The following is a 48031-nucleotide window of genomic DNA, read 5'->3' as shown; positions in this document are numbered from 1 at the left end:
ATATTGTTATATAGCAGTAATATTGTTCTTTTCACCTAAAAAATAATGTTTTTTTGAATGAAATTTCGAATTAATAAAAAAGTTTTCATACATTTGCTTACAAAATGATATAACTAAACATACTATTATGGAAAAGATTGATAAATTAGACAAACAAATTCTGGAAATTATCTCTCAGAATGCGCGTATTCCTTTCAAAGATGTTGCTGCTGAATGCGGAGTTTCACGTGCTGCAATTCATCAACGTGTACAGCGACTGATTGACTTGGGCGTAATTATCGGTTCCGGATACAATGTCAACCCCAAAAGCTTAGGTTACATGACTTGTACTTACGTGGGTATCAAACTTGAAAAAGGTTCCATGTATAAAAGTGTAGTAGCAGAACTCAACAAAATTCCTGAAATAGTGGAATGCCACTTTACTACCGGACCTTACACCATGCTAACAAAACTGTACTCTACAGACAACGAACATCTTATGGATTTATTGAACTCACGCATTCAGGAAATCCCGGGTGTAACCGCTACTGAAACCCTGATTTCTTTGGAACAGAGCATCAAGAAAGAAATTCCTATTCATCTGGATTAATGATGGAATTAATAACCGGACTAAACACAGGAGGCATAATCATTGGTTTATGCACTTTTCTCATAATAGGTTTTTTCCATCCCATTGTGGTAAAAGCTGAATATTATTGGGGGACCAAATGCTGGTGGATTTTTCTCCTATTAGGCATCATAGGTATAGCAGGCTCGGTAATGACAGACAATATATTAATTTCCACTCTTTTAGGAGTATTTTCCTTCTCATCGTTCTGGACCATAAAAGAACTTTTCGAACAGAGAGAAAGAGTTCTAAAAGGTTGGTTTCCCATGAATCCGAAAAGAAAAGAGGAATACAAGACAGACCCGGAAAAATAGAAGCTTAAGATATCATATAAAGAGTTCATGAAATTCAAACGAGGAATATCATGAACTCTTTTTTTATACATCATAAAAATACTTACATGTATGCGAAACATTAAAAACAATCTGACAGAACTCATCGGAAACACTCCGATGATGAGACTTAACAATATGGAGAAGGCCTACAAGTCCGAGGCCTCAGTAGTAGCAAAACTCGAAATGTTCAATCCGGGAGGAAGCGCAAAGGACAGAATAGCACTCAGCATGATAAACGATGCCGAGGAAAAAGGTATACTAAAACCTGGAGCAACCATCATCGAGCCCACAAGTGGAAACACCGGAGTGGGACTGGCATGGATAGCAGGACTGAAAGGCTACAAGTTGATATTAACAATGCCTGAAACAATGAGCCGCGAACGCCAACTCCTCCTGAAGGCATACGGAGCAGAGCTGGTACTGACAGCCGGCAACAAAGGCATGGGAGGTGCAATAGAAAAAGCAAAAGAACTGAATTCAGAGATAGAAGGCTCAATTATTCTGCAACAATTCTGTAACCCGGCAAACCCTGAGGCACATTACAAAACAACAGCCGAAGAAATATGGAAAGACACTGAAGGCAAAGTAGACGTTTTCGTGGCAGGAGTAGGCACAGGAGGAACCATAAGCGGAACAGGCCGCAAACTGAAAGAAAAGAATCCCCAAATAGAACTTATAGCCGTTGAGCCTGATTCATCGGCAGTAATCTCAGGCGACAAACCAGGACCACACAAGATACAAGGCATAGGTGCAGGTTTCATCCCGGATACACTCGACACAAATATTATCGACAGAATATTCCGTGTAGCAAACGAAGATGCCATGTCAACAGCACGCGAGCTTGCAAACAAAGAAGGAATACTCTGCGGAATATCATCCGGCGCAGCCGCCTATGCAGCCATGAAACTCTCGCAGGAAAGCCGATATAAAGGAAAAAACATCGTAGTATTACTGCCCGACACAGGCGAAAGGTACTTATCAACAGAACTGTTTGACAGATAATGAAAAAGCCCCGCTAATGCGAGGCTTTATTTTTTCGGTGGGCGTTGACGGATTCGAACCGCCGACCCTCTGCTTGTAAGGCAGATGCTCTGAACCAGCTGAGCTAAACGCCCGAAAGAGAAAATATTTGATCAAATTTTTCTTTAAAGTGGGCGTTGACGGATTCGAACCGCCGACCCTCTGCTTGTAAGGCAGATGCTCTGAACCAGCTGAGCTAAACGCCCGAAAGGGGGAAATTTGATCAATTATTTTTTAGGAGTGGGCGTTGACGGATTCGAACCGCCGACCCTCTGCTTGTAAGGCAGATGCTCTGAACCAGCTGAGCTAAACGCCCCTAAAACGAATTGAAAAAGAGATTTTATCGGAGTGGGCGTTGACGGATTCGAACCGCCGACCCTCTGCTTGTAAGGCAGATGCTCTGAACCAGCTGAGCTAAACGCCCGAAAAGGTCTCTTTGTCAATTGCGATGCAAAGGTATTACTTTTTTTTTAACCGACAATACATTTTCTGTTTTTTTTCTTGAAAAAGATGTTTTTCTTCAATTTTCCTCTTTTATCTTCCATATCTCCATTTCATTCCCAATCCAGCAATATCTATAAAATACCATTACCTTTTTAGTGTGACACGTACGTGCCACACGCGTCACACATACGTGTTACACGCGTTACACGAACGTGAAACGCTAGTGACACGAACGTGTAACGATAAACTTTTAAGCATCTTCAGGTTATATCTTTAGTTTTTCCTACAAAACCTGTATACACACAAACAAAATACACTTCAAAACTTATCACCCTCAATAGTAAGAATACTAAACACTCATATTAGTTTCACTTCTTCTGAGCTGGATACTGGCAATAACACAGAATGTGTTCTTCGTTCAGGAGTTTGTACGCCGTCCGCGTCCGGAAGAATTGAAACAGGAGCTGTTCAGCAGCAAGATATACGATTTTTTCCGCAAGTCGCTAATATTCATAATAAGGAAGAAATACACCGTGACAGCATGTATGTTAGTCCTACTCATCGTTTCGGCATGGGCTTTCTGATTTATACCACAAAAGTTCATGCCACTGCTGAACAGGCAATATTTCACCATAGGAATGTGGATACCTGAAGAAGGAAACATCTCAATCGTAGAGGTTATAAACGCAGAGATCTATCATCTTGAAGCAAAAGTGAATTTTATTCAGTCGAAACTGAATGCACAGATAGTCAGAAGCGGACTTGAAAGGGCAAGAGGAGAAAGGTTCTGAGTTTTTATTGGCAACTAATAACTAAAAACTTATTCACTACCTTTATACCGTTTACAAAACATGGAACAATGAAACGTTACTTATCGGATATTATACTTTACCTTGGATTGGGATGTTTTTCATACTTCGTACTGATAAACTATGCTGACATACCATCCCGTTTTCATGACGAACTGATTACGTTCAAAGCCTTCTCCGCTGTGGTCTTCATCCGCTGTGGGATAGGTCTAAGCATACGGTTTGTGTATGAAAAGATGATGTCATTCTATCAATACTTTCTGAAAGATAAAAGAGCATTATCCATGGCAATGATAATATGTGCCATTATCCTTCTGGCTGTAAACTATCTGATGCTTGTCACATCCAAATACATGGTAGGAGTCACAAATCCGTTTAACCTGCAACAAAACGGTATAACAATTATTCTTGGGGTATGGTTCATTGAGATAATAATAGTGGGACAGTTCATGCAGAACAAGTTTTATGCAGACCTAGTAAGGCTTTACAGACATGCGGAAGAACTTGAAAAGGCAAATGCACAGGCCAAATACCAGGCATTACAGAGCCAGCTGAACCCTCATTTCCTGTTCAACAATCTGAATACACTTATATCCGAAATAGAATACTCGCCTGCCAATGCGGTAGAATTTACAAGAAACCTTGCCGATACATACAGATATATTCTCATAAGCCAGAACAAAAATACTGTAAAACTGAGTGAGGAACTTGAATTTATCGACAAATACATACAACTGCACAAAGTCAGGCTTGGCGACTGTATAGAAATAACCAATAACCTTGATGAATCAATCAGAGAAACGTCTGTACCTCCGCTGACCATGCAACTGCTTATAGAGAATGTGATAAAGCATAATGTAATAAGCATTAGCAAACCTATGAATATCAGTATCTATAGCGAAAGGAACGGTAAGTCCTCTTTTATATGTATATCAAATCCTGTCAGAAAAAAACAGAATGCAGCCTCATCCGGAAAAGGTTTTGCAAACCTTTTGCAACGCTACCGGATGCTTTGCGGAAAGGATATCATTATAGAAGATGAAAACAACATATTTACAGTAAAACTACCTTTAATATATGAGTAAGGTTAGAGCCGTTATTATAGAAGACGAAATACCTGCCGCACGTCTGCTGAACAAGATGGTGGGCGAACTGCGTCCGGAATGGGAAATCACTGTATTGCCCGGAATGATTGAAGATGCAGTGGAATGGTTTGCCGTAAATCCGCATCCGGACATTATTTTCCTTGACATACAGCTTAACGACGGCATTTCATTCCTGTTCATAGAGCAGGCCAAGCCCAAAAGCATGATTATTTTCACAACAGCATACGACGAATATGCTGTACGGGCATTCAGTGTGAACAGCATTGACTATCTGTTGAAACCTATACACAAGGAAAGACTGAACGATGCCATAGAAAAGTTCGAGCGTTTTTATATGGCTGACAATGGGGCAAAATACCACTACGAATGCATAGAACAACTTCTGAAAATATTCACCAGTAAACAGGAGAAACAGTACCGCACAAGATTTCTCATATCATCGTCCAAACGTTTCTACACCATAATGGTGACTGATATAGCTTATTTCTATTCGGAGGATAAAACAACGTTCGCAATAACCAACGACAGGAAAAGGCATCTCATAGACTATCCGCTCACGAAACTGGAAGAGCAGCTTGACCCTAAACAGTTCATGCGCGTAAACAGGCAGTTCATCCTGTCTGCCGGATGCATAAGGAACATACAGAACTATTTCAACGGTAAGATGACAGTAAGCGTATCTCCCGAATTTGAAGGCTCAATACAGATAAGCCGCGAGAAAGTTCCTGCAATAAAAATGTGGTTGGCTGAGGAAATATAATATTAAACTATATCTTTGCAACCGGGAAAAACAATAAACTAAAAGTTATGATTTGGAATATATTTATATTGGTTGCAGGTCTGGCATTGATATTGGTTGGAGCCAATGCACTGACAGACGGAGCCGCATCGGTGGCTAAACGGTTTAAAATATCCGACCTCGTAATCGGTCTTACTATCGTGGCATTCGGTACATCTGCCCCTGAGCTGGTAATAAGCCTCCTGTCTTCAATACAGGGAAGCGCGGAAATGGCGATAGGTAATGTGGTGGGTAGTAATATCTTCAACATACTTATGATTATAGGCTGTACGGCTATGGTACTCCCTATACAGGTGGGACAAGGCACAATGAGCAAAGAGATACCTCTGGTTATTCTTTCTTCGTTTGTACTTGCCTTCATGGCTAATGATATCTGGCTTGACGGTGGAAGCAGCAATGTGATAGGTCGTGCAGACGGACTTGTACTGTTGGCTTTCTTCCTTATATTCATGCGCTACACTTTCTCCATAGCCCGCAATCAGGAGGGAGAATCAGAAGAACAGAAAATAGCTGAAATGCCGGTATGGCGTTCTTCAGTCTATATCCTTGGCGGATTGGCGGGATTGATTTTCGGAGGACAATGGTTTGTGGAAGGCGCAAGCGGCATAGCCTCATCGCTTGGAGTAAGCGACTCTATTATAGGTCTGACACTCGTAGCCGGAGGTACATCACTGCCTGAACTTGCCACTTCGGTTACAGCTGCCCTGAAGAAAAATCCGGGAATAGCCATAGGAAACGTGATAGGAAGTAACCTGTTCAATCTGTTCTTCGTATTAGGATGCAGTGCTTCGGTATCACCACTGCCTATGGGAAATATCAACAATATCGATATTCTGGTACTTGTATTGTCGTCCGTACTGTTCTGGCTGGTAGGCTGGTTCTTCAAGAAACGTACCATTACAAGGATAGAAGGTGCTCTGCTGGTGATTTGCTATATAGCTTACACCACATATCTGATTATGCAGCAACAGGCATAACAGACATATATAAAGAAAAACGTCCGGAGCGATAAACCCAATTATCATCCGGACGTTTTTCAGTTATATACTAAAGAATTATTCTGCAAAGCGTTTAGCCTGTTCAGCTATAAGTTCTACATCATCAAAATAATTGATTTTCATTGCCTTGCGAACTTCATCCATTGTCTGTGCAGCTGTTTCGCGTGCTACTTCGCAACCTTTCTTCAACATTTCGTAAATAGCAGGGATATCTTTCTCGAACTCGCTGCGGCGTTCACGGATAGGTCCGAGTTCTTCCTGCATGATGGCTGCAAGGAACTTCTTCACCTTCATGTCACCAAGACCGCCACGTGTGTAGTGAGCTTTCAATTCGTCAAGATTCGGATAGTCAGGCAAGTAACGTCCGAAGTGTTCAGGACGGCAGAATGCGTCAAGATATGTAAACACACAGTTGCCTTCCAGTTTTCCCGGGTCGCTCACCTTGATGTGTGTAGGGTCGGTGTACATGCTCTTTACCTTCTTTTCCACTTCATCGGCAGAATCTGACAGATAGATACAGTTTCCAAGCGATTTACTCATCTTAGCCTTTCCGTCTGTTCCCGGGAGACGAAGACATGCTGCATTGTCAGGAAGAAGGATTTCAGGTTCCACCAGAGTCTCACCGTAAATATGGTTGAAACGGCGGACGATTTCGCGTGTCTGTTCTATCATAGGTTCCTGGTCTTCGCCCACAGGGACTGTAGTAGCCTTGAAAGCAGTAATATCGGCAGCCTGGCTGATAGGATAAGTAAAGAAACCTACCGGAATGCTTGTCTCGAAGTTACGCATCTGGATTTCAGTCTTCACTGTAGGGTTACGCTGAAGGCGCGACACAGTTACGAGGTCCATAAAATAAAAGCTCAGTTCGCAAAGTTCAGGTATCTGCGACTGAATAAAAATTGTAGATTTGTTTGGGTCAAGACCTACGGCAAGGTAGTCAAGAGCCACCTCGATAACATTTTGACGAACTTTTTCAGGATTGTCTATATTGTCAGTCAAAGCCTGTCCATCGGCTTCAAAAACGAATATCTTATCAAATTTTCCAGAGTTCTGGAGTTCCACACGACGACGCAGAGAGCCCACATAATGACCTATATGGAGTTTACCTGTAGGGCGGTCGCCGGTCAGTATAATTTTTTCTTTTGCCATATATTAATTTATTTATAATTCCGATTTGGCGCAAAAATACAAAATAAAGAAGTATTTTCACTAAACATTTAAACTTTAATTACTTGGATGTATTATTCTTACCGAATAACGAAAAACTCTCACCGAAAGTTTTTGAATAGAATATCAACAAAGCTATAGTGCCACAACTTATTGCCGCATCTGCAAGATTAAACACAGGTGCAAAGAAAATAAAGTGATTTCCACCTACAACAGGCATCCACGAAGGCCAGTCAAATTCGAATAACGGGAAATAAAACATATCCACTACCCTGCCGTAAAGCCAATCAGCATAACCTTCTCCTACAGGAACAAAAGTCGCCACACTGGTATATGTACTTTCGCTGAAAATAGCTCCGTAGAATATACTGTCGATGACATTTCCTATTGCTCCGGCAAAAATCAGGGAGATACAGGTTATATAACCGTTCTTGTATTTCGCTTTAACAAGTTTCGTTATATACCATAATATAAATCCTGAAAAAACCAGTCGCATAATTGTCTGTACAGCCTTAGGCATAACCTGCATACCGAATGCCATACCATTATTCTCTATGAATGTTAGATAAAACCAGTCTGTTATACGAACACTTTCACCATAATGGAAGTTAGTTTTAATTATTATCTTAATGAGTTGGTCAAGAATGATGGTAACAAGAATTATGGCTACTGCCAATATGGATTTTGATTTATTGTTCATACACAAAGATCTGATTATTAAATTCTCCGTTATTTATTCTTCATTGAAGTGTGAATTACAGTAAGTCCGTAACTGTTTGCAAAGATAATTATTCGAATGAAAAAATCTATTATATTTATCATTATTCATGATACAATATTTACCTCATGGGTATCATAAATAAAATATGATGACATGCGATTTTATAGTGCCTTAAATGAAGTGCCATTTATAACAGATGTGACCTAAACAGCTTACTTTTTTCTTAATAACCGCATATTTCTGTAACTTTTTTTATTTTTATTTTCTTGTTTATTCGATAATAACACATACCTTTGTTTTACAGAAACAAAATAGACAAAAAGATGAAAGTAGGATTATTTATTCCCTGTTATATCAATGCTGTTTATCCCGAAGTTGGAGTTGCTTCGTATAAGCTTCTTAAAAGCTTGGGGGTAGATGTTGACTATCCGTTAGACCAGACCTGCTGCGGACAGCCTATGGCGAATGCAGGGTTCGAAAACGAATCGAAGGAATTAGCCAAGAGATTCGATAGATTATTTGAAAGCTATGATTATATAGTCGGCCCTTCTGCCAGTTGTGTAGTATTTGTGCGCGATCATTATGGTAATCTGCTGGAAGGAGAGAAACATCGTTGTGCCAGCGAAGGCAAGATATATGATATCTGCGAGTTTATTCACGATGTAGTGAAACCGTCTTCCCTTCAGGCTTCATTCCCTCATAAAGTAAGCATTCAGAACAGTTGTCATGGGGTACGTCTGATGAAACTTTCTTCTCCAAGCGAACTGAACATACCTTATTATAATAAGCTGCGCGATTTGCTGTCGTTGGTAAAGGATATCACAATTGTAGAACCAGAACGTCCGGACGAGTGTTGTGGCTTTGGCGGTATGTTTGCCGTAGAAGAGCACGATGTATCAGGGCAAATGGGGCGTGATAAAGTAAAACGTCACATGGCTACGGGAGCCGAATATATCGTAGGAGCCGACGGTTCTTGTCTGATGCATCAGAACGGTATTATCTCGCGTGAAAAACTTCCTATAAAGACCATTCATATTGTTCAAGTATTAGCTGCAGGATTATGAGTACAAAACATTCAAAAGCTGCCGGAAAGTTTCTGGAGAATAAAGGACTGGCAGCATGGCACGATGAAACATTGTGGATGGTTCGTGCCAAACGTGATAAAGTAAGCAAAGAGGTTCCTGAATGGGAACATCTGCGTGATATGGCATCTGCTATAAAGATGTATAGCAACAGTCATCTGGAGCAGTTGCTGATGGAGTTTGAAAAAAATGCCTTAGCCAACGGAGCTCATGTCTATTGGGCAAAAGATGCCGATGAGTACTGTTCCATTGTCTATAATATATTGAACGGACATCAGGTGAAGCATTTTATCAAAAGCAAATCAATGCTGGCTGAGGAATGTGGACTGAATGAATTTCTTGAGAATAAAGGTATAGAGGTCGTAGAAAGCGATTTGGGAGAACGTATTCTCCAGCTGATGCATAAACGTCCGAGTCATATCGTACTTCCTGCTATCCATGTTAAGAAAGAAGAAATCGGAGAGTTGTTCGTCCGTGAGATGGGAACAGAACCCGGCAATAATGATCAGACTTATCTTACCCATGCTGCACGTAAAAACCTGCGCCGTAAGTTTATCGAAGCCGAAGCAGCTATGACTGGTGCAAATTTTGCTGTTGCTTCAACCGGAGAATGTGTCGTTTGTACAAACGAAGGTAATGCCGATATGGGAACATCACAGCCAAAACTTCAGATAACAGCGTTCGGTATGGAGAAAATCGTACCGGACCGTGATGCACTGGGAGTATTTACCCGTCTGCTTGCCCGTTCAGGTACCGGACAGCCTATTACGACCTATACATCTCATTATCGTAAACCTCGCAAGGGAGGAGAGTTGCATATCATCATTGTAGATAATGGCCGAAGCCGTATTTTGGCAGACCAGGAACATGTCAAAACCTTGAACTGTCTTCGCTGTGGAGCATGTATGAACACATGCCCTGTATATCGTCGTTCGGGAGGTTACTCATATACTTACTTTATCCCCGGTCCTATAGGTATCAATCTGGGTATGCTGAAAGCACCTCTTCATTACTATGATAACGTATCGGCATGTTCTTTGTGCTATTCATGTCAGAACGTGTGTCCTGCAAAGGTAGATCTGGCAGATCAGATTTATCACTGGAGACAGCAACTGCATACACTAGGGGTAGCCAGCTCTTCCAAGAAACTGATGTCAGGTGGTATGAAATTCCTTATGTTGCGTCCCGCATTATTCAATTTCGCTTTAAAAAATGCTCCGATTGTAAACTCATTGCCTCGAGGCATGATATACAACGACTTGAATGATTGGGGTAAAGAACGTGAAATACCAGAATTTGCCAAAGAGAGTTTCAACGAAATGTGGAAAAAGAATAAAGTGAAATAAGTATGAGTAGCAGAGAAGACATATTGCAAAGCATACGCCGCAATACCAGAGTGCGTTATGAAAAGCCAGACTTATCCGGTTTGGAGCATGAGGCTCTTACGTACGAAGATAAACTTTCGAAGTTTTGTGAGATTCTAAAACAGGTAGGCGGACAGGCTGTAATACTGAAAGATAAGGAAAATGTCAATAACGTGATAAAGGCTGCATATCCTGATGCCAAACGCATTGCTTCAACAATAAAGGAAATAAAGACAGGAAATACAATACAGCCTATTACTTGCAGCACTTTTCATCCGGACGATGTAGAGAAATCGGGAGACCTGGATGGTACTGATGTGGCAATTGTAGAAGGACATATAGGAGTCTGTGAGAATGGAGCTGTATGGTTGACACAAGATGTGGAACAACGTGCCGTATATTTTATATCCGAAGCGCTTGTAATTATACTTGACAGGAACAATCTGGTAAATAACATGCACGAGGCTTATAAGCAAATCGATACAGGCGAATATGGCTATGGCGTATTCATTTCCGGCCCTTCCAAGACAGCCGACATCGAACAAGCACTTGTTATGGGAGCACACGGAGCCCGCAGCGTTACGGTTATTCTGATTTGACAACTCTTTTTTATGCGAATAAAAGCTTGCCCTATTCACACAGAGCAAGCTTTTTTTATTGGCATGCCCGGTATAGGTATTGGCCGGTCAACCCTTTTAAAGCCCGTTTCTGCAAAATATTATTTATCAAACTGATGAATGAATTATTTAAAGGCAGACAAATACTTTGTTTTCTTCAAAATAATTATTTTCTTTGCATATATTGCAAAAGATGAGACGACTATACATAAACAACCTTAAATAAAAACAAACATTTTATGAAGCAGAAATTCAAAAAAGTGCTTGTCCTTGGCTCGGGAGCTTTGAAGATTGGCCAGGCAGGTGAGTTTGATTACTCAGGTTCACAAGCTCTTAAAGCCCTGCGCGAGGAAGGAATCAAGTCTGTTCTAATCAATCCAAACATCGCTACTATCCAGACTTCGGAAGGTATAGCAGACCAAGTATATTTCTTGCCTGTTAATACATACTTCGTTACAGAAATCATCAAGAAAGAAAGACCGGATGGTATTCTTCTTGCTTTCGGTGGTCAGACAGCACTTAACTGCGGTACTGAACTTTATCAGAAAGGTATTCTCAAGGAATATGGAGTAAGTGTCTTAGGTACATCTGTAGAAGCTATCATGTACACTGAGGATCGTGACCTCTTCGTGAAGAAACTTGACGAGATAGAGATGAAGACTCCTGTAAGCCAGGCAGTGGAAAACATGAAAGATGCTCTGGAAGCTGCACGCAAGATAGGTTATCCGGTAATGATACGTTCTGCATACGCACTTGGTGGCCTCGGTAGCGGAATCTGTCCTAACGAAGAGAAATTCATCGAACTGGCTGAAAGCGCATTCACCTTCTCTCCGCAAATTCTGGTAGAAGAATCTCTAAAAGGATGGAAGGAAATAGAATTTGAGGTTATCCGCGATGCAAACGATCACTGCTTCACTGTTGCCAGCATGGAAAACTTCGACCCTCTGGGTATCCATACAGGTGAATCTATCGTTGTGGCTCCGACTTGTTCTCTTACTGAAGAACAGGTTACAATGCTTCAGGATTTGTCGAAGAAATGTATCCGTCACCTTGGTATCGTTGGTGAATGTAACATCCAATATGCTTTCAATGCCGAGACAAACGACTATCGTGTAATCGAAGTTAATGCACGTCTGAGCCGTTCATCTGCTCTTGCATCAAAAGCTACAGGTTATCCTCTTGCTTTCGTTGCAGCCAAAATCGGTTTGGGATATACTCTTGACGAAATAGGAGAAATGGGTACTCCTAACTCCGCTTACAAGGCTCCTGAACTTGACTATCTTATCTGTAAAATTCCTCGTTGGGACCTGACTAAGTTTGCAGGTGTTTCAAGACGTATCGGTTCAAGTATGAAGTCAGTAGGTGAAATCATGTCTATAGGCCGTACTTTCGAGGAAATCATCCAGAAAGGTCTTCGTATGATCGGTCAGGGTATGCACGGCTTTGTAGGTAACGACCATACTAAATTCGAAAACCTAGACGACGAACTTGCTAACCCAACAGACTTGCGTATCTTCGCCATCGCACAGGCTTTGGAAGAAGGTTACAGCATTGAACGTATATTCGACCTAACTAAGATTGACCCTTGGTTTATCGGCAAACTGAAAAATATTGTTGACTACAAGGCTAAACTTCAGACATATAACTCATTGGAAGAAGTTCCGGCTGATGTCCTACGTGAAGCTAAGGTTCTTGGTTTCTCAGACTTCCAGATTGCACGTTTCGTACTTAAACCTACAGGCGGAAATATGGAAAAAGAGAATCTGGCTGTACGTGAATATCGTAAGAAACTTGGCATCCTTCCGGCTGTGAAACGTATCAATACAGTAGCATCAGAACATCCTGAACTGACTAACTATCTGTATATGACATACGCTGTAGAAGGTTACGACGTAAACTATTACAAAAACGAAAAATCTGTTGTGGTACTCGGTTCGGGTGCATACAGAATCGGTTCGTCTGTAGAGTTTGACTGGTGTTCTGTAAATGCCATCCAGACAGCACGCAAGTTAGGCTACAAGTCTATAATGATCAACTACAACCCTGAAACCGTGTCTACAGACTACGACATGTGCGACCGTCTGTACTTCGACGAACTTTCATTTGAACGTGTTCTTGACGTAATCGACCTTGAACAGCCTCGCGGTGTTATCGTTTCTGTGGGTGGGCAGATTCCTAACAACCTGGCAATGAAACTTCATCGCCAGTCGGTACCTATCCTTGGAACATCTCCTGTATCAATAGACCGTGCAGAAAACAGAAACAAATTCTCTGCAATGCTCGACCAACTTGGCATAGACCAGCCGGCTTGGCAGGAACTTACAAGTCTGGATGATGTGAAGTCGTTCGTGCAGAAAGTAGGCTATCCTGTTCTTGTACGTCCTTCATACGTATTAAGTGGTGCAGCCATGAACGTATGCTATGATGAAGAAGAATTGACAAGATTCCTGCAAATGGCAAGTGAAGTATCTAAAGAATATCCGGTAGTAGTATCTCAGTTCATGCAGGATACGAAAGAAATCGAGTTCGATGCTGTAGCTCAGAACGGTGAGGTTGTGGAATATGCTATTTCTGAACACGTGGAATATGCTGGTGTACACTCAGGTGACGCTACACTGGTATTCCCTGCTCAGCAGATTTATTTCTCTACAGCACGTCTTATAAAGAAAATCAGCCGCCGTATAGCTAAAGAACTTAACATTTCAGGTCCGTTCAATATCCAGTTCCTTGCACGCAAGAATGAGGTTAAAGTTATCGAATGTAACCTTCGTGCTTCAAGAAGTTTCCCATTCGTTTCTAAAGTTCTTAAGAGAAACTTCATCGAAACAGCCACACGTATAATGCTGGATGCTCCTTATACACAACCTGACAAATCAGCTTTCGATATTGACCGTATCGGTGTCAAGGCATCCCAGTTCTCATTTGCACGTCTGCAGAATGCCGACCCTGTCTTGGGCGTAGATATGTCATCTACCGGTGAAGTAGGATGCTTGGGTGATGATTTCAACGAAGCATTACTTAATGCTATGATAGCAACAGGATATAAGATTCCGAAGAAGGGTATTTTAGTTTCGTCAGGTGCTACCAAATCTAAGGTTGACTTGCTTGATGCAAGCCATGCCCTCAGCAAGAAAGGTTATGCTCTATACGCAACAGCAGGTACTGCAACATTCCTTAACTCACACGGCATTCCTACCACCCCGGTATTCTGGCCGGATGAACGTCCTGATGCTGAAAACAATGTTATTAAGATGATAGCGGAACACAAGTTCGACTTGATTGTGAATATTCCTAAGAACCACACTAAGCGCGAACTTACCAACGGTTACCGTATCCGCCGCGGTGCGATAGACCACAATATTCCACTTATCACAAATGCTCGTCTTGCAAAGGCATTTATCGAAGCATTCTGCTCAATGGATGAAAAGGATATCCAGATAAAGAGCTGGCAGGAATATGTATAATGAATCATTTCCAGAACTATAATTTAAATCCCGGATGCCGAATGGTATTCGGGATTTATTTGTTAAATGTAGCATGAGGAACCGCACATTTTAACATCCAGAGATTGTTCATAAACCCTTCAATAGCTGTTCAGTCTATGTTCAGATACCGTTCTCTGAACTGCTACTAAACAGAAAATAAACATTCATTGAACAGTATCTAAACAAAAGAGTAGAATACAGTATTACCTGCATCCTACTCTCTTATAAATATGTAAAAAATCTATTTTATTTTACTTCAACATCGCTGATAACCTTTGCTTCGTATTTGAACTTGGCAAAACCTTCTTTCAATTTCTGAATGTTGGTTTTATCAGAATCATAAGTAATAGTAACTGTACGTTTCTTGAGGTCAGTTTCCATCTTCTTTACACCTTTCTCGAAAGGTATATTCTTCTTTACTTTATTTTCGCAGTTAACGCATTCCATCTGGTCAACCTTGAATACGATTTTACGAAGTTCTTTAGCAGATACCTGTGCTGCACACATAAAAGCAGCCATGAATGTAAACAATAATACTCGTTTCATGTTAATCAATTTAGAATTAAAAATTAATAATTAAAAACCTTATTCAGTTTAATAATTAACAATCAAAAATTAATAATGGCATTAAACTAATTATTAACTCTTAATTATTAATTATTCTTTCATCGTCAGTTTCTTGGTAAATTATATCTCACTCCTATATATCCTTTAGCTCCATGCATAGGTCCCCAAATCATTGAAGCATCAAAGTTGTTACCCCACGGATCGTCTGCACCGATAATGGCATTTTTCTGTTTGAAATTTGTAAGGTTTTCGCCACCTATATAAACAGACCAGTTTCTGAAGAAACGTGTTACCTGGAAGCTCAACTGTTCAAAGCCTTTGTATCTCTCGTTCCATGACAGTGTACCGTCGGCTAACGTTTCAGGTGTCGGCATACGTCCACCACCGTTCAACTGCAGTGTACCATCGAACTGCCATTTACCGAGAGGAGTCTTGTAAGAAGCTGTAATCAGCCCTTTATACTTTCCTGTCAGTGCCTTTTCGTAAAGAGTTCCATTTATAGTCTGTTTAACGTCAGTCATACGCCATGCGGCAGTAAGATTGAAACCTTCGAAGAACGGATATGTAGCCTCAATCTGGAATACCTGTGAATATGAACGTCCGTCAAGATTTCCAAATGAAATTTCATGAGCGTTCGATTCCATGTCTATTACCAACTGGTTCTGGAAATCTGTGTAATAATATTCTGCATTCAGATTAAGAGTCTTGCCGAAGAGAGGAATGTATGTAGCAATACTCAATCCATAATTCCATGCCTCTTCCTGATCTATATTGTCTGCTATGACAACTTTACGACTGCTGGCAAGCATATAACAGTTTTCTGCAAATATATGGTTAGTACGATAACCCTTTCCGGCAGAAGCACGGAAGTTGATATATTCGTTAGGTGCGTATTTAATATTCGCACGTGGAGTTACAAAGAAACCATACAAATCGCTATAATCGGCTCTCAAGCCAGCCATTACTGTAAGCTTATCACTCGGCATATATGTATACTGTGCATATGCACCGGCTACCGCCTCTTTATCAAGACCTGGAGCTGCACCATTATAATCTTCATCCAGATATATCTGGTCGTAACGATCATAATTCAAACTTAATCCTGTAGACAAAGAATGTTGCTTATTGAATTCAGTCTCAAACAAAAGAGATGCATACGCATTCTGCTGGTCTACATTATATACCTTACGTCCGTAAAGCGCATCCATATTATGGATTGTACCCGAAGTGATAAGTGCAAGGTTTGTGTTATGCTCCTTATTGAAGATATAAGCCTGCTTGATGAAAGCTTCATATCTGTCGGTATTCATATCTATACGGTAAGGGTCGGCATAGGTATGTCCACCATGAGAGACCTGTCCACTTGCACGCTCTTCATTTATAAATTTAATACCAGCCTGGAATACATACTTATCACCCATGTATGCCCATCTATTGAAAAGATTGTATTGTTCCACCTGCGGTATATCGGCAAATCCGTCACCATCACTGTCGTGCGCCTTTGTTTCATTCTCATAATGGGCAAAAAGCATTGTACTCCACTTGTCCGACAGTTTCACTGATGCATCGGCATTTGCCTCATAACGGTTAGTAGTACTTGCAAAAAGATTTGCTGAAAACCAGTCAGCCTCAGCAGCCTGAGGTTTCTTGAATTCGATATTAATCTGACCGGTCAGAGCCTCATAGCCATTCTTTACAGATGATGTTCCTTTACTCACCTGAATACTGCTCATCCACGGTCCTGGAACATATCCCAAACCGTATGGTGCAGAAGCGCCTCTGAAGTTAGGAATATTCTCTGTAAGCATCTGAACATATGTTCCTGACAATCCCAGCAGTTTTATCTGCTTAGCTCCAGTTGCAGCATCAGAATAGTTTACGTCAACCGAAGGATTGGTTACGAAACTTTCTCCCAGATTACAACAAGCTGCACGACACAACTCATCTGAATTTATCAGTTCTGCATTTGTCACACTGCTACGCAGCTTCTGAAATCCCATTTTTCTGCCTGTAACATTTACTTCGTCAAGTTGTACACCTTCGTTTAAAACTATATCGATATACTCCTGATAGGATGCAATGCTTATGGTGTCTGTATTATATCCGATAAAACTTACAACAAGTTTGTCTGCATCAGCAGGACGTTCGAGGGTGAATTCTCCATTCATATCGGTACTTCCACCATGTGAGGAATTCAGCCATACAAGATTTGCTCCGGGTATAGGTTCGTTGTTACCATCTTTCACCGTACCCGTAAGCGTGTTGGCCGCCATTAGAGGTAAAGCGGTCAATGACAATAAAATAGATAAGTATTTCATTAAAAAAAATATTTAGTTAAACACATTTTCATGGTGCAAATGTAGCTATTCCCCTATGCAACCATATTGCAAAGAAGGTACGCCACATCCGGAATAACAAAACCAAATGTGTAAAACTAAATAATCAAGACTGAATGATAAGCCAATAACGCCCGTCCACTATTAATAACAGGAGGAGCGTTAGGAGCCTGCGAGAATAATAATCCGGCGGAAACCGGAGGTATTATATAAGATATGTGTTCTGGTAAATCAAGAGGCATTTGGATGAATGAAACAGCATCATCCTCATGAGAAACCTTAAAGAAATAATCTATATTGTAATGAACATTTATACAGGAGCATTCTTCTGATACGGAAGTTTCAGAAGAATCATTATTTGAATGATGGCAACAGCCTTTCGTATCATTACATGAATGATGAATTGAAGAGGAACATGCCTGAGTCTTGCAATAAGCTGAACAGATATGTACCATTCCCGCCCCTGCTCCAAGATTAAAAACTATAAGAGCAAGAACAAGTATCAATATGTTGTATAAATTCTTCATCCGCTGCAAAGATAGTGCAAACCGAGTGAAATACAAAGTGAAAACAAAGTTTTCGACTTTTAATTCCGAAATGCATCCTATCTTATCTAAAGATACGAAAGACTGTCAAATCACATCTATATATATTAAGGACAAACTATTTCGGATTATAAACCTGAAGAGACAGTTCGCCACGCAATGCGCCCAATGCATTCATTGCCAAAGCCCCCATTTCATCTTCGCCTGGTATAACTTCAATATGAGCAAGCCCTTTAATCCATGAAGAAATTTCAGACACTATATAATCACCGTGGGCCATTCCTCCTGTCAGTATAATAGCATCTGTCTTTTGCCTCAAAACGATATGCATGCTTCCTATAGTCTTTGCAATGTTATATGCCATAGCATGCAATACATTATATGCATGAGTGTTTCCGGCCTTAATTTCTGCTACTACATTTCTGACATCTGTAGTTCCCAAATGGGCAAACAGTCCACCATGACCATTTATCTTCTTTACCATCTCGTCATGCGTATATTTACCGCTAAAGCATAAATCTACAAGTTGTCTTGTCGGTATGGAACCAGCTCTTTCAGGACTAAAAGGTCCGTCACCGTCAAGTGCATTATTTACATCTATCACTCTTCCATCAGAATGTGCACTGATAGATATACCTCCTCCCAGATGTGCTACAATCAGATTAAGATCCTCATATCTGCGTCCAATGCTTGCCGCATATCTACGCGATACAGCACGACTGTTTAATGCATGGAAAACTGATATTCGTGAAATTTCAGGCATTCCTGTTACACGAGCCAAATCGTTCATCTCGTCAGTAACCACAGGATCGGCAATATATGCAGGGCAGTTACATTCCTTTGCTATCTCATCTGCTATAAGACCTGCAAGATTGGACGCATGCTCCATAACAGAGTTTCTCAAATCATACTTTATCTTCTCATCAACCAGATATACGCCTCCCTGAGTAGGTTTAAGCAATCCTCCACGTCCTATTACAGCATCAAATTCCAGACTGAAACCTGCTTCTTTCAATGATTTGACTATCAGTTCCATTCTGAAATCATGCTGCTCGTTTACATGTGTGAAGCGCGACAATTCATCTGCCGGATGATACACATTTTCACTCCATAACTGATTTTCATTATCATAAACTGCAACCTTTGTTGAGGTTGACCCTGGATTAATCACAAGTATTCTCATAAATGTCAGATTTATTTTCCTGCAAGACATGCCAATACCAGACTATAATACTTCGAATTACCCGAATCGCTTCGCGAAGGAACAACCACCGGTGCAATAGTGCCGGTAAGCATTCCCGCCATATTAGCATCGCCAAACAGTGAAAGTGTTTTATAAAAGGTATTTCCTGATTCAATATTAGGGAATATCATTATATCCGCATTTCCTATCACAGGCGATGACATTCCTTTTATTTCTCCACTATGGGCATCACATGCAGTCTTGGCATCCATAGGTCCGTCTATATACACCTTACCCATCTTGCCCTCTGATGCTTCTTTGTTCAATTCTGTATAGAAAATAGTATGAGGGAACTTGGCATTTACCTTTTCAGAACAATGTATCAATGCTACACGCGGTTCCTCCATTCCAAGACGATTGCATATAGCTATATCGTTCATTATCATTGCTCTGAACTGATCGAGGGTAGGTTTTGGAATAACTGCTGCATCCGAAAAAAACAACAGTTTGTGATAAAGAGGTATTTGTGCTACTGCCACATGACTAAGTACCCCACCCGGTGGAAGCAACCCTTTTTCCTTATGCAAAACGGCTCTAAGAAGATTGTCGGTATTAATCAATCCTTTCATAAGGACATCAGCCTCACCGGAACGAACAAGTTCTACAGCCAGAGCAGCAGCGTCATCCGGCGTAGGAGCAGTATATACACGCACGAAATCAGGAGATGCTGCATACAGACTGTTTGACACATCAACATGTTCTTCATCCGTTACCAAAAGATATTCTGCTATTTCTTCTCTGAGACTTCTTATTATGACATATTCGGTATGAGGGTCATTAGGACAAACGACAGCAACTCTGCGTCTTTTGTTAGTTAAACGCAGCCTGCTTACCATTTGGGAAAGTGTTCTTACAGGTTCCATAGAGTGTTATTTTAAACAAATATCCGAAATAAATCCGATTTTTCCGTATATTTGTCAGAGTTATAATAAAGATTAACGTATGAAAACGTATAATACATTCGATATACAGGCCGATTATGACAGTTTGCATAGCAAATTGCCATCAGACAGACAACGTCCAATAATCGGAATTACTGCAAATATCAGCGATGGAAACGTATCACTGTTTCCAGGATATTTCAAATCAATATATGAGGCTGGTGGTATTCCTTTAGTAATCCCGCCATCCGAAGATTTAAGCATTCTGCCTAATCTGCTTGATTCACTTGACGGTATACTCCTGAGCGGAGGAGCAGATATCAATCCGCTGTTCTTAGGAGAAGACCCTGTAAGAGAACTTCATAATATCAATCCTTACCGCGACCGCCAGGAAATGATGATTGTAAAGATGGCTGCCGACAGACAGATTCCTATCCTTGGCATATGCAGAGGTATACAGATTATGACAGCCGCATTAGGAGGAACACTATATCAGGACATTTATTCACAGGCCGAAGGAAAACTGATAAAACACAGTCAGGACCTTGACCGTTCATATGCATCGCACACTGTAAACATTGAAGAAGGAAGTCTCCTTGCCGAGGTGATGGGTAGAACCGTGTTACCAGTAAACTCATTCCACCATCAAGCAGTAAAAGAGCCTGCCCCGGGATTTAAGGTATGTGCCCGTTCCAATGACGGAATAATAGAAGCTGTGGAAAGTACGGAATACAAATCTATGCTCGGAGTACAGTGGCATCCGGAATGTTTCATCCTTAACGGCGATACGCTTATGATGCCGCTCTTTGAATGGCTGATAAAGGAATCATCATCATTCAAAGAGGCCAAAAGACTTCACCATAGGATATTGACACTCGATACTCATTGCGACACCCCTATGTTCTTCGGCCAGGGTATCAACTTTGCCACCAGAGACACTAAAATAAAAGTAGACCTTCATAAAATGACAGAAGGAAGACAGGATGCAACAATAATGGTGGCATATCTTCCACAGAAAGAACGTACAGACGAAGCACTTCTTGCTGCAACCGCAAAAGCAGACAGGCTACTTAATGAAATGGAAAAGATGGTGGCAGAAAATTGCACAGCTGTAGATATAGCCTATACTCCTTCCGACCTTTACCGTCTGAAGATGGAAGGTAAAAAAGCAATCATGCTAGGTATAGAAAACGGCTATGCCATTGGTAAGGATATCACAAATGTGGAACGTTTCAGAAAAAGAGGTGTGGTATACATGACTCTGTGCCACAACGGAAACAACGACATATGCGGTTCGGCTAGGTATAACGACGAAAATCTTGGTGTAAGCCAGTTCGGCGAGGCAGTCATACGTGAAATGAACCGTACAGGAATGATGATAGACCTGTCGCACAGCGGAGAGAGAAGTTTCTACGACACTCTGGAGATAAGCCGGATGCCGGTGGTATGCTCACACTCGTCATGCCGTTCTCTGTGTGACCATCCACGCAATCTTACTGACGAACAGATTAAAGCCATTACACGTAAAGGTGGAGTGATACAGATATGCCTTTACAGCGGCTTCCTCCGCTCCGACCGTGAAGCAAATATCCTTGACGCGATAGAGCATCTCAACCACATAGTAAACCTCGCAGGAGTAGAGCATGTGGGAATAGGAACAGATTTCGACGGCGATGGCGGCATCATAGGTTGCAACGACTCTTCAGAACTCATCAATTTCACTCGCCGGCTTATGAAAGAAAGATATAGTGAAGAAGATATAAGACGAATATGGGGAGGAAACTTCCTCCGGGTTATGGAAGAAGTGCAGAAACATTCTTCATTATAAATTTTAAAAAGCCTTTTGAAAACTTTTTGCAAACAGTTTTCAAAAGGCTTTTCAGTATATTGTCATTTCTATTTATTTCCATTCCTCGGCACCCTGAAGTTTTAGTTTCTGTGTATAAGCTTCAGCTTTCCTTGCAGCTTCTGCCTCATCCTCAGGAGTGGCGAAAGCATGTCTGTATCCTTTCACTTTATTCCAGTCGCCACGAGTAAAATCCGGGAATTCCACAGGAGCACAATTATTGTCCATAGACAATTCGCCAAGCTCAGCCAAACAGCACCATTCTGCAAGGTCATACACATCCATATCAAGCGGCAAACCGTTCTGAAGACAGTAAACCAGACGTGCATCCATAATGAAGTCCATTCCACCGTGTCCACCCACTTCCTTGGCCATTTCACCGTATTTCTTCAATATAGGATGTCTGTATTTCTCTATCAAAGCATTCATTTCCTTTTCAGGCAGGAAGCTGTGCGCATTCAGATTGTCAACTTCCGGTTGAACGCCTGATGCTTCAAGCTGCTCACCTCCTACCGCATATCCCTCGATAGGATATTTGTTGGCAAAACCTTTTGTTCCTGTAAGCTGATAAAGTCTGTTATATGGTTGTGGTGTCATTACGTTATGCTGTATTTCGATAACCTTACCATTTTCTGTACGAATCAGCGTAGTAGTATGGTCAGCGTTTCTGAAATTCTCGCATACAGAATCGGCAGATGCTTCCACCCATGCCTTACCGTTCACGGATTTAGTATCCATAGCCACAAGAGTCTTCATTCTGTCGCCACGATGTATATCAAGTGCTTGAGCCACCGGGCCAAGTCCGTGAGTGGCATACACATCACCACGATGACGCATATTATAATCCAGACGCCATCCCAACTTATCCGACTCACCGTTCTTCCAATAATGTTTCCAGAACGGACTTAAATCGTGGATATAGGCACCCTGAGCGCGTATCACCTCACCAAATACTCCTTGCTGTGCCATATTAAGAGTATTCATCTCGAACCAGTCGTAGCAGCAGTTTTCAAGAATCATGCAGTGTTTCTGATACTTCTCACTCAAGTTTACAAGTGTCCAACATTCATTCAGATTCATAGCCGAAGGGACTTCTATAGCCACATGCTTACCATTTTCAAGAGCACACTTGGCTACAGGGAAATGATGCAGCCAGTCTGTAGCTATATAAACCAAATCTATATCATCTCTTTTACATAGTTCTTCATAACCTTTTTCGCCTGAATAAATCTGTGCCTTAGGCAGAGAGGCATTCTTCAGATATTTCTGGCAAGCCTCAGCACGCGAAGCCTCATAATCGCACAATGCTACTATATAAGTGCCTGGGATATGAGTAAAACGCTCAACGGCACCTGGGCCACGCATACCCAAACCAACAAAACCTACTCTGACAACTTCCATCTTAGGGACCGTAAGTCCCAACACACTTTTCTGTCCGGCTTCACGTTCAGGACTGTTTACCACAATAGTACCGCCGTTCCATTTCCACTCGGTTCCATGTTCATTGACATTCATTTTAACAGAGTCAGTAGTACAGGCATAAAGAGCCACGCACAAAATAAAGAATAAAATTTTTTTCATCGTATTATAATTTAACCTTCACATCAATAAGATACTTTTACGCAAGATTGCGCAGATTATCACCTATTGCAGCATAATCATGCGTAAAGATAGAAATAATTATTAAATACTATATGTCTTTTGATGTTTAAAAGCAAGAAGAATCTTAATATTAAAGAAACATAGTCATTAAAATATACTATTTCATTACATCATGATAAAAAAAACAAGGGAGTAAGGTTACACCGTATTAAAAAAATCTGTATATTTGGAAAGAGCTAAAAGTTTACTCTTATTAGACTAGATGCGAAAACTGTATTTCTTAACCTAAATAATTAAAGATATGGATGTACAAAGTATAGGAAAAAGTGCAGGTGTAGTATGGCAATTACTGAATTGCGAACACCGCAAATGGTCTTACAGTGAAATCAAGAAAACTTCCGGATTGTCAGACCGCGAATTAAATGCAGCCATTGGATGGTTGGCAAGAGAAGGAAAACTCAATATTGAGGAAACTCAGGTAGGTAAAAGAAACATACTATACGTAGAACTTAACTTATTTATTGGATAATATGGATAAACACGTCATCGGAGAAAATGCCGGAATAGTATGGAGACTCCTGAACAACGGCGAAAGATGGGAGTATGAAAAACTTAAGGATGCTTCCGGACTATCTGACAGAGATTTGAATCTGGCTATCGGATGGTTGGCAAGGGAAAACAAGATTTTCTTTGAAAGAAATAAAGAACAGGACAAAGAATATATGTATTTGTCTATAGATTTATACTTTTAAAAATAAAATCTGCCTTATTATATAGGAAACGCACGAATAACATTTTGATTAATGAAATTCGTGCGTTTATATTTTATATAACATAGAAAAAACTCCTGCCGAGCAAAACCCGACAGGAGCATTATATCAATATTTTATGTGATTAAAGGGGAAGATTACATCATGCCACCCATGCCGCCCATGCCAGGAGCACCCATTGGCATTTCAGGCTTGTCTTCTTTCTTTTCTACAATAACACATTCAGTAGTCAAGAACATACCTGCTATAGAAGCTGCATTTTCAAGAGCAACACGAGTTACTTTTGCTGGGTCAACAACACCGGCAGCATGTAAGTGTTCGTAAACGTCTGTACGTGCATTGTAACCGAAGTCACCTTTACCTTCACGTACTTTCTGTACCACTACAGCACCTTCCTTACCTGCATTAGCAACAATCTGACGAAGAGGTTCTTCGATAGCACGTTTGATGATTTCGATACCAGTTGTTTCATCAGCGTTATCGCCCTTCATACCTTCCAAAGCATCGATTGCACGGATGTAAGTTACACCACCTCCAGGTACGATACCTTCTTCGATAGCAGCACGAGTTGCACACAAAGCATCGTCAACACGGTCTTTCTTTTCTTTCATTTCCACTTCGCTGGCAGCACCTACATAAAGAACTGCTACACCGCCTGACAACTTGGCAAGACGTTCCTGAAGTTTTTCTTTGTCATAGTCAGAAGTAGAATTCTTCATCTCAGCTTTGATCTGGTTGATACGTTCCTGGATAAGTTCTTTCTGACCTGCACCGTTTACGATAGTAGTATTTTCCTTAGAAACTGTAATCTTATCGCAAGTACCAAGCATTTCGAGAGTAGCCTGTTCAAGTTTCAAACCTTTTTCTTCGCTGATAACTACACCGCCAGTCAATACTGCGATATCTTCAAGCATAGCCTTACGACGGTCGCCGAAGCCCGGAGCCTTAACAGCACATATCTTCAACTGACCACGCAGACGGTTTACTACAAGTGTAGTCAATGCTTCGCTGTCAACATCTTCTGCTATAACCAACAAAGGACGTCCGCTCTGTACAGCAGGTTCAAGGATAGGCAAGAAATCTTTCAGGTTAGAAATCTTCTTGTCATAGATAAGAATGTATGGGTGTTCCATTACACATTCCATCTTTTCTGTATCTGTTACGAAGTAAGCTGACAAGTAACCACGGTCGAACTGCATACCTTCTACAACACCGATTGTAGTGTCAGTACCTTTAGCTTCCTCGATAGTGATAACACCGTCTTTTGAAACCTTGCGCATAGCATCTGCAATAAGCTTACCGATAACAGGGTCATTGTTTGCAGAAATTGTAGCAACCTGTTCAATCTTATCATAGTTGTCACCTACAGTTTCAGCCTGTGACTTGATAGATTCTACAACTTTAGCAACCGCCTTGTCGATACCACGTTTTAAGTCCATTGGGTTGGCACCTGCTGTAACATTCTTCAAACCTACACCTACGATTGCTTGAGCCAATACAGTTGCAGTAGTAGTACCGTCACCTGCATCATCACCAGTCTTTGAAGCTACAGATTTCACAAGCTGTGCACCTGTATTCTGGAATGCGTCAGCCAATTCTATTTCTTTAGCTACTGTCACACCATCTTTAGTGATGTGAGGAGCACCGAATTTCTTTTCAATGATTACATTACGTCCTTTAGGACCAAGTGTTACTTTCACTGCATTAGCAAGTTCGTCCACACCTTTTTTCAACTGATCGCGAGCATCAATGTTGAAGAGAATATCTTTTGCCATAATTTTATTAGTTTATGAGTTTATAATATTATTCCACTACAGCGAGTACGTCACTCTGACGCATCATCAGGTATTTTACACCTTCGTGTTCAATTTCAGTACCGGAATATTTTCCATATAAAACAGTATCATTAACTTTCAATACCATTTCTTCGTCTTTAGTACCGTTGCCTACCGCAATTACTTTACCTTGCAATGGTTTTTCTTTTGCTGTATCAGGAATGATGATACCGCCGATAGTTTTTTCTTCTGCCGGAGCAGGAAGAATCAGAACTCTGTCTGCTAATGGTTTAATAGTCATAATTGTATATTTTTTATTGTTATTGTCTTTAATATATATTGTCTTTCGACGTTAGTCACAACTACCAAAACCGTGCCAAAAAACAAAACATGACATAATGTCACAAAGACTGACATACAGAACTATTTTGGAACAAACAGTAAACAGTCAATACATTAATCTGTCCTGCATTTAAAGCATCAAATATCTCATATTCAACATTACCTATAATTAAAATTCTGAAGTCCGTTATACAAAAAAGGGGGCAAAAGCCCCCTTACTAAAAAATCCGCGGCCATCCGCGTCTGAAATCTATTCTAATTATTGTCCGATGCGCAGCTCCCTCGGCAGGCTGGAAGCCGAGCGCGAGGTACCGCCGATGTTAAGACCTATCACGTCGATGCGACAGCGGAAGGGGGCGAGTTTATTCGTGTCGAGCACGAAAAGGTTGCCCGCTCCGTTAGAGCCGTTTTCGCTGTTCAGCCGGTAACTTGCTGCATCGCAGGCCTTTGTAGCGAAGGTGCCAGTGAAAGCGAACATGCTGCCGGCTGCCACCGACTGGGCCTCGTTAGTGACCGTCACATTCGTGCCGCGCACACTGATGGTCTGTCCCTGCAAGCTTTCGCTGCCGAACGATGTGCCCGGCAGGGCGATGATGTAGGGCACGCCGGCCTTAATCTGATGGTCGGCTGCCGTGGCAGTACTGCCACTGGCAAAAATCAGTGTGTTGGGAGTCTCGAAGTCAGTCAGGCTGCGCAGCCAGTAGTCTCCTGCTAAATCGGTGAGGACGGGCTGCTTGGCATCGCCGTCCGCATAGAGCGTGCCGCTGAAGGGCAGGCAGATGGTTTCCCAGCCGCTGCCGTCGTTTGCGGCCCAGACTTTCGGGCTGCGGGTGTAGGTGGCGTTCGTGGCTGTAAACGCCACGGGCGTATAGAAGTCCGCACCGTCGGTGAGGACAAGCTCGGCGCAGGTGTAGCTGTCGCCGTCTTTTACGACGATGTTAGTGCCTGTCTTGAATGGACTGTCGGCATCAACAAGGGCGATGGCGTTGCCGGTCAGTGTGGGGAATGTGCCGTTGCTGTTCAGGTAGCGGGCATCGGCTGCGTCAGAACCCTGATAAAGCGTGACGGCATAAACTCGTTTCGTGCCGTCGGCATCCAGTACAGGGTAGTCGTCTGGGCCGATGGTCTGTCCCCAACCCTCGCCCAGGAGGCTGGCCACTTCGCCGCTCTTGAACTCGTCGGCGGTTTTTGCTGTGGCTTCTCCGCTGCCCGAACCTATGCCGCTATTTGCCGTGCCGGTCAGGTAGTAGCAGTTGGTCACGGTGCCCCTGTTCAGCCCGCACACGCCGCCGATATGGTTACTGCCTGTTACGCTGCCGGTGTTGTAACAGTTGGCCATGATGCCAGTGATCTGTCCGCATACGCCGCCGATATAGTTACTGCCTGTTACGCTGCCGGTGTTGTAGCAGTTGGTGACGGTGCCAGAGTCGTTCTGTCCGCATACGCCGCCGACATAGTTCTCTGTGCCTGTTACGCTGCCGGTGTTGTAGCAGTTGGTGACGGTGCCAGAGTAGTTCTCTCCGCACACGCCACCGACATACTTGGTGCCTGCCACGTTGCCGGTGTTGTAGCAGTTGGTCACGGTGCCGCTGTTCTGTCCGCACAGGCCGCCGACTCTGTTGCCACCTTTGATATAGCTTGCCTTTACACCCAGGTTTTGTATCGTTCCACCCACACCGAGGTAGCCCACTAAGCCTTGCCTGTCTTCTTCGCTGTTGTTGATATAAATGCCACTTATGCTGTGACCGTCGCCATCCAAGGTGCCGGTGAATTGGTGTATGTTGCTGCCTATCGGCGTCCAGCTGTTTGTCGGAGCGGTGGTTTCCCAGCTTTCCCAGTCTTTGATGTCGTTCAGCACGATGTCGGCGGTCAGCTTGGCGCTGATGCTCGTCTGCCCACCGTTCACCATCGAGGCGAAGAGGCGCAGCTCGTCGGCGGTGGAGATCAGGTAGTAGTCACCCTCCATCACCATATTGCTATACGTGCCGTTGTTGTTATATACTTTCGGTTCGCCCAGCACGGGATAGAGGTCCGTGCCGATGAGCTGTCCCCAAACCTGCTCGACTTGTCCGTCTTGCAGCAGGAAGGCGACTTCGCCGCTCTTGAACTCGTCGGCGGTTTTTGCTGTGGCTTCTCCGCTGCCCGAACCTATGCCGCTATTTGCCGTGCCGGTCAGGTAGTAGCAGTTGGTCACGGTGCCCCTGTTCAGCCCGCACACGCCGCCGATATGGTTACTGCCTGTTACGCTGCCGGTGTTGTAACAGTTGGCCATGATGCCAGTGATCTGTCCGCATACGCCGCCGATATAGTTACTGCCTGTTACGCTACCGGTGTTGTAGCAGTTGGTGACGGTGCCAGAGTCGTTCTGTCCGCATACGCCGCCGACATAGTTCTCTGTGCCTGTTACGCTGCCGGTGTTGTAGCAGTTGGTGACGGTGCCAAAGTAGTTCTCTCCGCACACGCCACCGACATACTTGGTGCCTGCCACGTTGCCGGTGTTGTAGCAGTTGGTCACGGTGCCGCTGTTCTGTCCGCACAGGCCGCCGACTCTGTTGCCACCTTTGATATAGCTTGCCTTTACACCCAGGTTTTGTATCGTTCCACCCACACCGAGGTAGCCCACTAAGCCTTGCCTGTCTTCTTAGCTGTTGTTGATATAAATGCCACTTATGCTGTGACCGTCGCCATCCAAGGTGCCGGTGAATTGGTGTATGTTGCTGCCTATCGGCGTCCAGCTGTTTGTCGGAGCGGTGGTTTCCCAGCTTTCCCAGCCGGTGGTGTTGTTCAGCACAATGTCGGCAGTCAGCTTGCCGCAGGCGGCTGTATTTTGCTGTGTACCGTCGAGTGTACCGTTCACAATAGCCGCGAAACGTGCCAGTTGCGCTCCGTTGGCAATCTGGTAGGGGTCTTCCGCCGTACCGCTACCTCCTGCAAAGGCTGTGGCTACGGAGCCGTTCCATACTTCTCCTACCTCATCAGTTCTAGTCGTTGTCTGCCCGTCGAGCCCCAGCTCGGAGAGCAGGCTGTCTTCGCTGCACGAGCCAAAAGTCAGCGTCAGCACAGCCAGAAGCAGCGTTCTGAAAATGTTACCAGTAGTTTTCATACAATATAACTATTCGTTTTTTTAATGTTGTTTACCCGGTTACCAGTCGTAACTGTCCAAAGATTTTCCGTAGCCTGGATTAGGAAGACCGTCACTCAGGCAAAGAACTCCTTCGTTCTCCAACTCAATGATTTCACACTTAGGAACCTCGTAGGCTTCCTTTACTTCTCGCAGGTTCTCAATCTTTTTGTCGTTTAGCTCTTTCATTGAATATTAATTTATAATTATAATTTTGTACTACTATTGTTGTTTACAAAAATAGCTAAAATAATTAACACTCATACAATATCATACTAATTTTTCCAAAAATCCTAAGTTAAATACATTATTTAATTTTAGGCAGACCGCCTTGTACTTAGAAAAAGTCCAAACTCTTTAAATAAAGAAACGTAATTCTCAACACATTCCCTTACTTCCGACCTCGTTTATTCCCTTAGACAACCATCCGTACAAAACTAAAATACATAAACTCTATGCACAAAAAAGATGAAAATCACAGGCCGTCATCAAACAACTGATGAAATATTCATGTATGCCGGTGTCCACTTCACGCCCAAAAGAATCGAGGCTCATGTTTGTATATGCTTCGTTGCTTTGAAAGTACACAAGGAACATGAAAGACTATTAAAATAGACACCAATGACTGGTTGGAGTTATGATTAGTGTGACGCAATGATAATGCCAGGAAAAACGGCAGGATATTTTTCCTAACTCACGATTTTGACAATCTATACCCTTCTTCTGTCTTTATCAACACTCCTTCCTCCACCATGACCGACAGCGTACGCGACAGTGACGGGCGTGCCACTCCCATGATAAAAGCAACATCCTGAATATTGGATATTACATCATTCCGCTGCAGATAGCTTATAATCCTTGTACTTAGATTCTGCAAGGCAAACTCATTCAGTTTACGGCTCAAGAAAACACTCCTATCTGATATCTGGCGGAGAAAATTTCTCAGAAGTACATCATCGGACTCCATCATCTTAAGAAAATCGTCTTTCGACAGAGACCATATTATGACTTCATCCTCGGCCTGCAGTGTCACCGGAAATCTGTTTTTAGTACCGTAAATAAATGCCGGTGCCAGCATTTCAGGAGCCGAAAGATGTTCAATAACTATTTCCTTTCCATCGGCATTCGTCATTTTGGCAAGCAGTGTACCCTGACACAACAGCGACAATGATTTACACAAACTGTCCTGAAGAACGACAATATCGCCTTTCTTGTACGAAGAAATCTTATTGGAAGCATTCTTCAGAAATTCCGCTATCCCATCTTTGTTTACTCCTTCAAAAAGAGTGAAATCCGATATGTCATAAAATCGTCCCATATACCTATCCTATATATATTAATCATTTTTATCAGTCATGGTAACATCTGTTACGGAATAAAGAGTAACTACGGAATACCTTTGCACAAAAATAATAAACAATAGCATTAGCCACAAATTCAAATTAAATTTATTATGACTGAAAATTCTATTGCAGCAAATGAAATGTTCTGTTTCCAATGTCAGGAAACAGCCAAAGGAATAGCTTGTACCATCAAGGGTGTATGCGGCAAGAGCAGCTCAACATCGGCAGCCATGGACTTGCTGTTGTTCGTAGTTCGAGGAGTATGCTCCATAGCGGACATCTTGAGAGAAAACGGAATCGAAACAAACCAAGAGATAAACACTTTTGTGACTGACGCACTGTTCTCCACTATCACAAATGCCAATTTCGACGACGAAAGCATACTGAAGAGAGTTGACCGCGGACTGGAGCTGAAAGCTGAACTGAAGAATATTGCAGAGAAAGAGAATATCAAGCTTCCTGCCGTAGATGAAATTATCTGGAAGACAGAAAACAGAAAATTCTACGATGAGAAATCAAGAAGCGTTGGTATTCTGAGAGAAAAGAATGAGGACATCCGCTCGCTGAAAGAACTTATTATATATGGCCTGAAAGGTATGGCTGCCTATCATGAACATGCCATGCGCCTGGGATATAATGACGAAAGTATACATGCCTTCATGCAGTCTACGATAAGAAAAATCACAGTCGAAAATTTATCCGCAGAAGAACTGACAGCATTAACCCTTGCCGTGGGTGAAACTGGAGTGAAAGTAATGGCTCTATTGGACAAGGCTAACACGGAAACTTACGGAAATCCGGAAATCACAAAGGTTAATATAGGTGTTGGAACAAATCCGGGAATACTGATAAGCGGACATGACCTGCACGATATAGAAGAATTGCTCAAACAGACTGAAGGCACCGGAGTGGATGTATATACACACAGTGAGATGCTGCCGGCACACTACTATCCGGCATTCAAGAAATACAAACATTTCATCGGCAATTATGGTAATGCATGGTGGAAACAGCGTGAGGAATTCTCTTCATTCAACGGTCCGGTGATATTCACTACTAACTGTATCGTACCTCCTACTTCGAATGCTGTATATAAGGACAGAATCTTCACAACCAACTCTACCGGTTATCCTGGCTGGAAACATATCACTGCAGACGAGAACGGGGTGAAAGACTTCTCAGAAGTGATTGAACTTGCCAAGAAATGTAAAGCACCTACACAGATTGAAGAAGGTGAAATTATAGGTGGATTCGCACATAATCAGATTCTGAGTCTGGCAGACAAGGTAGTGGATGCCATCAAGACCGGCGCAATAAGAAAATTCATAGTAATGGCAGGGTGCGACGGCAGAATGAAGAGCAGAGACTACTACACTGAGTTTGCAAAGGCACTGCCGCAAGATTGTGTAATCCTTACAGCCGGATGTGCTAAATATAAATATAATAAACTCCCATTGGGCGATATTAACGGCATCCCTCGTATTCTCGACGCGGGGCAATGCAACGACAGTTACTCACTGGCTGTTGTAGCCTTGAAACTTAAGGAAGTTTTCGGCCTCGATGACGTAAACGAACTGCCTATAGCATACAACATCGCATGGTATGAGCAGAAAGCGGTTATCGTCCTTCTTGCACTGTTGTCGCTCGGTGTGAAGAACATACACCTCGGTCCTACTCTTCCGGCATTCCTCTCGCCAAATGTGGCAAAAGTGCTTGTTGACAACTTCGGTATAGCAGGTATAGGAACTGTAGACGAAGATATGAAGGCACTGGGTATCAGTGTGGAATAAATGTTATATAAAACGGTTTAATTTCCGGTTTCAGCCTGTCTGATTCCGGAAATTACTGTTTTATAAGAACTTAAATACGCAAAATACTATTCCAAAATCTATCAAGAGTCATAATATTCAAGGCATTAAGCTTATTTAACTACAGCTTCTAGTTGACTAACTATATTTTTTAGTTACTTTGCTACAAACGAAAATTAAAGACAAAGCCTTATGAAAAAACTGACATCAAAGGAAGAGGAAATCATGGAACTGTTTTGGGAGAAAGGTCCATTGTTCGTAAAAGAACTTCTTTCATTTTATGACAAACCCAAACCACATATTAACACACTCTCAACAATTGTCCGCGGCTTGGAAGAAAAAGGCTATATAGGACACAAGGCATATGGAAATACATTCCAGTATTATGCCACAGTGAGCCGGAATGACTTCAGTACACGCACACTGAAAAGTGTAATAAGCAAGTATTTCAACAATTCCTACCTTAATGTAGTGTCTTCTTTGGTTAGGGAAGAAGACATATCAATTGAAGAACTTAAAGAACTTATAAAGAAGGTTGAAGAAGAGAACGGGAAATAACAACAGAAAAGAATCCCATAATATTAGAATATCTCTATCTGAAAAACTTTATAACTCTTAAACTAAAAACACCGACATGGGAACACTACTCATATATATACTGAAATCAGCTGTCTGTCTGGCTATATTCTATCTGTTCTACAAACTGCTGATGAGCCGCGAGACATTTCATCGCTTCAACCGCTTTTCCCTGCTTGGCCTGATGATTATATGCTCCATAATACCTTTCGCCAAGATAAGTCTGGAAAATTCTACTGAAACAGTTCAGACTGTAATATCTATGGATGAACCACTGATGATACCGGTATTGGTAGATGCTGATATAGCAACTGAAGTAAACGACGCCTCTACAATGGAATATGTCATCCTGTTTGCAACAGCCATATACATCATCGGAATACTGTTCTTTGCAGTAAAAGAATTTATACAGTTCAAAAAAGTGCTAAGCATAACTCGTAAAGGTAAGGAAAAGGATATCAACCTATATGTAAAAGATAATACATGTAACATAAGACTAATAGTAACAAACGAAAAAGTATCACCTTTCAGCTGGATGAACCGCATAGTAATATCGCGTACGGACCTGGAAGAAAACGGAAAAGAAATACTATGCCATGAAATGGCACATATCTCGAACCGTCATTCCATTGACCTTATTCTGGCAGATATATGCATACTTCTGCAATGGTTCAACCCGGCATCATGGCTCATCAAATCCGAACTTCAGAACGTCCATGAGTTTGAAGCCGACGAAACAGTGATAAGAAAAGAGATTGACGCAAAGAATTATCAACTATTATTAATAAAAAAAGCTGTCGGCTCAAGGCTCTACTCAATCGCCAACAGCTTTAATCACAGTAAACTTAAAAAACGTATCACTATGATGATGAAAAAGAAATCCAGCCCGTGGGCACGTGCGAAGTATCTCTACGTACTTCCACTGGCAGCTGTAGCAGTTGCCGCCTTTGCCCATCCTGCAATCTCAAAATTAAGTGACGAGATTTCAAGTGTCAAAGTTAATGATTTTTCGGCAATTACGGAAAATCATGAGGTAGAAAACACTTATTCCAAACCTAATGGACTTATACTGGTAGAAGGTACAGTAGTTGACGATGCCACCGGAAAAGCGATAAAGGGAGCCAGTATATTGGAAAGAGGAAGCACGAACGGTACTATTTCTGATGAAAACGGGAAATTCAACTTAAGAGTGTCAGAGAATTCCGTAATAGTAGTTTCGTATATCGGGAAGCAGACATGCTCTTTCGTCGCTTCGGCTATTGAGGTTAAAAATATGAAAGACCAACCTATAAGAATGAAAGATGAGGTACAGGTCACAGATGAAGTGGTAGTAGTAGGCTATGAACAGGAAGAAGCTCCTAAAGAAAAAACGCCACAAGCCTCAACATCACAAAATGGAGAAGTTTTTATGGTAGTGGAACAGATGCCTGAATATCCCGGAGGAATGTCTGAACTGATGAAATACATTGCACGCAACATCAAATACCCGGCTGATGCAGTGAGAGAAAAAAAGCAGGGAAGGGTAATTGTTCAGTTTACCGTTGGAGCTGACGGATACACTTCAGACTTCAGTATTATGCACAGCGTATCTCCATCGCTTGATGCAGAGGCTATAAGGGTACTGGCCAATATGCCTAAATGGTCTCCCGGAATGCAAAGAGGAGAGACTGTTCCTGTAAAATTTACAGTACCTGTGACTTTCAAACTCGACAAACAGGATAAAGCTGAGACAAAAACCAATACTGGGTCTATCACTATGCCCGGAAACGTAAGCTTCAATAAGTCATTAGAGAATGTCCTGATTGTTATAGACGATAAAGTAGCATCTCAGAAAGAATTCAGCGCCTTAAACCCTCAAAACATAAAAAGCATAGAAGTTATAAAAGAAAAGAATAAGGCACAGGAGATATTCCATAAATACGGTATATTCGACAAGAAAGAAGGAGTAATAATGATTAAAACGAAAATATGGAGCGAGAATTCGGTATTATCTCTCAGTGTCGACAAAATGACTGATGACAAAATAGTAGATGCTATTAAAGACAAACTTCGTGGAGACGTACAAAAAGTCAACATGAGAAAATAAGATTAGTACATCTTCATTAATAAAAAGATTGTTCCCAAATTATAATATAATATCCGGGAACAATTTTTTTGCATATTCATAATCAGAACGTATATCCCACTCCCAAACCAAGTACCGACTTGAACTGTACACGTTCGGCCACCGTAGTCGTACCATCGTCATGTACCTTGTCGATAAGCAAGCCGTTGTAATATTTCAGACTTGTCGACAAAGTGACATTCAGCAGTTTCAGCAGCTGGTATGATATTACCACATCCCAGTCAACATCAAAATTTCCGAAACGGCGGTTATTGTCCATATACTTGAAATATGAATCAGGATTGTTTATCGGTCTTTTATCCCAAGCATAAGGAGTGAAGAGTCCGAGTGTAGTCATCAATGTCAGATCCTTGTACTTATAATTAACCGCTCCCTTGAACGTAAAACCGAACTCGGCACGGGCATTCTTATAAACCTTAGTTTCGCCATCATCAGCATAGACATAGGTGCCGTATTTCTCCTGCAAAACCTGGCGCAAATCATAGTCCACCCATTCTGCATTCGGGTCAAGTTTTTTCATATCCTCATTATACTGTTCTCTGAATCTATCATTAAACCTGTCAGAAACTGACACTGAAGTAACCCTACCGGCTATAGGTGATGCATAAACCGAGAAAATCTTGTTAGGTTTCCAGTCAATACCGATTGAGAAATCCGTGTAAGAAGGAGCCAGCCATTTGGATATCGGAGGGTTATATCCTGTAACATACTCATATCCCATTGCATATTGAGACTGGAATGCACCCAAAACAGTAAGATACCACGACTTACGGAACTCCCACCCCATTTTGGTAGAGAAGTTTATCTTATCATTTGATTTCTGCAGAGGGTCTTCATCCTGGTCAATCCATGAAAGACCATACTCTGTATCAAGACTTGTATCCCACGCAAAATGGTCTTTTTTCCATAATAGCCTTAATCTGGCAAAAGCTATGCCGTTAACATTATTCTTACCTCCGGCAGCCCAGTTCACCATACCCGTAGCAGCGGCATTGGTTCCTACTACTCCTGAAAAAGTCCAAATCTTATCGCCAGTATCAACTTTCTTAAGTTCCTCGGCAGCCTTTTTAGCATCTTCGGCTTTTTGAGAGACAAGCGATTTATCAACATTTTGCGCAAATGAAGAAAAGACAGTGGCAAAACACACTACTGCTAACAAAATCAACCTATTCATAACCCAATAAACGTATAAAAGATTTTCAATAAACTAACTGTTCTAATATAACAAATTCACATAATGCTTTGTTTAAATCAAAGGTGAAAATATATTAAAACTATATTCACGCTATTGCATATCCAAGAAAAAGAAATACATTTGCAGTGTACTAATCAACTAATACACTAAAATAAATAATTATGGACACAACAATGATTAAAGCCGAACATCTCACCTTCGGATACGGGAAAAACAAACAAGTGTTCAATGATTTCAATCTTGAAATAGAAAAAGGAAAAATAGTAGGCCTGCTAGGAAAGAACGGAACAGGAAAATCCACTCTGCTGTATGTCATATGCGGATTGCTAAAACCTTCTAACGGAAATGTAACTATAAAAGGAATAGACATCAGAAGACGTCTTCCACAAACACTGTCGGACATTTATCTGATTCCCGAGGAATTCGACTTGCCTAACCTTTCGATGAAACAGTTCGTAAAATTGAACAGTAGTTTCTATCCTAATTTCAGCAACGAGACACTGAATACTTGCCTCAATGATTTCGACCTTGGAATGGATATCAACCTTAGTGAACTCTCAATGGGACAAAAGAAGAAAGCATATATGTGCTTCGCTCTTGCCACTAACACCTCCCTCCTACTCATGGACGAACCTACAAACGGACTCGACATACCATCGAAGAGCCAGTTCAGAAAAGTCATAGCATCGGGGATGACAGACGAGAAGACTATAATAATCTCTACCCATCAGGTAAGGGATATAGACAGGTTGCTGGACCACATAACAATAATAGACGGTACTGAAGTATTGCTGAACAAATCAGTAAAGGAAATAACAGACAAGCTATACTTTTGCGAGCAAAGTATAAATGAACCGACCGATGGAGCATTGTTCATACAACCATCTGTACAAGGCAACAGCATCATAATGGAAAACAGATTCGACGAAGAAAGTCCTATGAATCTGGAAGTCCTTTTCAATGCTATATTGGCCGACAGAAACAATATACAGAAAGTTTTCAACAAATAAGTAAGGAGGAACATTTATGAATACAAATATGAATTTCAGTTTTACAAGACTCATGGCGGTAATGAAACGCGACATGATGGAGAATTGGAAAACTAACATCTACAGGCTTATAGGATGCTATTCCGGTACGGCTATGGCTTTCCTGTTCGGAATGAACGGCATTTTGTCCGGCAATAGAGGAGAAACAGGAGAAATGCAATATGCAGGTTTCTGCAACACATTCCATTCTATACTGATATTCGTCACATTCTTCTATCTGATTGTATGTGCCTCAAGAATAATGGAAGTGATGAATACAAAAAACAAACGTATCTCGTATATGATGCTTCCGGCTACAATCGGAGAAAAATTCATCAGCAGAGTAATATACGTATGTATTATTTCTATGGTTATATTTTTTGTAGGACTATTCCTTGCTGAACTGACGAGACTTGCCTTGCTGCCGTTATTTGATGCGCCGGCAGAGTTTTCACGTTTCTGCCTGTTTGATATAATGTCTGTTTCTTTTTATGACACAATACATATCAATCCTGAAGTATACGAAACATCATCGACATTCATACCTTACCTGTTTTTAATTTCTAACGGTTTATGGGGGCACTCCATTTATATATTGGGTGGTACATATTTCAGAAAGCATCCTTTCATAAAAACATGGGGAATATGTATGGCAGCATTTTTCCTTATATTATATACTCTGGTTAATATATCTGACGAAGGAACACTTATATATATACTAAAATGGATGGGAAATCTAGCAAATATAAGTTCATGGATAAATGAGGAAGTTATATTTTCTACCATAAGCATTATCTTCCTTATATTTACAGTTATTAACTGGACTCTGAGTTATCATATGTTTAGAAATTCACAAATAACCGATAGAAAACCGTTCAGAAGATGAAATTTAAGGAATCGAAATCAATATATTTGCAGATAGCAGACAGAATTATGGACGAAATTCTTCATGACACATACAAGGAGGAAGAACGAATACCGTCCGTAAGGGAGTATGCCGCAATGGTGGAAGTGAACGCAAATACTATGATGCGTACTTACGATCATCTGCAGGGGATGGAAATTATTTACAATAAAAGAGGTATAGGATATTTCGTAAATAAAGAAGCAAAGGATAAAATTCTTTCGTTCAGAAAAGAAACATTCCTGAACGAGGAATTGCCGGAAATGTTCCGCACAATGAAGATTCTTGGCATATCCGGACAGGAAATATCAGCTCTATACAAACAATTCCTGAAAGAGAACAAATAAAGGGATACAAACTAATATACAAAGAAAATCATGAAACTTAAAAACAAACTCACAATCAGTCTAATCAGCGCCATAGCTTCCTTTATAGCTACATCATGCATGATTAATACAGCCACAAGCAAAAACGAAGCCACATCCATATACGATGTGAGCACTTCATATAAATCATTAAGCGTGAGAAGCGCAATAAAAGCGAAGTACAGACACGATATTGACAAACTTCAGATTCTTGCAGACTCTTCTATCCTTAATAAAATAAAGGTAGTCCACGATGAAGACGGCATTGAGATTTACGCTTCAAGTTTTAAAAGTCCTTTCAAGATTACCGCATTGATTCCGGCAAGCAAGGAACTGGAAAGTATCGAAATATCAGGTGCTTCATCATTCAGTTCAGACGGGGAGATTGAAACAAAAGAACTTGAAATAGAAGTGTCGGGAGCTTCTAAATTTGATACCAATATCAACTGTCAGTCATTGAAAGCCAGTGTAAACGGGGCTTCTTTTGCCAGTATAGGAGGTAAAGCCGTAAATGCTGAGATCAGAGTGAACGGAGCATCGAAATTATCATCGGAATGCCTGAACACTGATTATGCAAATGTAGACATAAGCGGTGCCAGCAAAGCTGATATAATATGCAACAAGAATATTACAGGAGAAGTGTCGGGAGCTTCGAAAATATCATTCGAGGGTGCAGCCAAATCAGATGTATCAACAAGTGGAGCTTCGAAAGTATCAAGAAAATAGAATCAAAAACAGAACACAATAAATGACAGTTTATATAATAATAGGAACAATAGTAGGATGCATATTAGGTATCATCATAGGACATCTTATCTCGGCAAGGAAATCTGGTGTACTGCAATCGCAACTGGAAATGCAACAGGAACATTCTGCCGAGCTGCTGAGAAATGAGCAGACCAAAGCGGCACAACAGTCAGACAGTCTGAGACAGAACATACAGAAGCTACAGGACAAGCTGGACGAAAATGCCCGTCTGCTGAACGAGGCATATACTGTTTCGGCATCACTGAAGGCTGAAAACCGTAATATGGCAGAGAAACTGGAAACTCAGAAGCAAGAGATTGCCGATATGCACAAGCAATTCAACTTAGAGTTTGAGAACATTGCCAACAAGATTTTCCAGCAGAAGACAGAGACATTCAACAAACTTAGTACCGAAAGCCTCAGCAGTCTGCTGAAACCTTTTGGCGACAATCTGAACGAGTTCAAGCATCAGGTGGCAGAGGTATATGAGAAGGAATCGAAACAACGTTTCTCACTAGAAGACAGAATAAAGGAACTCGTCCTGCTGAACAAACAGATAAGTGATGATGCCAACAACCTGACAAAGGCTCTGAAAGGTGACTCGAAAATGCAGGGAAACTGGGGCGAAATGATACTGGAAACGATACTTGAGAACTCCGGACTGCATGAAGGAGAGGAGTATTTCCGTCAGGAATTTCTGAAAGATGAGAACGGCGAATATCTGAAAAACGAACAGGGACAGCGACTTCAGCCGGACGTTATGGTGGTCTATCCTGACAACCGTCATGTAATAATCGACTCCAAAGTGTCGCTAACGGCCTATGCCGGATATATAGGAACTGACGACAAGGCCGAAAAAGAACAGTATCTGAAAGAACATCTTCGCTCTGTAAAGGCTCATATAGACGAACTGAGCAAGAAAGACTATTCCAAATACAACGTGTCGGCGCTTGATTTCGTGATGATGTTCATCCCTAACGAACCGGCTTACGTGCTTGCACTCCAGACAGACAACAATCTGTGGAATTATGCTTATCAGAAAAAGGTGGTGCTTATGAGTCCTACTAACCTGATTGCAGCTCTCAGACTGGCTCTTGACCTTTGGAAACGGGAGTATCAGGAAAAGAACATACAGGAGATAGTGAAACGCGGAACTGCACTTTATGAGAAGATGGCGGGATTTGCGGAAACATTCGAGAAGATCGGGGATGCGATAAACACTGCAAATACGGCATACGGCAATGCACGCTCGCAGCTGTCGGAAGGTAAGGGAAATCTCATCCGCCAGGCGGAAATGCTTAAGGAACTCGGTATTACTCCGAAGAAGAATATTCCTTCCAGACTATTGGATGAGAAGTAATATCCAAGAAGCAAGTCTGAATTGACCATACATTTTTTGGTGCTGACGATGGTCGGCAATGCTGCCGACTATAGTGGGCAGAGCTGCCGACCATAGTGGGCAATGCTGCTGACTATAGTCGGCACCAAAAAACATAGGCTTATTTTTCTTTTAATGTGGGAATCTGACAAAAGAGACTTATGGTTACTGAGCCGAGTTGTCTGCAAGAACTTTCATCTGACATTGCTTGCAGTCAAACTCCAGGCGGAAGCGTCTGCCATCGGAACTTACAAGATAATATGGCTCGCGGAACGGCGAACGTACCTTATGATGCACCGGACACCAGCCCATGCTGTAGCGTATGCAATGCTTGCAGAACATCAGAACAGCGTCCCTAGGCTGTTCTTTCTCGAATGCTGGCATTACTTTCAGCACTCCGTGGTTCTTATAAAACTCAGCTGCAGAGCTGTTCATCACATTGCCGAGATATGTCAAGGTGCTTACAGGGAACTTGCTCTTCGTTTCCTTCATGCGGAATACTTCCCTGCGATAGTTTATCCTCCGCACTTCAAGCAGTTTCTCCACTGCATTGCGTCTGAGTTCTGACAGTTCGGATGAAGGTATAAACCAGTTATCAGACAAATCTATCTTTATATCCTTTGCCTCAAACGGAGTATTGCCCAACTTACCCAACTGATTTCTCAGATTGTCTGCCTGCGGTGTACGTGCAGGCTCTTTTGCACGTTGCAATGTAAGAGATATGTTATTCTCATCCTCGTCCATAAGGCTCAATGTAAATCCGAAATTATTTTCAGCCAGACAGATATCGACGGCTATCTTTCTTTCTGCCGATTTCCTCTGCATCAGTTTCTCGAATTCCTGATCGAAGTTACGATAGAGTCGTGTCTTTGGTTTCAGTCGTGGCATATCCTGCGGGAACAGCTTGTTGTTCTCCACACGATTCACCCTAAATCCATGCAGACGTCCGTTATCGTCGATATAGCAAAGTCCGTCGCCATTACTGAACGATTTCACACCTGCCACAGTAAAGTAGTTTCCTCTGATTTCCTTAACCGTACCTACTTCCTCGCCTAACGACTTAGGGGTACTGAATGAAAAGATTCCCGGATTTCGTCCGCGGAGGAAATAATCGGTAAAACCACGGCTGAAACTCTTGTCAAGCTGCGGAGTGAATGTAGTCTTCACTGTGCCTGATGATGCTCTGATATACTCCTTGCGGTACTTGAATATTGAATCCAGTTTCTGACGGTAGTATGCAGTGACGTTCTTCACATACGATACATCCTTCAATCTGCCTTCTATCTTCAGCGATGTGGCTCCGGCATCAAGCAATGCCTCAAGATTGTCGCTCTGGTTCATATCCTTGAGCGAGAGGAGATGCTTGTTCTGCTCTATTGTCTTTCCGTTGGAATCAACCAGGTCGAAAGCCAGACGGCAGAACTGAGCACATTCGCCACGGTTGGCACTTCGTCCGTAGCAAGCCTGACTGACGTAGCACTGTCCGCTGTAGCTTACACACAGGGCACCGTGTATGAACACCTCCAGGAGTGTTTCGGGACATGTATCGTGTATCTTCCTAATCTCATCAAGTGAAAGTTCGCGTGCCAGAACCACCTGACGGAAACCTATATCCGAAAGAAACTTCACCTTCTCCGGTGTACGGTTGTCCATCTGAGTGCTGGCATGCAGTGCTATAGGCGGAAGGTTAAGACGAGTGATACCCATATCCTGTATAATCAGTGCATCGACACCTGCACGATATAGTTCCCAAATCATCTTTTCCGTTTCCGGCAGTTCCTCGTCGTGCAGAATGGTATTTACAGTGACGTATATGCGCACATTATAGATATGAGCATAGTCCACCAAAGCTTTTATATCTTCAATCGTATTTCCGGCTGCAGCACGCGCACCGAAACGTGGAGCACCGATATATACCGCATCGGCACCATGATTGATAGCCTCTATCCCGCATTCTAGGTTCTTGGCTGGAGCAAGAAGTTCTATAGGACGTTGTTTTATCATTATTTAATCTGGTTAATATCGTAAGGAGTTTCCTGATATACGTAGTAGTTGAGCCAGTTGGAGAACAGCAGGTTTGCAGTGCTGCGCCATCTCACTACAGGTCCCTTGTCTGGGTTGTTGTCGCGATAATAGTTCTTAGGCATGTCGATAGGCAGACCTTTTCCCAAGTCGCGTCGGTATTCTCCGTCGAGTGTAAGCGGTGAGTATTCCGAATGACCTGTCACGTAGAACTCACGTCCGCCACGTGCCATCACTATATGTACGCCTGAATCTTCGGATTCTGATATGATGTCCAGTTCCTGACATTTCTCTATGTCTTCACGGCGAACCTCTGTATGGCGGCTATGAGGCACAAAGAACTCATCATCGAATCCACGGAATATCGGCAACTGGCTGAATCCTTCGCAGATGTGATGTTCGAAGATACCGAACATCTTCTTGTCAAGGGCATATTTGGGCACACCATAATGATGGTACAGCCCTGCCTGTGCAGCCCAACAGATATAGAAAGTAGATGTTACGTGAGTACGTGTCCAGTTGAATATCTCCTGAATCTCGTCCCAATAGTTGACATCTTCGAAATCAAGATGCTCTACCGGTGCTCCGGTGATAATCATGCCGTCGAACTTCTCATCGCGCATATCATCAAAGTCACGATAGAAAGCTTTCATGTGCTCTATAGGGGTATTCTTCGAAGTATGGCTCTTTATCTTCATGAAGTTCACTTCTATCTGTAGAGGTGAATTGGACAGAAGACGTATCAGGTCTGTTTCTGTTGTTATCTTCAAGGGCATAAGATTTAGAATGACAATCTTAAGCGGACGGATGTCCTGCGATGTAGCCCTCGAACTGTCAATTACGAATATATTTTCTTCCTTCAGAATATCAATGGCAGGAAGTTTATCGGGTAAATTTAAAGGCATTTTATATAGTTGTTAGTTTTTAGTTATCAGATAATAACAAGAAAGCATCCAGAACAGTGATAACCATTAAGGATGCTTTCTTATTCGTTTTCGGTTATATCCCAATATTATCATTGGTCTACTTCCGGGTGTATAACCTTATCTATGTATAGTTCGAATATCAGTGTGGAATATCCCTTGATGGTACTACCACTTCCGGTCTCGCCATATCCCATCTGATAAGGAATATATAGAGTGGCAATATCATTCATTTCAGGTTTCATATTCATTAAAGCAGTAGTCCAACCTACAACAACCTGACTTACTCCAAAAGATGTGAAATTATCATTGACATCCTTGTCAAATGTTCCGTAATAATTTCCATCGAAACGGGTTCCGTTTATCAGAAAACCCTGGTAAGCGACAGACACTGTATCCGAGTAGTTGATTAGTGGTTCTGCACCTGCACTTAAATCAACTATATCATCTTCAGATGCGTATTTCACATATACATAATCATAGACCTTATATTCGTATGGCTTGATAGTGTTATTTATCTGATCATCGAATTTTATCTTATAATTAGCATATTTACGCCAAATCTCACCTGACGGCGGGTTACTTGCCACATCTGCTATTGAATCCAGAAATTGTTCGTTCTTCTCCTTCCAATTTGCATACGGATCTACTACCTCTGTATCTTTAGCACAAGAGGAAAATCCTATTGTAAATGCAGAAAGAATGATAACGAGCCAAATAATTCTATTATTCATAAGCATTAATTATTGTATAGCTTTAAGCAAGCTTGTGATACTTACCTTATCAGCAATGATATTGTTAAGTTCTGAAATAGCAACGCGTTCCTGTTGCATTGTATCACGATTACGCAATGTTACGCAATTGTCTTCCAATGTCTGATGGTCGATTGTGATACAGTATGGAGTACCGATTGCATCCTGACGACGGTAACGTTTTCCGATACTGTCTTTTTCGTCGTACTGGCAATTGAAGTGGAACTTGAGGTCGTTCATTATCTCGCGTGCTTTTTCTGGCAGACCGTCTTTCTTAACAAGTGGCATAACAGCCAGTTTCACTGGAGCCAATGCTGCAGGCAGCTTAAGAACTACACGAGTTTCGCCGTTTTCAAGTTTTTCTTCGCAGTAAGAAGCACTCATGATGCTAAGGAACATACGGTCAACACCGATTGATGTTTCGATAACGTACGGAGTATAGCTTTCGTTGATTTCAGGATCGAAATACTTGATGCTCTTGCCTGAATATTTTTCGTGCTGGCTCAAGTCGAAGTTAGTACGGCTGTGGATACCTTCAACTTCCTTGAAACCGAAAGGCATCAAGAATTCAATATCAGTAGCAGCGTTTGCATAGTGGGCCAGTTTTTCGTGGTCATGATAGCGGTAGTGGTCATCACCGAAGCCAAGAGCCTTATGCCATTTCAGACGTGTCTCTTTCCACTTGTTAAACCATTCAAGTTCTGTTCCAGGCTTAACGAAGAACTGCATTTCCATCTGTTCGAACTCACGCATACGGAAGATGAACTGACGTGCAACGATTTCGTTACGGAAAGCCTTACCAATCTGAGCAATACCGAAAGGAACTTTCATACGACCTGTTTTCTGTACATTCAGGTAGTTTACAAAGATACCCTGTGCTGTTTCAGGACGAAGATATACCTTCATGGCTCCATCGGCAGTAGAACCCATTTCAGTAGTAAACATCAAGTTGAACTGACGAACCTCAGTCCAGTTCTTTGTTCCGGAAATAGGACAAACGATTTCTTCGTCAAGGATAATCTGACGCAATTCATTCAAATCGCCAGCATTCATAGCCTTGGCATAACGTTCATGCAATGCATCAAGTTTAGCCTGATGTTCAAGAACTCGTCCGTTAGTGCTACGGAACTGAGCTTCGTCGAAAGCATCGCCGAATTTCTTGGCAGCCTTAGCAACTTCCTTATTTATCTTATCCTCATATTTTGCAATCTGTTCTTCAATCAGAACGTCTGCACGGTAACGTTTCTTTGAATCACGGTTATCAATCAATGGGTCATTGAAAGCATCAACGTGTCCTGAAGCTTTCCAAATAGTAGGATGCATAAAGATTGCAGAATCTATACCTACAATATTTTCGTGCAAAAGCACCATACTCTGCCACCAGTATTGTTTGATATTGTTTTTCAGTTCCACACCCATCTGGCCGTAATCATATACAGCTCCTAATCCATCGTATATATCACTTGAAGGGAATACAAAACCATACTCTTTACAGTGAGAAACCAATTTCTTGAAAACGTCTTCCTGTGCCATTTTTCTAACTTATTTAATATTTTTCTAATCGTTTTAATTACTATTGGGTACAAAGATACGCAAATATGAAGAATAATGAACTAATAGTATATTAATTTATCTTATGAATACTGACGAAAGAGCTCATTTATAGGACTAAAAAGGAAAAAAACATCTATTTTTGTATGTTGTTTAACAACATGAAGATTATCACTTACACATAAACAATAAGAACTACTTATGAAAAAAACGGCACAAGACAAACATATAATGATGACTACAGCCCCTATTCCAAAGCTAATCACTTCATTGGCAATACCAACCATTATCAGTATGCTGGTTACTTCATTCTATGTCATGGCCGATACATACTTCGTAGGACAAATTAATACACAATCCACAGCAGCAGTAGGTATTTCCTTCTCTATTATGGCCATCATTCAGGCTTTCGGTTTTTTCTTCGGACATGGTTCCGGAAACTATATCTCGAGGAAACTCGGAGCAAAGGACTATGAAAATGCCGAGAAAATGGCTTCAACAGGTTTCTTTTACGCTTTTAGCTTCGGTGTATTGATTGCTATAATAGGTAACATTTTTCTGACTCCAATATGCCTTATTCTTGGCTCTACGGATACAATATTGCCATATGCAGAGAATTATCTTGGAATAATATTACTTGGTGCACCGTTTATGGCATCATCGCTTGTTTTAAATAATCAGATGAGATTTCAGGGAAATGCTGTGTATGCAATGATTGGCATTATAATCGGGGCGGTTATCAACATTGGATTGGACCCTTTACTTATTTTTGTATTTGACATGGGGGTATCTGGAGCAGCGCTCTCTACCATAATCAGCCAGATATGCAGTTTCCTGGTTTTGCTGTATATGGACAGTAAAGGTACAAATATTAAAATCAAATTCAGGAACTTCACTCCTTCATTCTCTTTTCTAAAAGAAATAACATATGGTGGAATACCATCCCTGAGCCGTCAGGGACTAGTCAGTCTGTCAACAATAATGCTAAACGTAGCTGCCGGTAGATATGGTGATGCCGCAATAGCCGGTATGTCAATTGTTACAAGAATTTGTATGTTTATAAATTCATTTGTAATCGGATTCGGCCAAGGATTCCAGCCTGTATGCGGGTTTAATTACGGAGCTGGTTTATATAGCAGAGTACGTGAAGGATTTTATTTCTGTGTAAAAACGGGAGTAGTTTTCCTTACAATATGTGCTATAGGCGGATATATTTTTGCACCTGAAATTGTTTCTTGGTTTAGAAAAGATGACCCTGAGGTCATCCTCATAGGAACGAATGCATTGCGTTGGCAATTGATAACATTGCCAATAGGAACATGGGTAATACTATGCAATATGCTGTTGCAGACAATCAGAATTCCTGGTAGAGCACTTATATTGTCATCTGCAAGACAGGGCTTATTCTTTATACCACTGATAATAGTGCTCCCATATCTATACGGGCTTACTGGTGTGGAGATGTGTCAGGCTGTTTCTGACTTCTGTTCATTCTTATTGGCATTCCCACTTACAGTTCCTGTATTGAAAAAATTACGGAAAAATAAAGCATAAAAAAAGAGGGTGTGTCAAAATGCATGCCCTCTTTTTTTTATGACAAAGCCTCGACTTTCCCAAGCCGAGGCTTTGTTATGTCCTAAAGATTTTGTATCTTTAAGCATAATCAAAACTAATATGGCAAAGATACATTTTCGTTCTTACAATCCCAACCAAATCGTCCTTTTTCCTCAGC

At 41.7% G+C, this 48031-nt stretch carries 43 protein-coding genes and 4 tRNA genes; 24 read left to right on the top strand and 23 right to left on the bottom strand.

Features of this window, described 5'->3' with window-relative positions:
* Window positions 1-127 precede the first annotated feature (127 nt).
* The 3 genes from I6E11_RS07715 to cysK all read left to right on the top strand — a co-directional run bounded on the left by I6E11_RS07715 (window position 128) and on the right by cysK (window position 1944).
* Window positions 128-589, top strand: coding sequence for an Lrp/AsnC family transcriptional regulator (locus I6E11_RS07715; RefSeq protein ID WP_235337466.1), 462 nt, complete (start codon window positions 128-130; stop codon window positions 587-589).
* Between the two features lie 2 nt (window positions 590-591).
* Complete coding sequence (locus I6E11_RS07710; RefSeq protein WP_235337468.1) at window positions 592-921, top strand: DUF4491 family protein; 330 nt, start codon at window positions 592-594, stop codon at window positions 919-921.
* 90 nt (window positions 922-1011) lie between these two features.
* Window positions 1012-1944, top strand: a complete 933-nt coding sequence (cysK, locus tag I6E11_RS07705; protein WP_235337465.1) for a cysteine synthase A — start codon at window positions 1012-1014, stop codon at window positions 1942-1944.
* Window positions 1945-1982: 38 nt separating this feature from the next.
* Here the strand turns inward: cysK and I6E11_RS07700 are convergent.
* The 4 genes from I6E11_RS07700 to I6E11_RS07685 form a co-directional block, all read right to left on the bottom strand.
* A tRNA-Val gene (locus I6E11_RS07700) sits at window positions 1983-2057 on the bottom strand.
* 36 nt (window positions 2058-2093) lie between these two features.
* Window positions 2094-2168, bottom strand: a tRNA-Val gene (locus I6E11_RS07695).
* A 35-nt stretch (window positions 2169-2203) separates the two neighbouring features.
* A tRNA-Val gene (locus I6E11_RS07690) sits at window positions 2204-2278 on the bottom strand.
* A gap of 33 nt (window positions 2279-2311) precedes the next feature.
* Window positions 2312-2386, bottom strand: a tRNA-Val gene (locus tag I6E11_RS07685).
* 427 nt (window positions 2387-2813) lie between these two features.
* Between I6E11_RS07685 and I6E11_RS07680 the strand changes: the two genes are divergently transcribed.
* The 5 genes from I6E11_RS07680 to I6E11_RS07660 all read left to right on the top strand — a co-directional run bounded on the left by I6E11_RS07680 (window position 2814) and on the right by I6E11_RS07660 (window position 6097).
* Window positions 2814-2990: a hypothetical protein gene (locus I6E11_RS07680; protein ID WP_235337464.1), complete on the top strand. Its 177-nt coding sequence runs from the start codon at window positions 2814-2816 to the stop codon at window positions 2988-2990.
* An 18-nt stretch (window positions 2991-3008) separates the two neighbouring features.
* The gene (locus I6E11_RS07675; protein WP_235337463.1) at window positions 3009-3197 is read left to right on the top strand and encodes a hypothetical protein; all 189 of its coding nucleotides are present in this window, start codon (window positions 3009-3011) and stop codon (window positions 3195-3197) included.
* A 68-nt stretch (window positions 3198-3265) separates the two neighbouring features.
* Window positions 3266-4300, top strand: a complete 1035-nt coding sequence (locus I6E11_RS07670) for a sensor histidine kinase (protein WP_235337462.1) — start codon at window positions 3266-3268, stop codon at window positions 4298-4300.
* Window positions 4293-5081: a LytR/AlgR family response regulator transcription factor gene (locus I6E11_RS07665; RefSeq protein WP_235337460.1), complete on the top strand. Its 789-nt coding sequence runs from the start codon at window positions 4293-4295 to the stop codon at window positions 5079-5081. Before I6E11_RS07670 ends, I6E11_RS07665 begins: the two co-directional genes overlap by 8 nt.
* Before the next feature lie 47 nt (window positions 5082-5128).
* Entirely contained in the window at window positions 5129-6097 is a 969-nt protein-coding gene (locus I6E11_RS07660) for a calcium/sodium antiporter (protein WP_235337458.1), read from the top strand.
* 78 nt (window positions 6098-6175) lie between these two features.
* Here I6E11_RS07660 and trpS read toward each other — a convergent pair whose 3' ends face one another.
* Both trpS and I6E11_RS07650 read right to left on the bottom strand, forming a co-directional pair.
* A complete protein-coding gene (gene trpS / locus I6E11_RS07655; RefSeq protein ID WP_235337456.1) occupies window positions 6176-7267 on the bottom strand; it encodes a tryptophan--tRNA ligase in 1092 nt (363 codons plus the stop codon).
* Window positions 7268-7346: 79 nt separating this feature from the next.
* Entirely contained in the window at window positions 7347-7985 is a 639-nt protein-coding gene (locus I6E11_RS07650; RefSeq protein WP_235337454.1) for a lipoprotein signal peptidase, read from the bottom strand.
* Between the two features lie 344 nt (window positions 7986-8329).
* Between I6E11_RS07650 and I6E11_RS07645 the strand changes: the two genes are divergently transcribed.
* From I6E11_RS07645 to carB, 4 genes are all read left to right on the top strand, one after another.
* Window positions 8330-9070, top strand: coding sequence for a (Fe-S)-binding protein (locus I6E11_RS07645; RefSeq protein WP_154043439.1), 741 nt, complete (start codon window positions 8330-8332; stop codon window positions 9068-9070).
* Complete coding sequence (locus I6E11_RS07640) at window positions 9067-10434, top strand: lactate utilization protein B (protein WP_235337452.1); 1368 nt, start codon at window positions 9067-9069, stop codon at window positions 10432-10434. Before I6E11_RS07645 ends, I6E11_RS07640 begins: the two co-directional genes overlap by 4 nt.
* A 2-nt stretch (window positions 10435-10436) precedes the next feature.
* Window positions 10437-11051 carry a LutC/YkgG family protein gene (locus I6E11_RS07635; RefSeq protein ID WP_235337450.1) on the top strand — a complete coding sequence of 205 codons (615 nt, stop codon included), beginning with the start codon at window positions 10437-10439 and terminating at the stop codon, window positions 11049-11051.
* 257 nt (window positions 11052-11308) lie between these two features.
* The gene (gene carB / locus I6E11_RS07630; RefSeq protein ID WP_235337449.1) at window positions 11309-14533 is read left to right on the top strand and encodes a carbamoyl-phosphate synthase (glutamine-hydrolyzing) large subunit; all 3225 of its coding nucleotides are present in this window, start codon (window positions 11309-11311) and stop codon (window positions 14531-14533) included.
* Window positions 14534-14800: 267 nt separating this feature from the next.
* Here the strand turns inward: carB and I6E11_RS07625 are convergent, their stop codons facing one another.
* The 5 genes from I6E11_RS07625 to I6E11_RS07605 all read right to left on the bottom strand — a co-directional run bounded on the left by I6E11_RS07625 (window position 14801) and on the right by I6E11_RS07605 (window position 20108).
* Window positions 14801-15100 carry a heavy-metal-associated domain-containing protein gene (locus tag I6E11_RS07625; protein ID WP_235337447.1) on the bottom strand — a complete coding sequence of 100 codons (300 nt, stop codon included), beginning with the start codon at window positions 15098-15100 and terminating at the stop codon, window positions 14801-14803.
* Window positions 15101-15225: 125 nt separating this feature from the next.
* Window positions 15226-17439, bottom strand: coding sequence for a TonB-dependent receptor plug domain-containing protein (locus I6E11_RS07620; RefSeq protein WP_235337445.1), 2214 nt, complete (start codon window positions 17437-17439; stop codon window positions 15226-15228).
* Between the two features lie 116 nt (window positions 17440-17555).
* Window positions 17556-17984, bottom strand: a complete 429-nt coding sequence (locus I6E11_RS07615; protein WP_235337443.1) for a hypothetical protein — start codon at window positions 17982-17984, stop codon at window positions 17556-17558.
* Between the two features lie 136 nt (window positions 17985-18120).
* Window positions 18121-19185, bottom strand: coding sequence for a butyrate kinase (gene buk, locus I6E11_RS07610; protein WP_235337442.1), 1065 nt, complete (start codon window positions 19183-19185; stop codon window positions 18121-18123).
* An 11-nt stretch (window positions 19186-19196) separates the two neighbouring features.
* A complete protein-coding gene (locus I6E11_RS07605) occupies window positions 19197-20108 on the bottom strand; it encodes a phosphate acyltransferase (RefSeq protein WP_235337441.1) in 912 nt (303 codons plus the stop codon).
* A 79-nt stretch (window positions 20109-20187) separates the two neighbouring features.
* Here I6E11_RS07605 and I6E11_RS07600 point away from each other — a divergent pair, with 79 nt between their 5' ends.
* Entirely contained in the window at window positions 20188-21954 is a 1767-nt protein-coding gene (locus I6E11_RS07600; RefSeq protein WP_235337440.1) for a gamma-glutamyl-gamma-aminobutyrate hydrolase family protein, read from the top strand.
* Between the two features lie 72 nt (window positions 21955-22026).
* Here I6E11_RS07600 and I6E11_RS07595 read toward each other — a convergent pair whose 3' ends face one another.
* Window positions 22027-23553 (bottom strand): Gfo/Idh/MocA family protein, encoded by a 1527-nt coding sequence (locus I6E11_RS07595; RefSeq protein ID WP_235337439.1) that lies wholly within the window; start codon window positions 23551-23553, stop codon window positions 22027-22029.
* Window positions 23554-23875: 322 nt separating this feature from the next.
* On the opposite strand from I6E11_RS07595, the gene I6E11_RS07590 reads away from it, so the two are divergent.
* Together I6E11_RS07590 and I6E11_RS07585 are read left to right on the top strand one after the other, a co-directional pair.
* Entirely contained in the window at window positions 23876-24103 is a 228-nt protein-coding gene (locus I6E11_RS07590) for a winged helix-turn-helix domain-containing protein (protein WP_235337438.1), read from the top strand.
* A gap of 1 nt (window position 24104) precedes the next feature.
* Window positions 24105-24326 (top strand): winged helix-turn-helix domain-containing protein, encoded by a 222-nt coding sequence (locus I6E11_RS07585; RefSeq protein WP_235337437.1) that lies wholly within the window; start codon window positions 24105-24107, stop codon window positions 24324-24326.
* Between the two features lie 155 nt (window positions 24327-24481).
* Here the strand turns inward: I6E11_RS07585 and groL are convergent, their stop codons facing one another.
* The 6 genes from groL to I6E11_RS07555 form a co-directional block, all read right to left on the bottom strand.
* A complete protein-coding gene (groL, locus tag I6E11_RS07580; RefSeq protein WP_235337436.1) occupies window positions 24482-26119 on the bottom strand; it encodes a chaperonin GroEL in 1638 nt (545 codons plus the stop codon).
* A gap of 28 nt (window positions 26120-26147) precedes the next feature.
* Entirely contained in the window at window positions 26148-26420 is a 273-nt protein-coding gene (locus I6E11_RS07575; protein WP_154043459.1) for a co-chaperone GroES, read from the bottom strand.
* Window positions 26421-26720: 300 nt separating this feature from the next.
* Entirely contained in the window at window positions 26721-29069 is a 2349-nt protein-coding gene (locus tag I6E11_RS07570; RefSeq protein WP_235337435.1) for a GLUG motif-containing protein, read from the bottom strand.
* A gap of 33 nt (window positions 29070-29102) precedes the next feature.
* Window positions 29103-29564, bottom strand: coding sequence for a hypothetical protein (locus I6E11_RS07565; RefSeq protein WP_235337433.1), 462 nt, complete (start codon window positions 29562-29564; stop codon window positions 29103-29105).
* Between the two features lie 39 nt (window positions 29565-29603).
* Window positions 29604-29771, bottom strand: coding sequence for a hypothetical protein (locus I6E11_RS07560; protein WP_235337432.1), 168 nt, complete (start codon window positions 29769-29771; stop codon window positions 29604-29606).
* Window positions 29772-30276: 505 nt separating this feature from the next.
* Window positions 30277-30900, bottom strand: a complete 624-nt coding sequence (locus tag I6E11_RS07555) for a Crp/Fnr family transcriptional regulator (protein ID WP_235337430.1) — start codon at window positions 30898-30900, stop codon at window positions 30277-30279.
* 135 nt (window positions 30901-31035) lie between these two features.
* Between I6E11_RS07555 and hcp the strand changes: the two genes are divergently transcribed.
* The 3 genes from hcp to I6E11_RS07540 all read left to right on the top strand — a co-directional run bounded on the left by hcp (window position 31036) and on the right by I6E11_RS07540 (window position 35395).
* Window positions 31036-32715 (top strand): hydroxylamine reductase, encoded by a 1680-nt coding sequence (hcp, locus tag I6E11_RS07550; protein ID WP_235337428.1) that lies wholly within the window; start codon window positions 31036-31038, stop codon window positions 32713-32715.
* Between the two features lie 210 nt (window positions 32716-32925).
* A complete protein-coding gene (locus tag I6E11_RS07545) occupies window positions 32926-33291 on the top strand; it encodes a BlaI/MecI/CopY family transcriptional regulator (RefSeq protein ID WP_235337426.1) in 366 nt (121 codons plus the stop codon).
* A gap of 76 nt (window positions 33292-33367) precedes the next feature.
* Window positions 33368-35395: a M56 family metallopeptidase gene (locus I6E11_RS07540; protein ID WP_235337424.1), complete on the top strand. Its 2028-nt coding sequence runs from the start codon at window positions 33368-33370 to the stop codon at window positions 35393-35395.
* 82 nt (window positions 35396-35477) lie between these two features.
* On the opposite strand, the gene I6E11_RS07535 is transcribed toward I6E11_RS07540, so the two are convergent.
* Window positions 35478-36608 (bottom strand): DUF3078 domain-containing protein, encoded by a 1131-nt coding sequence (locus tag I6E11_RS07535; RefSeq protein ID WP_235337422.1) that lies wholly within the window; start codon window positions 36606-36608, stop codon window positions 35478-35480.
* A gap of 194 nt (window positions 36609-36802) precedes the next feature.
* Between I6E11_RS07535 and I6E11_RS07530 the strand changes: the two genes are divergently transcribed.
* From I6E11_RS07530 to rmuC, 5 genes are read left to right on the top strand one after another with little or no spacing between them, the layout of a single operon-like run.
* Window positions 36803-37639 carry an ABC transporter ATP-binding protein gene (locus I6E11_RS07530; protein ID WP_235337467.1) on the top strand — a complete coding sequence of 279 codons (837 nt, stop codon included), beginning with the start codon at window positions 36803-36805 and terminating at the stop codon, window positions 37637-37639.
* A gap of 16 nt (window positions 37640-37655) precedes the next feature.
* Complete coding sequence (locus I6E11_RS07525) at window positions 37656-38543, top strand: hypothetical protein (RefSeq protein ID WP_235337421.1); 888 nt, start codon at window positions 37656-37658, stop codon at window positions 38541-38543.
* Complete coding sequence (locus I6E11_RS07520) at window positions 38540-38908, top strand: GntR family transcriptional regulator (RefSeq protein ID WP_235337420.1); 369 nt, start codon at window positions 38540-38542, stop codon at window positions 38906-38908. The genes I6E11_RS07525 and I6E11_RS07520 overlap by 4 nt, the downstream gene beginning before the upstream one ends.
* Window positions 38909-38938: 30 nt before the next feature.
* Entirely contained in the window at window positions 38939-39652 is a 714-nt protein-coding gene (locus I6E11_RS07515; protein ID WP_235337419.1) for a GIN domain-containing protein, read from the top strand.
* A 22-nt stretch (window positions 39653-39674) separates the two neighbouring features.
* Window positions 39675-41033 carry a DNA recombination protein RmuC gene (gene rmuC / locus I6E11_RS07510; RefSeq protein WP_235337418.1) on the top strand — a complete coding sequence of 453 codons (1359 nt, stop codon included), beginning with the start codon at window positions 39675-39677 and terminating at the stop codon, window positions 41031-41033.
* Between the two features lie 183 nt (window positions 41034-41216).
* Here the strand turns inward: rmuC and I6E11_RS07505 are convergent, their stop codons facing one another.
* The 4 genes from I6E11_RS07505 to I6E11_RS07490 form a co-directional block, all read right to left on the bottom strand.
* Window positions 41217-43055, bottom strand: coding sequence for a peptidase U32 family protein (locus tag I6E11_RS07505; RefSeq protein ID WP_235337417.1), 1839 nt, complete (start codon window positions 43053-43055; stop codon window positions 41217-41219).
* A complete protein-coding gene (metA, locus tag I6E11_RS07500; RefSeq protein ID WP_235337416.1) occupies window positions 43055-43978 on the bottom strand; it encodes a homoserine O-acetyltransferase MetA in 924 nt (307 codons plus the stop codon). The genes I6E11_RS07505 and metA overlap by 1 nt, the downstream gene beginning before the upstream one ends.
* Window positions 43979-44088: 110 nt before the next feature.
* Window positions 44089-44730, bottom strand: a complete 642-nt coding sequence (locus I6E11_RS07495; protein ID WP_235337415.1) for a BamJ family beta-barrel-assembly machinery protein — start codon at window positions 44728-44730, stop codon at window positions 44089-44091.
* Window positions 44731-44739: 9 nt separating this feature from the next.
* Complete coding sequence (locus tag I6E11_RS07490; protein WP_235337414.1) at window positions 44740-46281, bottom strand: glycine--tRNA ligase; 1542 nt, start codon at window positions 46279-46281, stop codon at window positions 44740-44742.
* A 219-nt stretch (window positions 46282-46500) separates the two neighbouring features.
* On the opposite strand from I6E11_RS07490, the gene I6E11_RS07485 reads away from it, so the two are divergent.
* On the top strand, window positions 46501-47853 hold the full coding sequence (locus I6E11_RS07485) for an MATE family efflux transporter (RefSeq protein WP_235337412.1): 1353 nt from the start codon (window positions 46501-46503) through the stop codon (window positions 47851-47853).
* The last annotated feature ends 178 nt before the right edge of the window (window positions 47854-48031 follow it).

The sequence above is a fragment of the Bacteroides caecigallinarum genome (assembly GCF_021531075.1).
In the GTDB taxonomy this organism is placed as follows: Bacteria; Bacteroidota; Bacteroidia; order Bacteroidales; family Bacteroidaceae; genus Phocaeicola; species Phocaeicola caecigallinarum_B.
This window is presented reverse-complemented; position numbering and strand designations above follow the sequence as displayed.

Bases quoted from the DNA above. Each gene is read 5' to 3' on its own strand.
- I6E11_RS07715 (WP_235337466.1), top strand. From the start codon at position 128: ATGGAAAAGATTGATAAATTAGACAAACAAATTCTGGAAATTATCTCT.
- I6E11_RS07710 (WP_235337468.1), top strand. From the start codon at position 592: ATGGAATTAATAACCGGACTAAACACAGGAGGCATAATCATTGGTTTA.
- cysK (WP_235337465.1), top strand. From the start codon at position 1,012: ATGCGAAACATTAAAAACAATCTGACAGAACTCATCGGAAACACTCCG.
- I6E11_RS07675 (WP_235337463.1), top strand. From the start codon at position 3,009: ATGCCACTGCTGAACAGGCAATATTTCACCATAGGAATGTGGATACCT.
- I6E11_RS07670 (WP_235337462.1), top strand. From the start codon at position 3,266: ATGAAACGTTACTTATCGGATATTATACTTTACCTTGGATTGGGATGT.
- I6E11_RS07665 (WP_235337460.1), top strand. From the start codon at position 4,293: ATGAGTAAGGTTAGAGCCGTTATTATAGAAGACGAAATACCTGCCGCA.
- I6E11_RS07660 (WP_235337458.1), top strand. From the start codon at position 5,129: ATGATTTGGAATATATTTATATTGGTTGCAGGTCTGGCATTGATATTG.
- trpS (WP_235337456.1), bottom strand. From the start codon at position 7,267: ATGGCAAAAGAAAAAATTATACTGACCGGCGACCGCCCTACAGGTAAA.
- I6E11_RS07650 (WP_235337454.1), bottom strand. From the start codon at position 7,985: ATGAACAATAAATCAAAATCCATATTGGCAGTAGCCATAATTCTTGTT.
- I6E11_RS07645 (WP_154043439.1), top strand. From the start codon at position 8,330: ATGAAAGTAGGATTATTTATTCCCTGTTATATCAATGCTGTTTATCCC.
- I6E11_RS07640 (WP_235337452.1), top strand. From the start codon at position 9,067: ATGAGTACAAAACATTCAAAAGCTGCCGGAAAGTTTCTGGAGAATAAA.
- I6E11_RS07635 (WP_235337450.1), top strand. From the start codon at position 10,437: ATGAGTAGCAGAGAAGACATATTGCAAAGCATACGCCGCAATACCAGA.
- carB (WP_235337449.1), top strand. From the start codon at position 11,309: ATGAAGCAGAAATTCAAAAAAGTGCTTGTCCTTGGCTCGGGAGCTTTG.
- I6E11_RS07625 (WP_235337447.1), bottom strand. From the start codon at position 15,100: ATGAAACGAGTATTATTGTTTACATTCATGGCTGCTTTTATGTGTGCA.
- I6E11_RS07620 (WP_235337445.1), bottom strand. From the start codon at position 17,439: ATGAAATACTTATCTATTTTATTGTCATTGACCGCTTTACCTCTAATG.
- I6E11_RS07615 (WP_235337443.1), bottom strand. From the start codon at position 17,984: ATGAAGAATTTATACAACATATTGATACTTGTTCTTGCTCTTATAGTT.
- buk (WP_235337442.1), bottom strand. From the start codon at position 19,185: ATGAGAATACTTGTGATTAATCCAGGGTCAACCTCAACAAAGGTTGCA.
- I6E11_RS07605 (WP_235337441.1), bottom strand. From the start codon at position 20,108: ATGGAACCTGTAAGAACACTTTCCCAAATGGTAAGCAGGCTGCGTTTA.
- I6E11_RS07600 (WP_235337440.1), top strand. From the start codon at position 20,188: ATGAAAACGTATAATACATTCGATATACAGGCCGATTATGACAGTTTG.
- I6E11_RS07595 (WP_235337439.1), bottom strand. From the start codon at position 23,553: ATGAAAAAAATTTTATTCTTTATTTTGTGCGTGGCTCTTTATGCCTGT.
- I6E11_RS07590 (WP_235337438.1), top strand. From the start codon at position 23,876: ATGGATGTACAAAGTATAGGAAAAAGTGCAGGTGTAGTATGGCAATTA.
- I6E11_RS07585 (WP_235337437.1), top strand. From the start codon at position 24,105: ATGGATAAACACGTCATCGGAGAAAATGCCGGAATAGTATGGAGACTC.
- groL (WP_235337436.1), bottom strand. From the start codon at position 26,119: ATGGCAAAAGATATTCTCTTCAACATTGATGCTCGCGATCAGTTGAAA.
- I6E11_RS07575 (WP_154043459.1), bottom strand. From the start codon at position 26,420: ATGACTATTAAACCATTAGCAGACAGAGTTCTGATTCTTCCTGCTCCG.
- I6E11_RS07565 (WP_235337433.1), bottom strand. From the start codon at position 29,564: ATGAAAACTACTGGTAACATTTTCAGAACGCTGCTTCTGGCTGTGCTG.
- I6E11_RS07560 (WP_235337432.1), bottom strand. From the start codon at position 29,771: ATGAAAGAGCTAAACGACAAAAAGATTGAGAACCTGCGAGAAGTAAAG.
- I6E11_RS07555 (WP_235337430.1), bottom strand. From the start codon at position 30,900: ATGGGACGATTTTATGACATATCGGATTTCACTCTTTTTGAAGGAGTA.
- hcp (WP_235337428.1), top strand. From the start codon at position 31,036: ATGACTGAAAATTCTATTGCAGCAAATGAAATGTTCTGTTTCCAATGT.
- I6E11_RS07545 (WP_235337426.1), top strand. From the start codon at position 32,926: ATGAAAAAACTGACATCAAAGGAAGAGGAAATCATGGAACTGTTTTGG.
- I6E11_RS07540 (WP_235337424.1), top strand. From the start codon at position 33,368: ATGGGAACACTACTCATATATATACTGAAATCAGCTGTCTGTCTGGCT.
- I6E11_RS07535 (WP_235337422.1), bottom strand. From the start codon at position 36,608: ATGAATAGGTTGATTTTGTTAGCAGTAGTGTGTTTTGCCACTGTCTTT.
- I6E11_RS07530 (WP_235337467.1), top strand. From the start codon at position 36,803: ATGATTAAAGCCGAACATCTCACCTTCGGATACGGGAAAAACAAACAA.
- I6E11_RS07525 (WP_235337421.1), top strand. From the start codon at position 37,656: ATGAATACAAATATGAATTTCAGTTTTACAAGACTCATGGCGGTAATG.
- I6E11_RS07520 (WP_235337420.1), top strand. From the start codon at position 38,540: ATGAAATTTAAGGAATCGAAATCAATATATTTGCAGATAGCAGACAGA.
- I6E11_RS07515 (WP_235337419.1), top strand. From the start codon at position 38,939: ATGAAACTTAAAAACAAACTCACAATCAGTCTAATCAGCGCCATAGCT.
- rmuC (WP_235337418.1), top strand. From the start codon at position 39,675: ATGACAGTTTATATAATAATAGGAACAATAGTAGGATGCATATTAGGT.
- I6E11_RS07505 (WP_235337417.1), bottom strand. From the start codon at position 43,055: ATGATAAAACAACGTCCTATAGAACTTCTTGCTCCAGCCAAGAACCTA.
- metA (WP_235337416.1), bottom strand. From the start codon at position 43,978: ATGCCTTTAAATTTACCCGATAAACTTCCTGCCATTGATATTCTGAAG.
- I6E11_RS07495 (WP_235337415.1), bottom strand. From the start codon at position 44,730: ATGAATAATAGAATTATTTGGCTCGTTATCATTCTTTCTGCATTTACA.
- I6E11_RS07490 (WP_235337414.1), bottom strand. From the start codon at position 46,281: ATGGCACAGGAAGACGTTTTCAAGAAATTGGTTTCTCACTGTAAAGAG.
- I6E11_RS07485 (WP_235337412.1), top strand. From the start codon at position 46,501: ATGAAAAAAACGGCACAAGACAAACATATAATGATGACTACAGCCCCT.